Here is a 55,221-nt window from a genome sequence, read left to right as displayed (position 1 = left end):
GGGCAGCGATATTTTGTACGAAGCCCGGTTTTACGCGCCCCTGGTGACGCTTTTCCGGGAGATGCTGGCTCCGGGCGGCCGCATCTGGCTGTCCCAGCCCTGGCGGCAGGTGTCGGAACCGGTGTGGGAGCGGCTTTCCGCCGACGGCTTCACCGTCGTCAAGGCGCACGAGGAATCGGTGTCCTTTTCCACGTACCGCTCCACGGTGAGCCTTTACGAGATTAGTCTGTAAAAGGGGGAGGCACATGGGCCAGACGATCCGCTTCGGCGTGTCGCTTAATTCCGAGCTGCTCGAGAAATTCGACGCGCTTTGCGACGAGAAAAGCTATCAGACCCGTTCCGAAGCCATTCGCGACCTGATCCGGGGCGTTTTGGTCCAGAAGGAATGGGAACAGACCGACAAGGAAGTGGCCGGCGTCCTGACCCTGGTCTACGACCACCATACGTCCGACCTCGCCCAGCGGCTCATCGAGATCCAGCACGAGGACCCCGAAGTGATCCTTTGCACCATGCACGTGCACATCGACCACCACAACTGCCTGGAAGCCCTGGCGCTCAAAGGTCCCGGCGAGGCTGTGCAAAAGCTCTCCCAGCGCCTCATCTCCACCCGGGGCGTCAAATATGGCAAGCTCACCCTGGCCACCACCGGCCAGGAGATCGTTTAGAAGAGGCCAGGAGGGGCGTTTCCCCTCCCGGACTCTCCCTATCGGGGAATAATTCCCCCCGAACCCCCTTTCATAGGGAGATGTTCCTTCCACTTTACAGTGCCGTCGCGGCACAGTATTGACGCTTCCCCGTCCCTTTAATTTTTTCAGGAGGGTCCGGGGGGCCTTCGGCCTCCCGGCGGGGTGCAGGGGCGTTGCCCCTGCCGGAAGGGTCCAGGGGAGGCAGCGCCTTCCCTGAACGCCGGAGGCATGATCCATGCGCGATGTACAGAGCGGACCGCCGGATGTGGCTATTGCCGTGGACCGGGTCGGCATAAAGGATTTCAAGCTGCCCCTGGTGGTGCGCGACCGGGCCAAGGGCCGTCAGCACACCGTGGCCGATGTCGAGCTGTCGGTCGATTTGCCGGCGCGGTTCAAGGGAACGCACATGAGCCGGTTCGTCGAGGCGCTTTCGGGCTTTGCCGGCGAGCTGGACCTTGTGTCCTTCCGCACCCTGCTTACGGACGTGCGCTCGCGGCTGGAGGCGGAAAACGCCCATCTGACCCTGCGCTTCCCGTATTTTCTGGCCAAGGCCTCGCCGGCGTCCGGGGCGATTTCGCTCATGGATTACGCCTGCCAGTTGTCCGGGGAATTCGTGGGCGACAAGTTTCGCCAGACGCTGACCGTGTCCGTGCCGGTGATGACGGTGTGCCCCTGTTCCCTGGCCATCTCCGACCAGGGGGCGCACAGCCAGCGGGCGCTGGTGACGCTGCGCTGCCGGTTTTCCGGGTTCGTGTGGCTGGAAGAGCTGATCGAACTGGCCGAAGCGGCCGGGTCCTCGCCGGTCTACGCGCTTTTAAAGCGCGAGGACGAAAAGCACGTCACCGAGCAGGCCTTCGCCAACCCGACCTTTGTCGAGGACGTGGCTAGGCGGGCTGCCAGCGCCCTGGCCGCGCATCCCAAGGTCACCTGGTACCAGGTGGAAGTGGAGAGCTTCGAATCCATCCACAACCACAGCGCGTTTGCCGGCATCGAGGGCGTGAACGCGCCTGGAAACGGGGCATAAGGCCTCTTTCCCTGGAATAGGTTTCCTTGTAGTGCTCGCGTCCCCGGCTCCCTTGGTCCAAAAGACGGCTCCGGCACCCTGATCCGCCCTGGTTTGGGCTTGGAAAAGTGTGATTTCGGCAGGAATCGTGGCATAAAGCGCTCTTTGTGTCCTGGATGGCCTTGCCGGGCGAGGGGGGCGCGGGTATTGGTAACCGCATGGCGTCCTCCGGTTTGCCCACCACCGAATGCGAGCGGATTTTGCAGTTCGCCCCGGTGTCCATCATGACCGTGGACGCCGCGGGGGGCATCCTCTTCGTCAACGACTGGCATCTGGCCAATTTCGCCATGGGCAAGCGCGGCCGGGAATTCTTTCTCGGCAGGAAGCTGCAGGAGCTGCCCGGCATCGTGTCCGCCGGCATTGTCGAGGACATCAGGGCCGTGTTGGCCGGAAAGCCCATCCATCTGGAAGGCGTCTACACCGACGAGTGCAGCGGCGGCCAGTCGGCCTATCAGAACATCCGGGGCATCCCCATTTTCGACGCCGGCGCGGTGACCGGGGCCATCTTCATCCGCGAGGACGTGACCAAGCTCGTCATGGCCCAGCACCTGCTTACGGAGAACCAGGCCATCTTCAAGGCGCTTTTAAACGCCACCCATGATTCCATCATCCTGTCCGACCTCGACGGCTACATCCTCGTGCTCAACGAGGAGGCGGCCCGACGGCGCGGCCATCCCGCCGACGCCCTGGTCGGCACCAGCTTGTACAAGTTCATGGCCGGCTCCCTGGCCGAGGAGCGCCGCCAGCACCTGAAGGAGGCGGCCGAGAAGGGTACGCTCGTTTCTTACGAAGAGCGCCAGGAAGATCGGTATTACCTGGTGAGCCTGTGCCCCATCGCCGACGACCACGGCCGGGTGATCTTTATGGCCAGCTATTCCCGCGACATCACGACGCTCAAGGAGACCGAGGCGCAGTTGCGCCGGGAACGGGAACTGGCGTTTTCCGCCAGCCAGGCCAAGTCGCAGTTTCTCGGCAACATCACCCACGAGTTGCGCACGCCTTTAAACGGCATCATGGGCGCGACCCAGCTGGCCCAGCAGGGCGGCGGCGAGGAAGAGGAACAGGCCGAGCTGTGGGACATCGTCGCGGATTCCGGCCAACGGCTTCTGGCCATCGTCAACAACGTGCTGGAGCTGGCCGACATCGACGCGGCGGCCATCGAGCCGGTGCTTTCGAGCTGCGACGTGCGGGAACTCATGAAGAACCTGGCCCGGAGCTACTCCGTGCGGGCCAAGGTCAAGGACATCGATTTCGTTGCGCGCATCGATCCCCGTATCCCGCGACGGCTGGTCGGCGACGTGTTCAGGCTGCGCCAGATCCTGTCCAACCTGGCCGACAACGCGCTCAAGTGCACCCAAAAAGGGTGCATCGACATCCGGGCGAAGCTGATCACCACCAGCCGCCTGCCGTTTAGTCCCAACTACCGCAACCTGCTTTTCATGGTCCGCGATACCGGCATCGGCATCGCCAAGAACTTGCAAGACAGGATTTTCGAGGACTTCGAGCTGGCCGAGCACTACCTGACCAAGCGGGTGAGCGGGGCCGGGCTCGGGCTTTCCATCGCGCGTCATCTGGTGGAGATGCTCGGCGGGCGGATCTGGGTCAAAAGCGCGCCCGGCCGGGGCAGTACGTTTTATTTCACCATCCCCTTCGCCCTGCCGGATTACGAGTGCCGGGACGCGTCTGTTGTCTACGCCAGCGAGGACGCGGTGTTCCATCCGGGCGACTACACCGTGCTCCTGGTCGAGGACGAGCGCATCAACCGGCTGACCACCGGCCGCACGCTCACCCGGCTCGGCTACAAGGTGCTGGAGGCGGCCAACGGCCAGGAGGCCCTGGCGACGTTGGCCAGGGACAAGGCCGACATCATTCTCATGGACGTCCAGATGCCGGTCATGGACGGTATCGAATGCGCCCACCACATCCGAAACGGCGAGGTGCCGGGGCTGGTCAAACGCATCCCCATCGTGGCGCTCACCGCCTACGCCAGCGAAAAGGACCGGGAACGGTTCCTGCGCCTGGGCATGAACGACTACCTGGCCAAGCCGCATACCATCGAACAACTCGGCGAAGTGCTGGAAGCCAATTTGAAGCGGGAACCGGAGGGGGAAGGGTAGGGAAGAATGTGCGAGAGGGGAACCCTTTTTGAAAAAAGGGTTCCCCTCTCGCGCTCTCCCCTCCCAAAAACTTTTAACGGTGACAAGCTGTTATCGTTAGAAGTCTTTTGAAAGGGGGGCTGGGGGGGACTTTTCGCCAGAAAAGTTTCCCCCCAGGTGGCTTCTCTCCTCTATTTTGCCCTCGACGGCGGTTGGTGCAGGAAGAAGGTGCCTTCGGAGCGCAGGATGTCGGCGTTGCAGGGCGAGACGGCGGCCTTAAGTTCCGCTTCCGAGTTGCCGAATACATAGTTAGTAAGCGTGTAGAGGAGCCTGCCCCGGGCCAGGAACGTCTGGCGCACGAGCTGGTAGCGCACGGCCCCCGTTTCGTCGGCCACATTGCGCAGGTAGATGGCGTCGTAGGTCCGCCGGCCCTGCAACAGCGACGGCCGGCACATGACGTTGTAGCCTTTGAGCTTGTCCGCGACGTAGGCCTTGACCAGTTCGCAATTGGCGAAGTCCGAGGCGGTGGGCAGAAATTCCTCGGGGCGCTCGCTGACGCACACGTAGAAGCTGCATTCCCCGTTTTCCGCCGTGACCGAGGTCAGGCACGACGGCGTTTGCTCGGCCGTGACTTCCCAGCCCCGGGGCGGCACGAAACTGAAGAGGTACTTCTTGTCGACGTAGCGCTTGAGCTGTTGTTGTTCGTTGCATCCCCAAAGCGGGGCCAGACAGGCGCAAAGCAGGCAGGCGGAAGCGAAAAGGCGCATGCCCCGGGCTGTAGCACGCCCCACCGCGCTCCGGCAACCGGCCGGTCTTGCCAAGGGCCCCGGGCTGCTTTATCGTAGGAACAATCAGGAAACGGTTTTTTCGGAGGCAGGCCATGACAGACGCCATATCCGCCGCCCAATCGGCTCTCGGGGCCATGTCCACGTCCATGGCGGTCACGGCCAACAACGTGGCCAACGTCAATACCGACGGCTACAAGTCCCAGGATGCCCGCTTGTCCACGGGCCCGGACGGCCAGGGAACGCAGGTGTCCTCCATCGTCGAGGATACTTCCGCCGGCGCTCTTCGTGCGGAAACCGTTGCCGCCGAAAACCAGGCCGGCGCGTACGAGCCCCAAATGGACATGGTGGAAATGAGCAACGTCGACCTGGTCCGTCAAAACGTCAACATGATCCAGGATTCGCGCGCCTTCGAGGCCAATGTGGCCGTCATCCGCACCGCCGACGAAATGGCCGGCACGCTCCTCGACCTGCGCGTGTAGGCCGGTTGGCCGCGACGGGCGGCCTTTTGTCCTTTCCCGGCTCCCCGCCGCGTTTTCCCTTTTCGCTTTTCACCTCTTCGTCGCGCCACAGCGCTTGCCGCGTTGCCGTGGCCCGCTCCGATATCGCATTTCTTCGTGATTCCCGTGTTTTTTTGGGTTTCTTTCCCGTCAGGAAATTGACTGTGCCTCCGCGACGCTATAGGAAATGAAATGCCGCCAGGAATGCGGCTTTTTTCCGGAGGCCAGATGGAACTGAACCTTTCCGGCATGGTGGGCCAGAGCCCTTGCCTGGGCGAGGTCATACGCATCCTCGCCAAAGTCGCGCCAACCGACAGCACGGTGCTGGTGACCGGCGAGTCGGGGACGGGCAAGGAACTGCTCGTGCGCGCCCTGCACAACAACAGCGGGCGGGCCGGCAAACCCTTCGTTCCGGTCAACTGCGGGGCCATACCCCGAGAACTTCTCGAATCCGAGCTTTTCGGCCACGAAAAGGGGGCCTTCACTTCGGCCGTGCGCTCCCGGCAGGGGCGCTTCGAACTGGCCGAGGGCGGTACCATTTTTCTCGACGAGATCGGGGAGATGGACCTAAGCCTTCAGGTGAAGATCCTGCGGGCGCTGCAGGAAAAGGAATTCGAGCGCGTGGGCGGCGGCAAGACGCTCAAGGCCGACGTGCGCATCGTGGCCGCCACCAACCGCGACCTGGAAGCCGAGGTCCAGGCCGGCCGGTTTCGCGAGGATCTCTATTACCGCCTGAATGTCATTCCCCTGCACCTGCCGCCCCTTCGCGAGCGGGGGGAGGACATCCTGCTTCTGGCCGATCATTTCCTGCGCCGGTTCTGCCAGCAGAAAAAACGGCCCACCCTGACCTTTTCCGATGAAGCCCGGGGCATGATCCTGGCCTACCCCTGGCCGGGCAATGTCCGGGAGCTGGAAAATTTCATGGAGCGGCTGTCGATTCTGTGCGAGCATGACGAGATCGCCGCTTCCGACCTGCCGCGTAAGATTCTCGACAACGCCGGGGTCGCCCCGCCGGTGGTGCCGGTGGTGACCGTTTCGGCGGGATTCCGCTGGCCGCGGCTGGCCGACATGGTGGAGCAGGGCATGGGGCTCAAGGAGTTTTTCGACGTCATGGAGGAAAAGCTCCTGCTCGAAGCCCTGGAAAAGGCCGGCGGCGTGAAGAACCAGGCGGCGGAGCTGCTTGGCATCAAGCGTACGACGCTGATCGAAAAGCTCAAAAAGCGCAACCTGGCGGGAGAATAGGCGTCGGTGGCGGCACTGGCGCACCGTGTCGCAGCACGTTCCTTGCATGGGGATGCGGCGTGAGCCTTACCCTGCGTGCCGGTTTCCGGCGTCTTTTCCTCGCGGCCCTGCTGGTCGCGCTCTGTGCGGGCACGGCCCGGGCCTTGTCCGTTTCCACCGTCACGCGGCCCGACACCGATTCGCTCATCTTCCAGTTTTCCAGGCCCGGAGCCTATCCGACCATCGCCCGGACCGGCCCGGCCGAGATCACCCTGACCTTTCCGCCCGGCATCCTGGCCAAGGAGGAAAAGCCCGAGGCCGTCGATTTCAAGTCCTCGCGGCTGATCGAAGCCCTGCGCGAAAAGGGCGATACGCTGGTGGTGCGCCTGAAAACCGACGCTTTCGGTTTCGTGGGCTGGCCGCAAGGCGAACAGGAACTCAAGCTGCAGGTCTACCGCGATCCGGCCGGGGCCAACTGGACGGCCTCGCCACGGGCGCAGCAGGGGCCGGATACCATGTCGCCGTCACGGGCCGCGCCCGCGCCGCAGACCTCGTCGGCCCTGAAGCTGCCGGTCACGCCGCCGAGCAACAAGCCCGGGCCGCTGCACCTGCCGCCGCTGCCGGCCACCTTGACCGACAAGAAAGGCCCTGAGCGGGCCCGGCCCGGCGGTCCCCTGCCGCCGCCGGAGCGCGCGGGCAAAGCGCCTGATGCGCCCAAGGAGCCGTTTTACGCCGTGCCGTATTCGCTGCGGGCCACGGTCATGCATGTTTCCGCCGACAAATCCCCGACGCTGCGCCCGACCGGCATGGAAGCCCCGGCCCTGGCCAACGCGCGCACGCCCTCGGCCCTGGCCCCCGCCACCCCGTCCACGACGCCGGGCGGCAGCGGCGCGGGGGAATACCGCGTCAAATTACCGCCGATTCCGCCGGCAGTGGCCGCCGCCGGCGAATCGCGCGGGGCCGTGACCCCGCCCGGGACGCCGCCGCCCGCCCCGAACAAGACCGCCGCCGCGCCGCCGTCCGATGCGGCTCATGGCGCGACGCCCCATGGCGACGTGGCCAAGGCCGAAGCGCCCGCGGGCAAGCCGCACGGGGCCGAAGGCGAAACGCCGCCGCCGGTGGAGGAGGACCACGACGCCAATGTCCTCATCGCCGCCCAGGCCGAAAAATTGGCCGGCAACTACGAAACGGCCAAGAACATGCTGATCAACCTCAAAAACGCTCCCGGCCTCAAGCCCGAGCTGCGCGAGGAAACGCTGCATACCCTGGCCGGCCTCTACATCGACATGTACAAGGACGACCCTGTCGCCCATTACGACGAAATCCAGGGCGCGCTGCTCGAGGCCATGAATGCCAACACCAACTCCTACCGGGTGCCCGAGGCGTTGCTCCAACTCGGCATGCTGAACCTGCGGGCGGGCAACCTGCCCGAGGCCAAGGGCTATTTCAATGTCCTGACCCGCAAGTACCCGACGGACGCCAACGTGCCGCTGATCAACTTCTACTGGGGCGAGTATTACTTCGATCGCGGCGAGTACAAGAAGGCGGCCAAGGAGTACAAGGATCTCATCGAGAAGTTTCCGGAGAGCAAATACGTGCGCGAGGGGGCAATGGGCCTGTCCAAGACGCTCGTTCGGCTCGGGCAGTACAAGGAAGCGTCCCAGATCGCCGACTACATCAACAAGCGCTGGCCCCGGTATTACGTCGAATTTCCGACGATTTTGCGCATCGATGGCGACATCGCCTATAAAAACGGCGATTTCAAGAAGGCGCGCGACGATTACCTGACCTTTTACAACATGACCCCAAAGGCCAAGGACACGGATCTGGTCCTGGCCCGGCTCGGCGATATCTACGCCAAGCTCGGCAAACGGCCGGCGGCGGTGGATTTCTACAACATGGCCGTCAAGGACTACCCCAACCAGGAGGGCGGGCTCATCGCCAAGATGCGCCTGGCCGAGCAGGGGGTGCACGACCAGCCCACCGTCTCCGAGATGTTCTCGCTTTTCGACAAGCCGCAGCAGGAAAGCCCCGAGACCATCTACGAGGGGATCATCCGCGACCATCCCAACAGTCCGCTCGCCCCCCTGGCCCAGATCAAGCTGGCCATGTGGCACCTCTACCGCCAGAACTATCCCGAAAGCCTCAAGGCGGCGGCCCGTTTTCTGGAGCGCTATCCCAAAAACGAACTGGCCCCCAAGGCCGAGGAGGTGGCTGTCACGGCCTTCGAGAAAATGGCCGGCGACCTCATCGACCACAAGGACTATCCCCGGCTGGTCGCGGCCTACAAGGACAACCCGGTGCTTGCCGCCAACAGGGGCCTGCTCTCGGACAAGACCCGGCTCGGGCTGGCGTTGGCCTATCTGCGCACGGGCGACGAACGCTCCGCCCTGGCCGAGGCGCTGCCGTTTATCGGCCCCAGGGAAAACGACAACGGCAATATGGCCTTGGCCCTTACCATGAACGTGTACCGCAAGGAAAAGGCCTGGCGGGACATCGTGGAGCTGGCCAAGAAGGTCAGGAACTGGAAGTTCGGCCCTACCCGGCGGCGGGAGCTCGAATACGACGTGGCCGAGGCACTGGAAAACCTGGGCGATTCCACGCGGGCCCGGGCGCTTTGGCAAAGGCTTGCCGGGGACGAGCTGCTTGAGACGGAAAAGCGCTGCTATGCCATGTACTTCATGGCCAAATCGGCCATGGCCGGCAAGGATCTGGAACGCGCCGAGCTGTACGCCGGGCAGGCCGCCTTCATGTTCAAGGAGACGGGCCAGGACCCGGACAAGCGCAAGGCGTCGCTCAATATCCTGGTCGAGGCGACCCGGGGGCTCGGCCAGTACAACAAGGCGCTCAAGTGGGCCGAGGAATACGCGTCCCTTTGCAAGGAAGGCGACGACGACTGGGCCAGCAACCGGCTGCGCATCGCCGCCATCCAGCGGGCCATGGGCGATGCGGAGGGGTGGCGCAAGACCCTGACCGCCCTGCGCGATGCCGCCCCGAATTCCTTCTATGGCCGCATGGCCGCTTCCGATCTGGCCACGAGCGGGCTGCAGCAAAGCCTCAACGCCCTCACCCAGAAGCCGTAAAGGCGTCGGCTTCGCCGCCCCTTCCCTTGTCAAGGCGGCCCAAAGCAGGCTAGGACATCCATACTGCCCTGTGTCCCGACGTCCTGTCCGCCGCGCGGGGCGAGGAGGGAGCCATGTCCGTCGCGTCGTCCTCTTCCGTTTCGTCCATGATCCGCCAGCCCGTCGTGGCCGGCCGTTTCTATCCCGGCGACCCGGCCGGGCTGCGCCGCGAAGTGGCCGGCTATCTGGCCCAGGCCGCTCCCCGGTCCGAAAAGCCGACCCTTCTGGCCATGGTGCCCCACGCCGGCTACGTCTTCAGCGGTTTGGTGGCCGGGCGCACCCTGGGCGCGGCCAGGCTTGCCGATAGGCTCCTGCTTCTCGGCCCCAACCATACCGGGCAGGGGGCGCGGCTTGCCGTCTGGCCCGAAGGGGCGTGGCTGGTCCCGGGCTGCGAAGTGCCGGTGGACGCCGGGCTCGCCGGCGAACTCATGGCCGCCGCGCCGCGTCTGGCCTCCGATGTCGCGGCGCATATGGGCGAGCATTCCCTGGAGGTCGAACTGCCTTTCCTGTGCGCGGTCAATCCCGGGGCGCGCATCGTGCCGATTTGCGTGGCCGAGCCCGACCCGGGCGTGCTGCGCGAGGTGGCCGGGGCCATCGTGGCGGTCTTGCGCGAGCTTTCGCATCCGGTTTCCATCGTGGTCAGCTCGGACATGAGCCACTACATTTCCCATACCGCCGCCAAGAAGCGCGATTCCATGGCCCTTTCCCGCGTCCTTGCCCTCGATCCCGAAGGCTTGTGCGCTGTGGTGCGCAGTGAAGGCATCACCATGTGCGGCGTGCTGCCCATGGCCCTGGGGCTCTTCGTGGCCATCGGGCTCGGCGCGCGGGATGCGTTGCTTGCCGCCTACGCCACGTCCGGGGAGGTCACGGGCGACATGGAGCAGGTCGTGGGCTATGCCGGAGTACTCGTTTCCTGAAAACCGCCAACCACCCAGTGCAAGGAGATGCCCTATGCGACGTATCCTTTGCGTGCTGTCGTTGACGTGCGCCTTGATGTTTCTCCCCACCCTTGCCGGCGCCCAGTTCGGCCTGCTCAAGCAAGGCATCGATGCCGTGACCGGCGGCAAGACTCCCGCGGGTTCCCAGGCGGGGTCCTCTGCCGCGCCGGCCTCCGGCGGGGCCGGGGTGCTCGCCAGCGACACCACCTACAAGAATCCGGCCCGCAATTTTTCCTTTACCATTCCGGCCGGCTGGAAGCTGGAAAACGGCGATCCGGCCAGCGAATCGGTGCTGTTCATGAAACCCGGCACCACCTGGTCGTTTCAGTTCCACCTCGAGCAGTTGGTGCCGAGCTTTCCGCGCAAGGCCTCGGTCGCCGCCTCGCTCAAGCAGGCCAAGGAGATGGTGCAGATCAAGAAGTATCTGGAGGCCAGGCGGCGCGACGACGGCGACGCCAAGCGCAAATGCGGCGTCATCGGCTGGGAGATCGTGGAAGCGCCCCAGAAAAACGGCTACCAGCGCATCATCTGGCAGGCCTACGACGGGGAGAATTTCTACATGAACTTCATGGCCGCCAGCGAAAACGGCCAGTTCGAGGCGGCCAGGGACACCCTGCGCCGCATCATGGACTCGATCCGGTTCTGCCGGTAGAAGCAACCACCGGCCGGCATTTGCCGGCCCGGAACATCATCAAGAGGACCTATGAAACGCACCACCCTTTCCATGCCGGTCGGCCGGCTGGCGACGGCTTTGGCCCTTTGTTTCCTGCTTGCCTCCTGCGCGGTCTACACGCCGCCGAATCCGCAGATCTCGAGTGTGGTCAACCCGGCCGTCCTGCCCGGCGCGGCGCGCACGGCCGACTGGGATATCGGGGCGGTGCGCTACCAATGGCAGGGCCGGGGGCTCAATTACTATGACGCGGGTCTTTTTCCGGTGCTGCTTTTGGTCAGCAACCATTCCGGCCGCTATCCGGTCATCTACGCCCAGGAATGCCGGGGCATAGGCGTCGGCGGGGCGGAATACGCGCCGTATTCCGTGGACCAGGCGGCCGAACTCGTCTTCGCCTCCACGGCCTACAAGAAAAGCGCCGAGGCGGCGGTCGTCGGGGGGCTGACCGGCGCGGCCGTCGGAGCCGGGCTCGGGGCGCTTATCGGTTCGGGCTTCAACCACGGCTGGGGCGCGGGCCCCGGGGCGCTGATCGGGGCCGGGGCCGGAGCCATCGGCGGCGCGGCGCTGTCCCAGCAGCCGAGCATGGACCAGTACCGGGCCTCGCTCTACCAGGAGATGGGCACCTACGCCTGGCGGCCGTCTCCCGTGCCGCCGGGGGGACTCATGCCCGGCTACCTCTACTTCCCGGTCTCGGCCGGCATCCATTCGCTGCGGGTGATCGTGCACGTGGACAACCAGGTGCAGACGTTCATCATCCCCGTGGACATGCCGGTCTGGTAGAAAGGCCGGCTTCCAAACGATCGCACACCGGCTTCGGGCGTTCGCCCGGGGCCGGTTTTTTCATGGGACGCGGCAACAAAAAAAGAGCCTCCCGCAAGGAAGGCTCCGTCTATCGGTGTAACGCCTGTGACGTGAAGAAGTTTGGGAAGGGGAGAGCGCGAGAGAGGAGAACCCTTTTTCAAAGGGTTTCCCCTCTCGCACGGTCTCGCGCTTTCCTTAAACGCTAGTCGCGGTCGCGAGGGCCGCGATCCCGGCCGCCGCGGTCGCGGTCGAATCCGCCGCGACGGTCGCCGCCGCGCCGGTCACGGTCGCCGCCGGGGCGACGCGGGGCGCCGGTCTTGGCGTAATCGGCCGGATCGTAGGGGATGCCGCGCTCTTCGTTGAGCACGGCCTTGCGCGACAGGCGGATGCGGCCCGAGGGCTCCTCCTCGAGGACCTTGACCTCGATCTCCTGGCCGAGCTTGACCACGTCGGCCGGGCTGGCCACCCGCTCGACGTCGAGCTGGGACACGTGGCACAGGCCTTCGAGGCCGGGCAGGATCTCGATGATCGCGCCGCAGTCGATGACCTTGCGGACGATGCCCTTGTAGTTGGCGCCGACGTCGGCGTGCTGGTCATAAAACAGCACGCGCTCCTTGGCCTTGGCCAGGGAATCGAGGGTGGGGGCGAAGATGGAGATCTTGCCCGAGTCCTCGATGTCGATGGACGCGCCGGTGTCGGCCGTGATGGCCTTGATGTTCTTGCCGCCGGGGCCGATCACTTCGCGGATTTTTTCCGGATTGATGTTGACCACCTCGAGCTGCGGCGCCAGCGGCGAGAGCTCGGCGCGCGGCGCGGCGAGCACCTCGGCCATGCGGCCGAGGATGTGCAGCCGGGCTTCCTTGGCCTGGGACAGCGCCTGGCGCATGACGGCCTGGGGAATGCCGGTGATCTTGATGTCCATCTGGATGCCGGTGACGCCGTTGGCCGTGCCGGCGACCTTGAAGTCCATGTCGCCCATGGCGTCCTCGTCGCCGAGGATGTCGGTCAGGACCAGGAAATCGTCGCCTTCCTTGATCAGTCCCATGGCGATGCCGGCCACGGGTTCCTTGACCGGGACGCCGGCGTCCATGAGCGCCAGCGACGCGCCGCACACCGAAGCCATGGACGAGGAGCCGTTGGACTCCATCACCTGGGAGACCACGCGCATGGTGAAGGGGAACTCGTCGGCGCCGGGCAGCACGGGCAGGATGGAGCGCTCGGCCAGGGCCCCGTGGCCGATTTCACGGCGCGACGGGCCGCGCATGGGCTTGACCTCGCCCACGCAGTAGGGCGGGAAGTTGTAGTGGAGCATGAAACGCTTGTAGGTCTCGCCGTTGAGCGTTTCGATTTTCTGCTCGTCGCCGGTGGAGCCCAACGTGGCCACGCACAGGGATTTGGTCTCGCCCCGGGCGAAGATGGTCGAACCGTGGGTGCGGGGCAAAACCCCCACCTCGATGCCGATGGGGCGCACGGTCTTGGTGTCGCGGCCGTCGAGGCGGATGCCGGTTTCCTTGATCAGCGTCCGCAGCAGCTTCTTCTCCATGTCCGCAAGGATGTCGCCGGCCTTGGCCTTGTAGGTCGGTTCGTCCGGGAAGGCGGCGACCACGGCTTCGACGACGGCCTGCTTGACGGCCTTTCGGGCCTCGCGGCGTGGCATCTTGTCCTTGATGGCGAAGGCTTCCTTGAGCCCGGCCTCTGCCGTCGCATGGACGAGCTTTTCCAGCTCTTCGATGGGGGTCGGCGGGACGAAGGCGATCTTGGGCTTGCCGGCCTTCTCGCGCAGTTCCTCCTGGAGGTCGATCAAGGGCTGCACGCTGTTGTGCCCCCATTCCAGGGCATCGGCCAGCATGTCCTCGGACACGAACTGGCCGCCGCCCTCGACCATGACCACGGCGTCGCGCGAGGCGGCGAACACGAGGTTGAGCGTGCTTTCGCCGTTCATCTGCTGCACGGTGGGGTTGAAGACGAACGCGCCGTCCACGTAGCCCACGCGGCCGCCGGCGATGGGGCCTTCGAAGGGGATCTTGGAGATGTGCAGGGCGGACGAAGCGGCGGTCAGGGCCAGGACGTCGGGCTCGACCACGCCGTCGGCGGAAAGCACGGTGGCGATGATCTGGACCTCGTCACGGAAGCCCTTGGGGAAAAGCGGCCGGCAGGGGCGGTCGATCAGCCGGCAGACTAGCACCTCGCGCTCGGAGGGGCGGCCGATTTCGCGGCGGAAGTACGAGCCCGGAATGCGCCCGGCGGCGTAGGACATTTCCTGGTAGTCGACGGTGAGCGGGAAGAAGCCTTTCTCCTCGGGCAGGACCTGGGTGCAGGCCGTGACCAGGACCACCGTGCCGCCGGACTGGACCCAGACGGCGCCGTCGGCCTGGTTGGCCAGACGACCGGTTTCGAGAATGACGGCATTGCCGCCGATGTTCGCTTGGAGTCGGATGGGATCGAACTGGAGTGTCATGGGCACCTCGCTGAAAAAAGGGAAAGTGGCGTTTGGAACCGACCCTCCCGCCATGCAGCAGGCGCGGCGGCCGCCGGGACCCGCTTGTCGCGTCCCCGATGGAAAGCAGAAGTCTGTTTTCCAGGGCGCGATCCTGGTCCCGAGGGCGGGCGCGCATAATGCATGCGCGGGAAGGCGGGAACCGGCCCGCGAAGGCCGGCTCCCGTCGTGGCGGCGCTACTTGCGCAATCCAAGCTTGGCGATCAAATCGCGGTAGCGCTGGATGTCCTTTTTCTTCAGGTAGTTTAAGAGTTTCCGGCGCTGGCCGACCAGTTTGAGCAGACCCGTCCGGGAATGGTAATCCTTGGGATGGGACTTGAAGTGATCGGTCAGGTAAGTGATGCGCGCCGTCAGCAGGGCGACCTGGACCTCGGGGGACCCGGTGTCGCCGTCGTGCTTCTTGTGTTCCGTGATGACGCTTGCTTTATCTTCGGCGGTCATAACCACAGCGTTATCCTCCATGGTTGGGGGTGGTAGTTCGCTCGGGGACGGTTTGTCCGCCGCGCCGGGCCGGCTGCGGGTCGCCGAAAAGACCGCGCAAAATGGCCCACCTTCTCGTGCCGTTCGTCTCCTCGACCTTGGCCAACGCCAGTGGCTGTCCGGCGTCGTCGGTCAGCAGGGCGCAGCCCCCGGGCGCATACGTCGCGCCGGCCCGCACCCGCACGCCCTGGCGCACCAGGGCGGCCGTATCGGCGGGCAGGGCAACGGTGGCCCAGTGGGGAAGCGCCTGTCCGATGGGAATGACCCGCTCGGGCAGGGTTTCCGGGGCGGCCAGGATGTCGTCCAGGCCATGCGCCTGCGTCAGGTCGAAGGGACGGCTGGCTTCCCGGGTCAGGGCGGTGAGGGCGGCGCCGCAGCCAAGTCGCTTCCCCAGGCTGTGGACCAGGGAGCGTATGTAGACGCCGGCGGAAACCCGAACCCGGAATGTCGCCGACGGCAGGTCGATGGCAACGGCCTGCGCGTCGAAAACGGAAATCTCCTTGCGTTTGACAGGGGCGTCCAGGCCCTTGCGGGCCAGGGCGTAGAGCGGCTTCCCCTGGTGCTTGGCCGCCGAGTAGGGCGGCACCTCCTGGCTTGTCTCAAGCGTCCAGGCGGCGATGGCTTCGGCGAGTTCGGCCGGGGCGATGTGGTCCCAGGCTGCCTCGGCAGTCACCGCGCCCTGGATGTCGTAGGTGTCGGTGGAAAGCCCCAGGCGCAGTTGCCCCAGATAGGTCTTTTCGCCTTCCATGACGTAGGGGGCGAGCTTGGTCGCCTCGCCCAGGAGCACCACCAGCACGCCGGCGGCCAACGGATCGAGGGTCCCGGCATGGCCGATCTTTTTTTGCCCCAGGCGTTTGATCGCCGTCAGGCAGGCGGTGGAGGTCGGCCCCGAAGGCTTGTCGAGCACCAGCACGCCGTGAAGCTGGGGCAGGGCGGTCCTAGGCGTCAAGCTGATGTTCCTTTATCCCAACCTCGGCCACGGCCTTGGCCACGGCCGCGACGAGAAGATTGGCGGATTCGTCCAGGGGATAGTCCAGCCTGCCACCGGCGGCGTTTTTATGCCCGCCGCCGCCGAACGCGGCGGCCACGGCCTGGATGTTGACGGCGCCGACCGAACGCAGGGAAAATTTCACGCCGCCCTCGGGCAGTTCGCGCGCCAGGATCGCGGCGCGCACGCCGCGCACCCGAAGCGCGTTGTTGACCAGCCCCTCGCAATCCTCGGGGCCGGTGCCGGTGCGGCGAAACATTTCTTGCGATATCCTGATAAGCCCCACCTGTCCATGGTCGGCCAGGCACAGTTCGGCAAGCACCTCGGACCACAGCCGCACCCGGTTCATGGTCCACTGGTTTTTTATGCGCGCGCCCACGGTCCCGACGTCGAGGCCGCCCCGGATCATTTCGGCGACGATATCCATGCACACGGCCGAGGTGCCGCTGAAGCTGAAAAAGCCGGTGTCCGTGGCCAGGGCGGTATAGATGGCCTCGGCCAGGGGGCCGGCAAGCGGCACGCCCAGGTCCTTGGCGAGTAGGGCCACCATCTCGCCCGTGGCGCAGTGCCCCGGATCGACCCAGTTGACCACGCCGAAACCGGGGTTGCCCAGGTGATGGTCGATGACGACGGTGCGGGCCGGGTCGAGCGCGGTTTCCAGGCGGCCCAGCCGGGGGCCGTCGCCGCAGTCGAGGACCACGGCCAGATCGTAGTCGTTGTCCGGGGGCACGTCGAGCAGGGGGGCGGGCAGCTCCAGCCAGCCGTACTGGGGCGGCACCGGGGAGTCGTTGACCAGGGCAAACGACTTGCCGAGCGCTTCCAGGATGAAGCCCATGGCGGCGGTGGAGCCCAGGGCGTCGCCGTCCGGAGAGGCATGGGCGGCCACCACGAAGCTGTTGCCCTCGCGGATCCGGCGGGCGATTTCATGCCTCGGGTCGGGCATAGACCATGTCCTCCAGAAAGGTGTCGCGGGCGAACCGCAGCTGGGGCACGGCGCGCAGGCGCAGCCGTTTTCCGAGCAGGGTGCGCAGAAACCCCTTGGCCTGTTCGAGGGCCTCGGCCGCCTCGGCCAGCCGGGCCTCGTCGCCGCTTAAGGTGTAGTAGACCCGGGCGATGGACAGGTCGGCGTTCAAGGCAGCGCCGCTGATGGTGACGAGCTCCAGACGCGGGTCTTGCACGTCCTCGGCCAGGGCGAGGGCCATTTCCCGGGCGATCTGGTCGGCCAGGCGGGAGGAGCGGCGCGAAGGTTTGGCTTTCATGGCGGTTTGTGCCTTACAGGAAAAGAATCTCGATGTCGTCGTCGACGAGTTCGGCTTCGGCCGTGGCCACGACCATGTTGAGGGCTTTCTGGAGCAGGCCCCTGGCATGGGCGGCGTCCGAGGAGACGGTGACCGCGGCCAGGACGAGGGTGTCCCAGGATTCCTGCATGGCCGTTTCTGCGGCGGCCACGTTGAACTTGTTGCGCAGCTTGCGCTTGAGGCTTTGGGCCACGCGCCGCTTGCCCTTGAGCGAATCGTTGCCGTGCAACGTGAACTGGAGGGTCAGCACGCCTACGACCATGGTCATATCGTTGCGGCGCGGGACGCGTGCGACACGTCCCGCGCCGCCATCCGTTACAGAGTGGCCTTTTCCTCCACCGACTCGAAGGCCTCGATCACGTCGCCGACCTTGATGTCGTTGAAGTTTTCCAAACCGACGCCGCATTCGTAGCCCTTGGTGACTTCCTTGACGTCGTCCTTGAAGCGCCGCAGTGACGCGAGCTTGCCGGTGTAGACGACCACGCCGTCGCGCACCAGCCGCACGCCGGCGTTTCGGGTCAGCTTGCCGTCGAGCACGCCGCAGCCGGCCACCGTGCCGACCTTGGGCACGCTGAAGGTGTCGCGCACCTCGGCCTGGCCCAGGTACTGCTCGCGGATGACCGGGGCGAGCATGCCGGACATGGCGTCCTTGATCTCGCCCACGAGCTTGTAGATGATGTCGTAGAAGCGGATGTCGACGCTCTCGCGCTCGGCCATCTCCTTGACCTTGATGGTCGGGCGGACGTTGAAGCCGATGATGATGGCGTCGGAAGCCGAGGCGAGCAGGATATCGGATTCGGTGATCGCGCCCGCGCCGGTGTGGATGATCTCCACCTTGACCTTGTCCGTGGAGAGCTTGTTGAGGGCGTCGGTGATGGCTTCGAGCGAACCCTGGACGTCGGCCTTGAGCACGAGGTTGAGGGTGAGCGCCTCGGCCTCGGGCCTGCTGGCCAGGAAGGTTTCCAGAGTGACCTTGGAGGCCTTGCCGAGCTCGCGCTCGCGCTGCTTGATGGCGCGGTCGTCGGCGATGCGGCGGGCGACCTTGTCGTCCTCGACCCCGACGAACTCGTCGCCGGCCTCGGGTACGCCCTCGAAGCCCTGGACCTCGACCGGAATGGCCGGGCCGGCTTCCTTGATCTTGTGGCCCTGGTCGTCGAACATGGCCCGCACGCGGCCGGAGAACACGCCGCACACGAAGGCGTCGCCCTGGTGCAGGGTGCCTTCCTGGATGAGCACGGAGGCCACCGGGCCGCGGCCCTTGTCCAGGCGCGCCTCGACGATGTGGCCCCGGGCGCGCTTGTCCGGGTTGGCCTTGAGCTGCAGCACCTCGGCCTGGAGCAGGATCATCTCGAGCAGTTCGTCGAGGCCGAGTTTTTGTTTGGCCGAAACGTTGGCGAAGATGGTGTCGCCGCCCCAATCCTCGGGCACGAGCCCCAACTCGCCCAGTTCGCGCTTGACGCGGTCGGGGTTGGCGTCGGGCTTGTCGATCTTGTTGACCGCGACCACGATGGGCACGCCTGCGGCCTTGGAGTGGTTGACCGCCTCGCGGGTCTGATCCATGACGCCGTCGTCGGCGGCCACGACCAGGACCACGATGTCCGTGACCTGGGCGCCGCGGGCGCGCATGGCCGTAAACGCCTCGTGGCCCGGCGTGTCGAGGAAGACGATGTCGCCCCGGCTGGTGCTCACGTGGTAGGCGCCGATATGCTGGGTGATGCCGCCGGCCTCGCCGGAGACCACGTTGGAGGCCCGGATGGCGTCGAGCAGCGACGTCTTGCCGTGGTCGACGTGGCCCATGATGGTGACGACCGGGGGACGGGGCCGCAAGTCCTCGGGCTTGTCCGCCTCGGAGGCGATGAGGTAGTCGTCCTCGGAGAAGCCGAACTTTTCCACCTCGAAGCCGAATTCGGACGCGGCCAGGGTGGCGGTCTCGACGTCCAGGGACTGGTTGATGGTCACCAGCGCCCCGAGGCCGAGCAGGACCTTGATGAGGTCCTGGGCCTTGGCGCCCATCTGCTTGGCCAGGTCGGAGACCCGGATGGTTTCCTCCATGCGGATCTTGCGCTTGGCCGCCTTCATGGGCTGGGCGCCGGCGTCGACCTTGGTCTGGAGGAAATCGTCGCGGTTTTTCTTGCGCTTGAACTTGCCGCCCATACGGCCGCCGGTGCGGTCCTGGACGTCGCCGGCGTTGCGCTTGCCGCCCTTGCCCGCGCCAAGACCGGCCCTGCGGCGCTGGTCCTCGGTTGCCTGGGGGGAGAACTCCACCACCCGGCGATCCTTCTTGCGCTTTTTCGAGGCGTCGTCGCCGGGAGCCGGTGGCATGCCGGGCACCGGACGTCCGGCGGGACGGGGACCCTCACCAAAACGCGGAGCGCCTGGGCCCGGCCGACCGCCGGGACCAGGCCGGCTGCCCGGACGGGGCGCTTCGCCGGCCGGTCGCCGGGGCGCTGGTGGAGGCGTCTTTTTCGGGTCGGGCATGGAAATGATGCGCACTTTGGGCGCGGACGAAGGCTCGGGCCGCCGGGGTTTGCGGCGGTCCTTCTCGCCGGGCTCGGCCGCGGCCTCTTCGGGCGCCTTGGACGCTTCCTGGGCCTCGGCGGGCGTTTCCCCGGCCGTGGCTTCGGGAGCTTCGGGCGTTTCGGCGACCGCTTCCGTCGTCTCGGAGGCGGACGCGGCCTGCCGTTCCTCGACCTCGACCTCGGCCTCGGGCGTCTCGGGAACCTCGGGCTCCTCGGGAGCCGCCGCTTCGACCTCGGGCGCTTCGGGAGCGGGCGCGCCGGCCGGGCGCACGACCCGGGCGGTCTCCATGATAACGGGCTTGCCCGACGCCTCGCGGGGCGCTTCGGCGGCTTCTTCCGGCCTGGCCTCGGGCGTTTCGCCCGCGGCCTGCTCGGCTACGCGCTCCAAGGGTTCCTCGACCTCCGGTCCCGGTGCTGCTGGGGGCGTTGCGGATTCGGGCGCTTTTTCGGTCGCGGGCGGCGCGGGGGGCGGAGTCGGGGCGGCCTTGCGGCGACGGACGATGACGCCTGGCTGCACTTCGGTATCGATGATCTGGGTGCGGGCGGCTTGGCCCTGGCGCACACGGGCGCGCACTTGGCCGGCTTCCTCGTCGGTCAGGGTGCCCATCTGGCTTTTGACCTGGATGCCGAGCTCCCGCAGGATCTGCAGCAGCTCCTTGTTGCCGATGCCCAGCTCTTTGGTAATGTCCTTGAGTCTGATCTTATTCACCATTCCCCCCCCTCCGGCGCCTGGGCCGCCCGGAGTATTTCGAAAATTTCTCGGCGCATTCGGGGTTGGCGCAGAGATAGTGCCCCCGTCCCGGCATGACGGCCCGGGGATCGGGCACCAAGCGGGCGTCGCCGGTCGCGGCCGCGACATGGCGGCGCAATGCGCTTTTGGGAAACCGCCCTCGGCAGATGACGCACATCCGCGTGGGGTCGGCGCGACGACCGGTCGTTTCGTTTCGCATCATCGGGTTGCGTCCGTCTCCGGTTCGTTGTCCGCCGCGCTCGCGGCTTCCGTGTCCGCCTCGGGCTCGGACGCCTCTTCGGACGCCGGAGCCTCGGCCTCGGCGGCCGGCGGCGTCTCGCCCTCGGCGGGAGCTTCCGCGTCCTCGGCCGGGATTTCCGCGACAGCGTCTTCCTCGGCGTCGGCTTCCTCGCTGCGGGCGGCCACCGCGCCCATGAGCTTGAGCGCCGCGCGCAGGTCGTCGCGCTTGGACGGCGTCATGCCGCTGATGGCGTCGATGGCCTCGTCGGGCGCTTCGGCCAGCTGTTCCATGGACTCGAAACCGGCGGCCAGGATGTTGTCCACGGGAATCTCGGCCACGCTCGCCAGCTGCTCCAGGAACTTCTTGGAGGCGTTGACCTCGCGGAAGCGGGACTCGGTGAAGATGTCGATCTTCCAGCCGAGGAGCTTGGCCGCGAGCTTGACGTTCTGGCCTTTGCGGCCGATGGCGAGGTTGAGCTGGTCGTCGGAAACCACGACTTCCAGGGCCTTTTCGTCTTCGTCGACGGAAATTCGGGTCACCCGGGACGGGGACAGGGCGTTGGCGGCGTAGGTGGCGATTTCGGGGTTCCAGACCACGATGTCGATGCGTTCGCCGCGCAGCTCCTGCACGATGTTCTGGATGCGCGAGCCGCGGATGCCGACGCAGGCGCCCACGGGATCGACGTCGCGGTCCTTGGACACCACGGCCACCTTGGCCCGGGAGCCGGGATCGCGGGCCACGCCCACGATCTTGACCGTGCCGTCCGAGACTTCCGGCACCTCGCGGGCGAAAAGGGCCTTCATGTAGTCGGCATGGGTGCGCGACACGATGATCTGGGGGCCGCGCCCGGAGGGCAGGACTTCGATGATGTAGGCCTGGACCCGGTCGCCGCGCTTGTAGCGCTCGCGGGGGATCTGCTCTTCCTTGGGCAAAAGCGCCTCGGTGCGGCCGAGGTTGATGATCCAACCGGTGCGGTCGCGGCGCTGGATGATGCCGGAAATGATCTCGCCCTTTCTGTCCTTGTATTCCTCGTAGATGATTTCCTGCTCGGCGTCGCGCATGCGCTGGATGATCACCTGTTTGGCCGACTGGGCGGCGATGCGGCCGAGGTTTTCCACCGTGAGCTTGAAGCCCATTTCATCGTCGAGGGCCACGTTGGGATCGATGGCCCGTGCGTCGGACAGGCAGATTTCCGCCGCCGGATCGGCCACGTCGTCGTCTTCCACCACGACCTTGAACTGGTACACCTCGATCTCGCCCTGTTCGTCGTTGTAGCTGACCTCGACGTCGAGGTTCTCGCCGTATTTGCGGATGACCGACGAGCGTACGGCCTCCTCCAGGGTGTCGATCAGCAGATCGCGGTCGATGCCCCGATCCTTGCTGATCTGATCGATGGCTTTTTTCAGTTCCGTCATGGGGTTCCCTCCGAGGTCCGGGACTTAAGCGTCGCCGTCCGCGGCCTCTCCTTCGGAAATGGCGTCAAAGGCGTGGATCAGGCGGACCTTGTCCGCCTCGTCGAATTCAAAAGACAGCGAAAACGCCTGCGGCCCGGGATTCACCGTCATGGTGACGCGCGAACCGTCGACCGCCGAGAGCTTTCCCCGGAAACGCTTGCGCCCGTCCCGGGGCGCGGCGAGTTTGGCCTCGATGGCCTCCCCGATATAGGCCGGCAGCTGGTCGGCTGAGAAAAAACGGCGGCCAAAGCCCGGCGAGGACACCTCCAGCACGTAAGGGCCGTGAAAGAGGTCTTCCATCTCGAGCAGCGTGCCCAGATGGCGGCTGACCGTGGCGCATTCGTCAATGGTCACGCCCCGGCGTTCCGGCGTGCGCACGACGTCGTCGGCGAGGTCGAGGTAGAGGCGCACAAGCTGGCGATGGCCGGACGCAGCCAGTTCCACGCCCCAGACGGCAAGGCCCTTGGCGGTGAGGAACGGGGAAATCAGTTCCCGAATTTTTTCCGGCACGATGCTTGTTCGCTGCATGTTGTCCTTTGTCAGCAAAAAAAAAGTGGACCGATCGTCAGGCCCACCTCGTCACGACAACCGTTCGGTTGGGAGACTCAGGTTGGAGCGGGCGACGAGGATCGAACTCGCGACACCAAGCTTGGGAAGCTTGTACTCTACCAGCTGAGCTACGCCCGCTCGAATGGAAGGAAATACCACCTCTCTCGTATTTGTCAAGCAAATGGAGCCGCCCCCGGAAAAAAGTCCCCAACCCTCCGGCCGCGTCCCCAGGGAGCGGCTCCGGGCGTTGGCCCGCATGTTGCAAATCCCTCGGCCGAGGAGGGCCGCACCCCATGGAAATGAGCATGCTGAGCGCCGTATTCGGGGCCTTGTCCACGGAATTGCGACTCAATTTGTCCGCCAATAATTTGGCGAACGTCAACACCACCGGCTACAAGCGCGACCGGGTGTCCTTCGAGGACACCTTCCTGCGCTACGCCCACGACTATCATATGGACCCGCGCGGCAACCTCCGGGAAAAAGAACTGTTGCCCCGGGCGGACCTCGTGGCCACGCCGCGCCTGGCCGAGCAGCAGATCGACTTCAGCCAAGGCGCGCTCCAGCTCACGGGCAATCCGCTGGACGTGGCCATCCAGGGGCAGGGCTTTTTCAAGGTCGCCTCCGGGGGCACCACCTATTACACGCGAAACGGTGCCTTTCACCGCGACGCCCAGGGCATGCTCGTCACCGACCAGAATTATCCCGTCATCGGCAACGGCGGCCCCGTCCAGATTCCCGACGGCCGCGACATCTCCATCGACGGCGCCGGGTCCATCTACGTCGACGGCGCCCAGGTGGGCCAGATCGACGTGGTGCGCGTACAAAATCCCGAGTCCCTGCAGAAATACGGCGCCAACCTCTACATGGCCCAAAGCGGCGCGACCGTCCGGGAAGGCGCGGTGGCGGATGGCGAAACCCGGGTGGCCCAGGGCTACCTGGAAAAGCCCAACGTCCAGGTTGTGGAGGAAATGGTCAACATGATCGAGACGCAGCGGACCTACGAGGCCTACCAGAAGGTCATGACCAACACAAACGATCTCGACACCAAGTCCATCCGCATGGGCACGGAAAAGTCGTAACGCCTGATCAGAGGAGAATAACGCCATGATGCGATCCCTTTGGACCGCCACCACCGGCATGGTGGCCATGCAGATGCAGATAGACACCATGTCCAACAACCTGGCCAACGTGAACACCGTGGGCTTCAAGAAAAGTCGGGCCGAGTTCGAGGACCTCATGTACCAGACGCTCCAGGTGGCCGGCACCGAGACCACCGGCGGCAACCGCATTCCCACCGGGTTGCAGGTGGGCCTCGGCGTCAAGCCGACGACGGTGCACAAGTTCTTCACCCAGGGCGACCTGCAAAACACCGGCAACCAGCTCGACATCGCCATCCAGGGCCAGGGCTTCTTCAAGGTCGACGTCAACGGCCGCGAGCTCTACACCCGGGCCGGCTCGTTCAAGCTCAACCAGGACGGCACCATCGTCAGCTCCGGCGGCTATCCGCTCCAGCCGACCTTTTCCGTGCCCACCGACACCAAGACCATCACCATCACCGAAAACGGCCATCTTTCCTGCCTCGACTTAAACGGCGACACCCTGGCCGAGACCGACATCCCGCTCTACACCTTCATCAACCCCTCAGGGATGACCGCCGAGGGCAGAAACCTCTATTCCACCACCCAGGCCTCGGGCACGGCCAACGAAGTGACGCCCGGCGACCAGAACGCCGGCACCCTGGCCCAGGGCTACCTCGAAATGTCCAACGTGGAGCTCGTCGACGAGATGGTCGGACTGATCGTCGGCCAGCGCGCCTACGAGGCCAACTCCAAGGCCATCACCACCGCCGACGGCATGTTGCAGACCGCCGTCAACGTGAAGCGGTAAACGCCGCCGGCACACTTTTCGGGAGGATGCCATGATACGCCGGATCAAAATCATCGTCGCCGCCGCGGTGGGCGCGGCGCTGCTTTTCGCCGCCGCCTCGGCCGGGGCCGCGCTGTGGCGGCTTTCCGTCAAGGAAGCCGCGACCGCCGCCGGCGAACGGGTGCTTCTCTCCGAGATCGCCGAGCCCCAGGGCAGTTTTCCGCCCGACGCCTGGGCGACGCTCGGGGCCACGCCCCTTTGGTATTCCCCGGAGACGGTGGGCAAGCAGACGATCATTCCGGCGGCCAAGATTCTGGAAGGGCTGCGCTATTACCTGCGCGACGCGCCGGTGGAATACGCCTTGCCCAACCAGCTCGTGCTTTCGCGCGGGGGCAAGGTGCTTTCCCACGAGGAACTGCGGACCATGGCCGTCGAAACATTGACGCCCAAGGTCCAGGCCCTCGGCGGCGAGACCAGGCTCGTGTCGGTTTCCGTGCCCGACCATCTTTTCATCGACGACCGGGCCACCGGCGTCCACGTGGAATGCGGGGAGGCCATCCCCGGAAAGATGCCTTTCCGCTTCGTGGTGGCCGGGGCCGGGGCAAAGATATTGCAACAGATTCCGGCGGAAGCCGTGGTCGAGCAGTTCGCCCGCGTGCCCGTGGCCATCAAACCCGTCCTCCCCAGGGACGGAGCCGCCAGGGAACAGGTCGCCTATGTCTGGGAACGCCGCAACATGGCCCACATCAAGGGCCGGGTGTTCGAGCCCGGGGACGGCCAGTGGCGGGCGCGCCGGGGCGTCGGGACGGGCCAGATCATCATGGCCGACGACATGGAGCCCATGCCGCTTATTTTGCGCGGCGAGCAGGTCCGGGTGGTCTATCAGGGACGCGGCGTGCGGTTGACGCTTCTGGCCGAAGCCATGACCGACGGGGCTCCGGGAGGCAAGATCACCGTAAAAAACCCCAAGGGCAACAAGGAAATCATGGGCGTCGTCCGGGACAGGTCCACGGTCGTGGTCCAGTAGCGGCGGGTATCTTGAAAAGCAACGATTCGAACGCGCGGTCCGCGAGATGCGACGGGAAGCAATTTCGGGAACGCGACACAGGGCTGGCGTGGCACACGGATGTGTTTCTCGCAACGCCGAGGATGAAAAGGACGGAGTCGTCATGATACGCAAGCAATTTCTTCCCCTGCTCCTGATCGCGGGACTTGCCGCCTGCGCGCCGGCCTCCAAGAAGGCCACGCCCATGCCCCAGGTCACGCCGACAGTGGCCAAGGCCCCGCCGCCGGCCCAGAACCCCGGCTCGGTCTTCAGCCAGAACCAGCCCACGTTCCTGTTCGACGACACCCGGGCCCGGCGCATCGGCGACATTTTGACCGTCAACATCGTGGACACGTCCAAGTCCGACCTCAAGGCCGAGACGAAAAACGACAAGACCAGCAGCCAGCAGTTCGGCGTGTCCAACTACTTCGGCAACAAGACCATCACCGGCAACCTGCCCGGCCAGCTCGGCGGGCCGGACTTCGGCATGAAGGGATACACCGGCTCCACCCCGCTGGTGAGCGTGAGCAATGCCGAGAAGTTTCAGAGCAAGGGCGAAACCAAGCGTGAATCCGCCGTCACCGCCTCCATCGGCTGCCGCATCGTCAACATCCTGCCCGGCGGGGTGATGCAGTTGGAAGGGGCGCGGCAGACCCGCGTCAACAACGAAAACCAGATCATCGTGGTCAAGGGGCTGGTACGCCCCATCGACGTCGGCCCGAGCAACACCGTGGCCTCGACCCAGCTGGCCGACTGCCAGATCGAGTACTACGGCGAGGGCGACCTGGCCGACCGCCAGAAGAGCGGCTGGCTGGCCCGGATCCTCGACAACGTCTGGCCGTTTTAAGGCCGTATCGCGGGAGCAAAAGGATATGCACCCCATCATCATGAGCACAAGCCTCGCCATGCGTCCGGTTCGCGCCCTGGCCGTCCTGGCCCTGGCCGCCCTCACCATGCTTGCGGCGCTGCCCCTTACGGCCGGGACGGCCCATGGCGCGCGCATCAAGGACATCGCCAGCGTTTCGGGCATGCGCCGAAACCAGCTCGTGGGCTACGGCCTTGTGGTCGGGCTTTCCGGCACCGGCGACCAGCGCGGCTCGGACTTTACGGTCCAGTCCATCTTCAACATGCTCGATAAGATGGGCGTGCGCGTGGATAAGGCCACGCTGAAGCCCAAGAACGTGGCCGCGGTCATGGTCACGGCCCAGATGCCCGTTTCGGCCCGACCCGGCAGCCGGCTGGACGTGACCGTGTCCTCCATCGGCGACGCCACGAGCCTGCTTGGCGGCGTGCTGCTGGTGACGCCCATGAAGGGCGTCGACGGCAACATCTACGCCATCGCCCAGGGCTCGGTGCTGGTCGGCGGCGTCTCGGCCCAGGGGGCCGGGGCTTCGGTGTCCAAGAACATCACCACGGTGGGCCTGCTTCCGGGCGGCGCCAACGTGGAGCGCGCCGTGGCCTTTTCCTTCAACGACCAGGCCGATCTGACGCTGTCGCTTCGCAACCCCGACTTTTCCACGGCCACCCGCGTGGCCAAGCGCGTCAACGAAACCATGGGCGCGGCCATGGCCACGGCCATCGACGCCGGCACCATCCGCCTGGCCGTGCCGCCGGAAAACCAGGGCAACCTGGCGCCGCTTATGGCCTCCATCGAAAACATCGAGGTCACCCCGGACCACCGGGCCCGGGTGGTGGTGGACGAAAAGACCGGCACCGTGGTCCTCGGGCAGAACGTCCAGATTTCCCCCGTGGCCATCACCCACGGCAACCTGCAGATCCAGGTCCAGGAATCCGCCGACGTGTCCCAGCCGCTGCCGTTCTCGGGCGGCCAGACCGTGGTCACGCCCCAGACCAACATCGGGGTGACCGAGGAGAACCGCAAGCTCAAGATGATCGAAGGCGCCACGCTCCAGGAGCTGGTGGAAGGGCTCAACGCCCTGGGCGCGACGCCGCGCGACCTCATAAGCATCCTGCGCACCCTGGAATCGTCCGGGGCGCTGGCCGCCGACCTGGAGGTCAACTAACGTGAGCCTTCCTTCCGGCATGGGCGATCTGGCCGCGACGGGGTCCTTGCAGGCCGATGTGGCGCAAAAGCTGCGCGTCGACGCCCTGCGGAAAAACCTCATTCCCGGCAAGACCAAGGAGGCCAAGCTGCGCGAGGCCTGCCAGGGATTCGAGTCGGTCTTCATCTCCCAGCTCTTCAAGGAGATGCGCGCCACCGTGCCGAAGGACGGGATGCTCCACGGGCATTACGAGGACCAATATTATTCGATGTTCGACAAGGCCATGTGCGACCAGCTCGCGGCCGACGGCGGCATCGGCCTGGCCGACATGATGTACCGCCAGCTCAAGGGGCAGGTGATGGGCAAGGACGGCAAGGCCGAACCGGGCGACATCCTGCCGGCCAACCGGCCCGTGCCAGCCCACGGATCGTCCTTGTCCGGCGTGCCGCGCATACCGGTTCCGGGCGGCGCCGCCCCGACCGGCAAGCGCGGCATTCCGGCCGAACGTTTTTCGCCGGAGATGGCCGCCGCCATGGCCCGGCCCGGCGTCTCGCCCCTGGCCTCCGCCCATGCGCCGACGACGGGCACGGGCGATATCGCGGCCGCCGCGACCCAGGCCGCGGCGCCCATGGCCGCGCCGGTCAACGGCGAAATCACCTCGGAATACGGTTGGCGCGACGATCCTTTCAAGGGCGACCGGGCCTGGCACGCCGGCATGGACATCGCGGCGCCGGCCGGGTCGGCGGTTTCCTCCTGCTGGGGCGGCACGGTCGTTTTTGCCGGGGCCAAGGGCGGCTACGGCAACGTGGTCGAGGTGGAGCACCCCGGCGGATGGAAGAGTATTTACGGGCACTTGAGCCATTATTCGGTCAAGGCGGGCGACCATGTCGCGGCTGGCGGAAAAATTGCAGAGGTTGGCAGTACCGGGCGTTCCACCGGGCCGCATCTGCACTTCGAACTGCGCCGGGGAGAGGGAACGGTCGATCCGCAGCGGATGCTGGCCGCTTCGGGACTGATTCAGGACGCTTCGTAGAAAAGCTATATTTCAAGGTGGTTAAGGAGGCGCAGCCATGATCGCGAGGATACTGTCCAACCTCGAACGCCAACTCAAGGCCGTTATGCTGCTGGACACGCTGCAACAGGAAGAATTTTCCCACCTTTCCGTCCGCAACCCGGGCGGGGTCGCCTCCGCCGAGTTTTCCATCCAGGAGCTTTTGCGCCAGCTGACCGTGGAGCGCCACAGCCTGCACGCGATTTACGCGGCGCTCGATCCCGGGGCCAAGCGCCTTGACGACGTCATCGGCCGCTTTTCCCCCGAGGAAGTGGAAAAGGCCGGCGGGCTCGTGGCGGCCATCGACGCCGGCCAGCAGCGTTGCGCCAAGCAGGCCAGCCGCAACTACGCCATGGCTCTCGGGCTTTATGACGTGGCCAAGGGCAGCCTCGACACCCTGCGCAAACTGCTCGTGCCCAAAAAGGGCGTCTACGGGGCCACGGGACGTATGGCCACAGGCACGTCCGGACCGGGGATCATCAGCGGGAGACTCTAATGTCGAGCTTAAGCTCCATCCTGTCCATCGGGCGATCGGGCCTGACCGCCTCGCAGGCCGCCCTGCAGGTGACGGGCAACAACATCGCCAACGTCGACACCGAGGGCTACAGCAAGCAGTCCGTGGTGCTGGTCGATGGAAACTACATCACGTCCTCGCCCGGCCAGCTCGGTTCCGGCGTGGTGGCCCAAGAGGTGGTGCGCTCCTACGACGCCCTGACCCAATCCCAATACCTGTCCCAGATTTCCGTGCGCGACCGCTGGAAGGCGCTCTATAACGGCCTGACTTCCATCCAGAGCTATTTCAACGAGTCCAACACGAACGGGGCCAACGCGGCCTTGTCCACGGTCTTCGGGGATTGGGGCGATCTGACCGCCAACACCGCCGATACGGCCACGCGCCAGACCATGCTCGAGGACACGAACACGCTGCTTTCCATCTACCGCTCCATGGCCTCCTCGCTGGAGGACCAGAAGGCGGCCCTCGACACGGCCATCACCGACGACGTCGCCACCCTCAACCAGCTGGCCAAGGACGTGGCCGACATCAACCGGCAGATCAACCAGCACCAGATCGACGGTAAGAGCATTCCCAACGGCCTCTACGACCTGCGCGACTCCAAGGTCGAGAACATCGCCTCCATGGTGGACGTCAATGTCGTGGACAACGGCAAGGGCGACTACACGGTCTACACCAAGTCCGGGCAGACCATCGTGGACGGCACCGAGGCCTACAGCTTCGACTACAAGCAGGGCCAGACGGTCCGCCAGCTCAGCGCCGCTTCGCTCGCCGCGAACTCGGACGCCCAATGTTATTACGAAGGCACGGATTCCCACGAATACACGGTCCGGGTGGTCAATACCGGCGGCGTGGGAACCGGGGCGACGTTCAAGGTCTCGCTCGACGGCGGCCATTCCTGGCTGACCGATGCCAACGGCAACACCGCCATTTACCAGGCCGAAGACACAACGGGCAAAGTCAAGGTCGGTGACCTGGACATCTGGTTCGGCCAGATGAACGATTCGGGCACCGCCCCGACAAGCGACCTCAACGCCGGCGACACCTTCACCCTGGTGCCCAAGAAGGCCCTTTACTGGCACACCACGGCCGGCACCGAGGAAAACGTCACGCCGCAGTTGCATGCCGACGGCACGGACGACGAACGCCGGCTGACCGGCGGGGCGCTGGCCGGGGCGCTTTTGCTGCGCGACGAGAACCTGGCCGGCTATCAGGATTCCCTCGACGCCACGGTCAACAGCATGGTCTGGGAGATCAACCGCATCCATTCCCAGGGCGCGGGGCTCACGAATTTTTCCTCGGTCCAGGGGACCTACGGCGTGGTGGACTCCAACGCCGCTTTGGGCAGCAACCAGGCCGGCCTGACCTACGGCAACCGCCTGGCCTCGGGCGCGGCCATGATCTACGTCTACGACGCCAACGGCAATCTGGCGTCGAGCGACGGCATCTGGATGGACCCGACCGCCACCACGCTCAACGACTTCGTCACGTCGATCAACACCGCCTTCAGCGGTACGCTGAACGCCTCCGTGGTCAACGGCCGGCTCGCCATCAGCGCGGCCAGCGGCTATTCCTTCCAATTCGGCGACGATTCCTCGGGCATTCTGGCCGCCCTTGGCGTCAACACGCTCCTGACCGGCTCCACCGCCTCGGACGTGGCCATAAACAGCGTCGTGACGGGCGATACCAACCGGGTCAACGTGGGCCATGTCGGTACGGACGGTTTGACGGCCTCGGGCGACAACACCACGGCCAAGTCCATGACCGGGCTGGCGGACAAGAAGGTCGACTTCTTCGTGACCGGCAAGGCCACCGCCAACCAGACCATAAGCGGCTATTACGGCGCCATGGTCGGGCAGGTCGGCGCGGACACCGCCAGCGCCAACTACCAGGCCACCTACCAGACGGCCCTGGCCTCCCAGATCAAGGACCAGAAGCTTTCGATTTCCGGCGTCAGCCTCGACGAGGAGCTGACCAACCTCATCAAGTTCCAGCACGCCTACCAGGCGGCGGCCAAGCTCATCAGCACGGCCGATTCCTTGTTCCAGACGGTTCTGGGGCTTAAAAACTAGCTCCAGGAGGTTGCATCATGGCTCTGCGCGTCACCCAGCAAATGCTCTATGGCACCGTCATCAACCAGAACAACGCCTCGCTCGCCAGGTTGATGGCGACCAACGAACAGGCCTCCACCCAAAAGCGCATCAACGCGCCGTCCGACGATCCCAACGGCGCGGTGCAGGTGCTCGGCACCAGAACCGACCTGAGCCAGCTGGGCCAGTACCAGAGCAACATCACCTCGGCCAAGGGCTGGCTCAACCAGGCCGACAGCACGCTGAGCTCCACCAGCACGCTCATCACCACCATCAAGAGCTACGCCGAGCAGGCGGCCACGGGCACGGTCACCCAGGAAAACCGCAACGAGATCGCCACCCAGATCCGGCAGTATTTCGGGCAGCTCATTTCCCTGGCCAACACCACCTACAACGGCGATTCGATTTTTGCCGGCCAGAAGACCAATACAGCGGCCTATACGCAAGGCCTGTGGATGAACAGCAACGACGCCACCTTCGATGCGGCCGTCAGCGCAAGCGGCGGGTTCGCCATTTCGGGAGGCTCGGACGAGACGGTGCTGGTGCAGTTTATGGGCACGGACCCCACGAATTACCAGCCCGCTTTCCAATATTCCAGCGACGGCGGCACGACCTGGAACAACGGAACGTACGCCACGGCCCCAGGCGCATCGAGCCAGACCCTGAACCTCGGTTCGGGCCTGACCATGGACCTCGACGCCAATGCGCTGACCAACGTGACCGCCTGCGCCGACCACAACGACAGCGACGGCACCTGGATGTGGATTCGACCGACCGCCGTCTACCAGGGCAACACCAACCAGGACGTCACGGTTTTTAGCGTGGACACGGGCGGCGGCACGGCCACGGCCTCTGCCTCGGGCACGTTTAGCGGCAACGTCATGGTGCGCATGGACGACACGTCCGGCCCGCAATACCAGTATTCCTACAGTACCGACGGCGGGACGTCCTGGGTGACGGGCAACACGTCGAGCAACATCGGGCCGCCGACGACCCTGGCCGTGCCCGGCGGACTTTTGACGATCACGGCCGGCGCGCCCGCCGATGGCGACCAGTTTTTCATCCAGCCGAGCACGGCCGACATTCCCATCGGCATTTCCCCCACCGATTCGGTGGTGGTCAACGGCGTCGGCACGGAGATCTTCGGCGGCATCGACAACAACCGGGCCGTGACGTTTAGCGGTTCCAACGCCGGCAACCTCTTCGAGACGGTGGGCAAGCTCGTCGGCTACCTGGAGACGAACAACCAGCACGGCATCCAGAACTGCCTGGACGACCTGACCGCCTCGCAAAACCAGGTGCTGGTGGCGGCTTCGTCGGTGGGCGCCCGGGAGAACCGGGTGACCTCGGCCGGGACCATGGTCACGACATTGCAGGAGAACGCCACATCGACGCTCAGCAATGTCGAGGACGCGGACCTGACGGCGCTGATCACGACGCTGTCGGAACAGGAACTGGCCTACCAGGCGGTGCTCAAGTCCTCCAGCATGGTCATGGACATGTCCCTGGTCAAGTACATTTAGCCCCGGGCGCCGGCCAGCCGTTGACAAACGCTGGCAACGACGCGTAAGGGGTATCGTAACAGGGCGCGAAGATGGACTTTTTCACGCCCGAAACATCATTGGGGGCGCGGGCGTTCATGCTCATTTTGACCCGAAGGCCGGGCGAGAGCCTGCACCTCGGCGACAACATCAAGATCACGGTGCTGGGCGTCCAGGGCAAGCAGATCAAGATCGGGCTGGAAGTGCCCGACGATATGCAGGTGTATCGCGAAGAAGTGTATCTGCGGGTGCTGGAGCAGAATCGGCAGGCGCTTTGCGCCATGGATTCCGATGTCCTTGCGGCGGCGAAGTTATGGCCAAAAAAGACGAACGAGTAGTGGAAACGCGGCTCGGGAGCATAACGCTGCCCGAAGACCGCGTGATCAACTTTCCCCGGGGGCTCATCGGCTTCATGGGGCATCGCGAGTTCACCCTGATCCGGCTGCGCGAGGAGTCGCCGTTCATGGTGTTGCAAAGCCTGAGCGACCCCAAGCTCGGATTGCTCGTGACCGATCCCTACAGCTTCATGACCGAGTACGAGGTGGTCATCAGCGAACCGGATCGCCGGATGCTCGGCATCGAAAGCCGGGAGCAGGCCATCGTCCTCGTCACCGTGACCATCCCCCAGGGCATGCCCGAACGCACCACGCTCAATTTGAGCGGCCCCATCGTCATCAACAACGACGCCCGCGTCGGCCTGCAGATTCCGCAAACCGACTCCCGCTATCCGACCCACTATACGCCGGGCATGGTCCCGGTGGAAAAGTAGCCCGGCTGCCCCGCGACGGCCGGCGGACCGTCGGCAAGGTCTCCGCTCCATCCAAAAATAAACGCCTTCCCGACGCGACGACATCGGGAAGGCGTTTTGTTTACTCTGACGGACCGGCCGTTATCCGAACAGGTCGGACTCCATGGTCAGCATTTTTTCAGCGATCTTTTTGGAGTCCGGCTGGTATGTGCCGGCCTGTACCTGGGCCTTGAGCGTGGCCACCCGGTCGGAGCGGACCTCCGGGGCTTCCTTGGCCTGGTTGGCGGCCAGGGAAACCAGCCGGGCGTCGCCGGAAAGGGTCACCCGGTCGGTGGCCGCGCCGGCTTCGGTTTGGGAAGCGCCGCCGCGCGTCACGCCCGAGGTTTCGCCCGAGCCGCTGCGGCCGATCCGGCCCTGGCCGTACGCCTGATTGATTCCGAGTATGTTCTTGATGTCCATGGCAACCCCCCTCCCGCAGTATCCCTCACAGTGCGTATCGGCAGCGGGGGGACCGAAATTTAGAGCATTGTCGCGTCCACTTTCTCCAGGGCCAATTCCCACAATCGCTGGAACACGGCGGTCTTGAGCTCGCCTGTCAGCTCTTGGTGCCCGTGTTCCGGGTCCGCCCGGAAGATCTGCATCTCCTGTTCTTCGGGCGGATAGGCGAACACCAGGGGGAACCCGAGCTCTTCTTCCAGCTCCGCCTTGATGTCCTCGACCACCGGCGTATCCGAGCCCGTCACGATGCAATTCTCGACGATCTCGGCCGCCACCCGGCCCACCAGCTCCCGCCGCTTGGCCTCACGAGAGATGCTGATCTCGTCTTCGGCGCCGGCGGCCATCAGCGACCGGCGGTAGCGGGCCAGGCGCCTGGCCGTGGTCACCTGCCGTCCGTAGGTGCGCAGCATGGCGCGGACCTGGTAGGGGAGCGCGGTCAAGGCGTATAACTCCTTCTCACGGAACTTATCGGACGCTTACCCCATACCTTTAGTGGCAACCGAGAAAAAAATCCATCGCCTGTCACCAAATCCTCTCGGCCGCGTCTTTCTTGTGTCATGCCCGCCTTTGCCTTATAAGTGGCTTCCTCCCCGGACCGCAAGGGGATATAACCCGAAACGGAGACGGGGCATGGGCCGCGACATCAAAACCATTCTCATTATTTACAAAGCCGATCACACACTGGCCAGGGAGACGGCCTGGACCGTGGCCGACTGGCTGGCCACCCACGGCGTGACCGTGCTGATCAGGGAAAACCTTCCCGAAGCCAGGAGCGCCGTGGTGCCGCCCGGGGCGGTGCTGGCCGCAAGGCCGCAACTGGCGCTGATCCTCGGCGGCGACGGCACCATGCTTTCGGCCGCCCGGCAGACCGTGGCCGACGGCGTGCCCTTTTTCGGCATCAATCTCGGCCGGGTGGGGTTCATGACCTCGGCCGGGCTCGATGACTGGCGGGAGGTCCTGGCCGACATTCTCGAAAACGGCTTCACCCCGGCCCGGCGCATCATGATCGACGTGTCCGTGATCCGCGGCGGGGAGCGCGTGTACGAAACCACGTCGCTCAACGACGCGGTGGTCAGCCGCGGGGCCATGGCCAGGCTCGCCGCCTTCAACGTGAGCCTCGACGACGTGGACATCTGCACGCTTCGGGCCGACGGCGTGGTCATCTCGACCCCCACCGGCTCCACGGCCTACTGCGTTTCGGCCGGCGGGCCGCTCATCTATCCCGGTCTCGACGTGTTGTGCGTGGTGCCCATCTGTCCGTTTTTAAGCGACTTCAAGCCGGTGATCGTGCCGGCCGAGTCCCCGGTGCGCCTGGCCCTGTCCGCGCCGGAAACCAACATGTACCTGACCTGCGACGGCCAGGAGCTTTTCCCCCTCGACGACAACGATGTGGTGGAAGTGCGCAAGTCCTCCCGGTTCCTGATTCTGGCCAAGCGAAAGGACGACAGTTATTTCGCCAGGTTGCGGCTCAAAGGATTCATCAGCTGCCCATGACGGAACATCCCTCCGAACCGGCCCTTCCGGTCGCGTCCCTGGAACCGGGGCAGGCCCCGCGTTACGGCCTCGATCCCGTTCTCGACGCCTGGCTCTTGCACTTCATGACCGAAAACAATCTGGAGCATTCCATCACTCCGGAAAAGAACGCCTCGCCCGAGCAACTGCGCTTCATGGTGGCGCTTTCCCCCGAGGAGATCTACGTGCCGTGCTCGGACGCCATGTTCGCCCATCTTTTCAGCGCCCGGGCCGACCCCATGGTCGTGGCCGAATACGACGGCCGGCTGGCCCGCATCGACGGGCTTATCGACGACTACGTGCCCGACGCCTACACCCGGACCAAGATCCGCACCTTGTGCCGGCTCAAGTACCGGCAGGCCCTGGTCAAGCCGACCATGATCCCCTCGCGCCTGGCCAAGCGGCTGTGCACCATCCTTTTGACCCAGTCCGGGCTCGACGACCCGCACCGGGAGCGCAAGCGGGCCTTCAACCGCCGGGCCTTTTCCTTCATCCAGAGCGAGGCGTTTTCGGCCATGCTCTACGCCTGCCCGGACGAGCTGCCCGGCTGCCGGGCGCTGCCCGACCTGCGTTTCGCCCTGGACATGCTGGAGCTGCGGCGGCTTTTGGCCCTGGGCGCCATGCCCGCCATCTGGACGGGCGAGGGCGCGTTTCCCGGCCGGGGCGAACTGGACGCCGCCCTGGCCCGCTTCCCGGCCGATTTCGCCAAGCTCGAGGCTCTGCTCGATCCCCGGCGCGGCGGGCTCAAGATTCTTTTTTTGGCGGACAGCGCCGGCGGGGTGCTTTTCGACCTGCTGGCCGTGCGCACGCTCCTGCGCCTGGGCCACCGGGTCATCGTGGCCGTCAAGGACGGATTCTACTACGACGCGCCCACGTTCTGGGACCCCGAGGGCGATCCTATCCTGGACGCGGCCCTGTCCGGGGCCCGTTTCGTCAGCGATCCGCGCCTGGGCAAGAACGCGCTGCTCCAAATCATGCGCGAAAACCCGCTTACGGTCATTTCCGACGGCACTCGCGAACGGCTCAACCTCTACCGCGTCTCGGTCACCTTCGCCCGGGCCTGGAAGGAGGCGGACCTGGTCCTGGCCAAGGGGTCGCTCAGCCACAAGCGGCTCATCGAGACGAGCCACCTTTTCACCCGCGACGTGGTGTCCTTTTACGGCGACGGGGAATGCGGCCTGCGCCTGGATTTCAAGCCCCGCGCTCCCGGGGCCCGCTCCCTGACCGAAGCCGAGATCACGGCCAAGGCCGAGGAAATCATCACGGCCATGCGCGCGGCCAAGGCGGCCGGCAGAACCGTCATGTTCTACAGCGCCGTCATCGGCTCCATCCCGGGGCAGACAAAGACGGCCATCGAGCTTGTGACCGCCTTTGTGGCCCATCTGCGGGGAAAGCTCGCCGACACCTATATCATCAATCCGGCCGAACACTTTGAAGAGGGCATGGACGCCGACGACCTGATGTTCATGTGGGAAAAGGTGCAACGCAGCGGCCTGATCGACGTGTGGCGCTTCCAGACCCACTTCGATATCGAAAAGAGCTTCGAGCTTCTCGGGCGCAAGGTGCCCCCGGCCTGGGCCGGCAAGGACGCCACCTTCTCTACGGGCTGCACCAAGGAGATGCGCATTGCGCTGTCCATGCAGGCCCGCCAGCCCGAGATGCAGATCATCGGCCCGGACCCGGAAAAATTCCTGCGACGCCGCGAATACGGCGTGGGCAAGTTCTGCGACGCCGGCATCGATTGCCGCTAAGGCGCTATTGCCCTGTGCGGGCCAGCGGGGCGGCGCTTGCCGGCGGTTTCGCGCAGGCTGTCACTTTTTGAATCTGAGCGGTGATGCGCCGTATTTCCGTCGAAAAGCCGCTATGAAGGCGCTTGGATAGGCGTATCCCAGCTGGTCCGCTATTTCCGCGACGCTTCTTCCTTCGGCCAACAGGCCCAAGGCCTTGCCGAGCACGACATCCCTCTTCCACTCGCCGAATGAGCGGCCGGTTTCCGCAAGAAAGTGTCGTGTAAAGCTGCGTCTCGACATCCCGGCAATTTTTGCCCACGCATCAATTGTTCTTGTATCTTCAGGTTGTTTCAACAAAATGTCGGTGACCCTCCGCAACTGATCCGATTTTGGAAAAGTCACGCCGAACCCTTCGTTCTCCGCATCCATAAGTTCTTGTTTGATGATCTCGATGAGCGGCTCGAGCCTGGCCGGGGGAAGTGTTTTGCCGTTTACCGGCAGGGCTTCAAGAGCCGCATGCAAGAGCGGACTTGTACGCAGGACCGAGATCTCCTTCGGAAGAAATTGCGCATAATATCTTGGGATCATGGCTTTCCAGCTTCCTGAAAGCATCTCGCATGCTACGGAGTGGGGCTGGTCGGGCGGAATCCAGACGATTCTTTGCCAAGGGACCACCCAGTGCGCCTCGGGAGAGACGAGGTGCATCGTTCCTTTGTCGATATAGTTTAACTGACCGTTTGTGTGGCTGTGCAGCGGCACTTCGACACGCTTGTGCGCGTCATGAAGATACTTGGTGAACGGTTGGTCTCTGTCCATTGTGGCCCATTGGCGACATAATTTGGCGTGATGTCGATACCGTGCCTCTACGTTCTTTGTTTATGCGTGGCAACAAAGGAGGAGGCGAAAAATGGATACGGAAACCACGCGGATTTTCGAGGAGTTATGCTTCGCGACCCGGATATTGGCCGGCGAAGGCATCCTGGACGGCTTCGGGCATGTCTCGGCGCGACATCCGCGACATGGGGATCGTTACTATCTGGTCCGTGACAATGCAGCGGAGCCGGGAGATGCGGGCAATTTTATGGAGCTCGATCTGGAAAGCAATCCGATAGCGAAGGATTGCGCCAATCCATCGATCGAACGATTCCTCCATGGCGAAATTTACAAAGCCCGGAGCGATGTCAACGCAATCGTGCATACGCACGCTCCCGCGCTGATACCTTTTGGTGTTTCAAAAACGCAACTCCAGCCTCTTTATCATATGTGCGGCTTCTTGGCGTACGGGGTGCCTGTGTTTGATATCCGACAGGATAATGGAATGACAGACATGTTGATAACAAGCCAGGAGCTTGGATTCTCCCTGGCCCGCTGTCTGGACAAAAGCGCCTTGGTACTCATGCGTGGGCATGGGGCCACAGTTGTTGGCGCTTCGGTCAAGGAGGCTGTTTTCCGGGCAATCTATGCGACCCTCAATGCACAAGCGCAGCCTGTGGCCATGCAGCTGGGAAATCCAACGTACCTCTGCGCGCAAGAAGCCTTCCTGGCGGACGATCTTCATCGGTCTGTCATGCACCGTCCCTGGAAGTTTCTGGTGCGCAAGTGGTGTGACAATGAATAATCGGGAGGCTGCTACGATGGGAATAAACCGCGCGGCCTTGATTGTCGGCGCTTCACGCGGGCTTGGGTTGGCCTTGGCGCAGGAATTTTTACAACGTGGCTGGAATGTCGTTGGAACGGTTCGCCAGGGAAAACCCGGAAAGTTGCACGACCTGGCCAAGAGCTGTCCCGGGCGGCTCGAGATCGAATATCTCGATATCACGAGCCCGGAGCAAATCGAAGATTGCAAGGAACGCCTGCGGGGAAGGACTTTTGATCTTCTCTTCGTGAACGCGGGTGTCACGAATCCCCGTTATGAAACCATTGGAGAAGTTTCCACGGATGCATTTGTGCGTGTGATGGTGACAAACGCGCTTTCCACGATGCGGGTGGTCGAACAACTTGCAGACAATGTCCGTCCCAAAGGAACCATAGGCGTGATGTCTTCGGGACAGGGGAGCGTCGCGAATAACGAGACGGGAGAATTCGAAGTATACCGGGCCAGCAAGGCGGCGCTCAATATGTTGATGCGCAGCTTCGCGGCGCGTCGCGCCAACGACCGGACCCTGCTTCTCATCGCCCCGGGCTGGGTGCAAACGGATATGGGCGGCCCTGAGGCAAAATTCACTATTGAGGAGGTTGTGCCGCGGATCGTCGACACCATTATTGCCCAGGAAGGGAAAAAAGGACTTCACTACCTCGATCGCTTTGGCAAGCCGATACGATGGTAGCGCAAGGGGCCTCTTGGTTCTCGGCGCCGTCGCGAATACGGCGTGGGCAAGTTCTGCGACGCCGGCATCGAGTGCCGATGACAGGCGAAATGCGAACCGGGGGGAAACCTTTCTTGCAGAAAGGTTCTCCCCCCGGACCCCCCTTCCAAAGACTCTTCAAAGGGTAGGCGGTTACCGCCTGTAACTATTGAAAGTTTTTGGGAGGGGAGAGCGCGAGAGGGGGACCCTTTTTTCAAAAAGGGTCCCCCTCTCGCACGTTTTTTCCCGCCCCTATCCTACTCTTTCGGCTTGTGGCTGGCGCGGCAGACGACCTTGACCGGGGCCATGCTGATGCCGAAGAGCTTGCGCAGGCCGTTTTCCAGGTATCGCATGTAGGAGTCGCGCACCCGTTCGGTGTCGCTGACGAAAAAGACGAAGGTCGGTGGTGGATCGGAAGCCTGGGTCAGATAGTAGAACTTGGCCCGGCGTCCGTTGACCAGCGGTGGCTGGTGCTTGTCCAGCACCTCGCGCATGGCCCTGTTGAGCGCGCCGGTGCCGACCCGGATCTGGCATTCCTTCCAGATTTCCTCGGCCATCGGCAGGACCTTGCCGATCCCCTTCCGTTGGGCGGCCGAGATGTAGAGCACCGGCACGTGGCCGCACATGCGCAGCTCGTCCTGGATGTCCTTGCGCAGCGCGATCATGTCCTTCTGGGGGACGAGGTCGATCTTGTTGACCGCGATGAGAAACGGCGTGCGTTCCTTGTCGAGATAGGAAATGAGCCGCTTGTCCTGCACGCCCACGCCGCCCGTGGCGTCGATGACCACCACGGCCACGTTGGCCCGCTTGGCGCTGCCGAGGGCCTTGCCCACGCTGTAGCGCTCCAGCCCGTCGGTGATGCGGGTGCGTTTGCGCACCCCGGCCGTGTCCACGAACACGTAACGCCGGCCGTTTTTCACCAGCGCCACGTCCACGGCGTCACGGGTGGTGCCGGCCACGTCGCTGACGATGAGGCGTTCCTGGCCGAGCAGCTCGTTGACCAGCGAGGACTTGCCGGCGTTGGGCCGTCCGAGCACGGCCAGACGGATGCCGGCTTCGGGGGCCGGCAGGGCTTCTTCCCCGGGTGTTTCTTTCTCGGGCAGGGCCTTGGCCAGGGTCTCGGCCAGATCCTGCAGGCCATGGCCGTGGGCGGCGGAGAGCGGCAGTATCGGAAAGCCCCAGGCGTGGAAATCGCCGGTCAGGGCCGGGATGCGTTCGCTTCCGTCAACTTTGTTGACGGCGACGATGACGGGCTTGCCCGCCCGGCGCAGCCGCTCGGCCATCTCGTCATCCATCGCCGTGCGTCCGGCCTTGCCGTCGACGAGAAAAAGCACCACGTCGGCCATGGTCAGGGCGATTTCCGCCTGAACGACGATTTGCCGTTCAAGGCCTTCCGGGGCGTCGAAATCCATGCCGCCGGTGTCGATCAGGGTCACGATCCGGTCGCCCAGTTCGACGGTCGCCTCCAGGCGGTCGCGGGTGACGCCGGGGCGGTCGTGGGTGATGGCCTTCGGGCGTTTGGCCAGGCGGTTGAAAAGGGTGGACTTGCCTACGTTGGGGCGTCCGACGATGGCCACGATAGGGGGCATGGGGTATCGGGTCTCCTTGGGGACGGAAAGCGGGTCGGCTGGCGGGGAGCCGGGGTGAGGGTACTTGCCAACAAGAAATAACTAGAAAAGCACGCCACGGGCAGATGTGTCAAGGGAAAACGTGCGAATACTGCCCTGGACCGGCCCGCCGCCGCTCAGGGTTTTCGCGCCGTGATCAGGGCGTAGTACCCGTAGGCCGGGGACACGCCCACGTCCGTGAATCCAGCCTCCGTCAGCATGGCGGCGAGCTCCCTGGCCGAATACTGCCGTCCGCCCGTGGCCAAAAGCAGCATGACCGAAAAGGCGGCCGCGGCCAGGGGGCCGGCGCCGTCGTCGTCGAGCAGCATCTCGTGCACGAACAGGCGGCCTCCCGCCGGCAGGGCACGCAGCGCCTCGATCAGGAGTTGGGCATTGGTCGCCGGGTCCCAGTCGTGGAGGATGTTGGAGAGCAGGATGGCGTCATGGCCGCGCGGCCAGGCTTCCGCGAACATGTCCACGGCCTGGCTGGCGACCTGCCGGCCGAAGCCGGCCTCGTTCACGTATCCGGCAACCACCTCGCACATGCCAGGCAGTTCCATCACGGTGCATCGCATCGTGGGATGGCGTTTGGCCAGAGCCAGGGAAAAACATCCCGAGCCGCCGCCGACATCCAGCAACCGGGTCACCCCGGCAAAGGCCCCGGTGGCGGCCAGTCCCAGGGCCGCCGGCCGCGACTGGGCGTGCATGAGCCGGGCCACGGCGGTCGCGGCGTCCTTGTCGATGCGGCCTTCGGTCCAGTCCTGGGCCATTTGGTAATGCCGGCGTTCGGTCGGGTCGCGCAGGGCGTCGCACAGGAGCGCGACCACCGGGGTGCGCATGACCCCAAGGGCTTCTCCCCAGTAGAATGGGCCGTCATGGCGCAGATAGAGCCGACCCGCCTCGGTGAGACCGAAGCGGCCCAGATGGTGCGTCAGCAGGCCCAGGCCGACCAGCAGCGGCAGGACGCCGACCAGGGCCTGGGCGTTGAGGCCCAGTTCCCGGGCCAGTGCATCCGCCGTGGCCGGTTGCCGGCCCAGCAGGTCGAAGATGCCCAGTTCGTCCGCTGCCAGCACGGTGGGAAGCTGGACGCTCGACAGCCAGATGTCCCAGATAAAACGGTCGTCCATGGTCGGAAAATCCGTGTTCGAGGCATGCATGGGAAGCCCTCCTGGAGATGCGCGATCGTTTTGGTCCGGCGCGAGGCGCGGACCGGATCGGCCCAGTATGCCCCACCGATCCGGTCCGCGCACCTGTCGGAACCGCCAGGGGTCAGTCCAGCCCGATCAGGCCGCGCCGCAGGGCCAGAGCCACGGTTTGCGCCCGGTTGACCGCCCCGAGCTTGCGCATGAGGTTGGCGACGTGGAAACGGACCGTTCGCTCCCGTATGCCGAGCACCATGGCGATGTCCCAGGAGCTTTTGCCTTCCTTGAGCCAGTCGAGCACTTCCCGTTCCCGGCGGGAAAGGGCGATCGGTTCCCTGTCCGGCACGGAGGCGCGGAGGGTTTGGCTAAGCGCCAGGTGGAGGTGGGGCAGGAGATGCCCCAGGATGGCCGCGCTTCGCCGGTCGTGCCGGCCCACCTCCCCGGCGAAGCAGAAAAGGGCGCGCTCTCGCGCGGCAAAAAGCGGCGCCGACGCGGCGACCCAGCCCTGGCGCATGCGAAAATCGCGGCACAGCGACAAGGCGTTGGGCCGGGGCAGGCGCGGCGTGGTTTCGGCCCAGTGCAAGGGGGCAGGTCCGGACAGGGCTTGGCGCACGATGGCGTCGCCGGCGAAGGCGTCCGCGGCCGTGTAGGCCCGCAGCCACTGTTCGGGAAAACTGATGTTGCAGCAGTCGATGGCCAGGGCCGTCTGGTCTTCCAGACGGGCGATCACGGCCAGGGCGTGGTCGAAGGGCAACAGGGAGCGGAGCTTGGGGAAAAGATGGGCAAAGGCTTGGCGCGACCGGCAGTCCAGGCAGTTTTGAATGCGTTCGAGAAGGAGGAGGGCATCCGCTCCGCTTAACGGGTTTTCATGCGGCAACGCCGTTGGGGGATTGGCGTGGGACATGACGACGCCTCGCGATGCCGGCCTAGCCGGCGTTTCCCCGAATCACAACGATCCGAATAAGGAAAATTTTGCACGGCAAGGGGCGATCGAGGCCTTATGCCGGCTGGGGGCGGAGCGACCGCACGCGGCGCATAGTTGAAGAATACGTTTTTTCCCTTGGAAAAGTTTTTGAGGGGAGGCCAGGGGGGAACTTTTTCCAAAAAGTTCCCCCTGGGCCCCCGGAGGCGTCCCTCCGGCCCTGCCTATCCCCGCAGCTTGGCGGCGATGTCCGCCGCGACTTTTTCGCCGGAGAGCAACATGCCGCCGAAGATCGGCCCCATGCGGTAGGAGCCGAAGCTGGCATTGGCGGCCATGCCGGCAACGTACAGGCCTGGGAAGATCTCCCGGGTGTTTTTCACGGTGTTGGTCTCGGCCACGTCGGCCCACATGGACTGCTCGCCCTCGATGCCGCCGGAAGGGGTGTTGAGCTTCACGTCGTTTTTGCGCACCAGGGTGTGCAGCACTTCCGTGGCATGCCCCGTGGCCTCGATGAGGAACTTGCTGCCGAGCACCACCGGGTCCACGTGCAGCCCGGCCATTTCCACCGGCGAGGAGTTGATGACGATGCCGGTAACGCGCTTGATGCCGTTCACCTCGCGCAGCACCACGTCCTCGACGCTCATGCAGTTGAACACCTTGACCCCGGCCAGACAGGCGGCCGAAGCCAGCGTGGTGGTGGCGGCCACGGCGTCGGCGGTGAAGTAGTTGTCCTTGTAGCGGGCAACCGGGATGCCGACGTCGGTGAGCAGATGGGCGCTTTCCTCCTGCACCACGATGACGTTGTAGGTCATGCCGCCGCCCCACATGCCGCCGCCGAGCGACAGCTTGCGTTCGAACAGGGCGACGTTGAAGCCTTCCGTGGCCAGGAGCCGGGCGGCGGTAAGGCCCGAGGGGCCGCCGCCGACGATGGCGACATCGAGTTCGAGGCTGGATTTGAACTTGGCGAAATACCCGTCGACAATGGCTTCCGTGATGATGCGTTCGTCAAGAGGCATGAAGACTTCCTTCAGCAGGCGGTTTCGGTTGCGGTTGGGTTATTTCCCGCCGATGGCGGCACGGATGGCGTCGGTGTAGGGCGCGGTGAGCACGCCCTTTTCGGTGATGATGCCGGCGATGAGTTCGGCCGGGGTGACGTCGAAGGCGAAATTGTAGACCGGGACGCCCTCCGGGGTGATGCGGTGCTCGCCCACGTGGGTGACCTCGCGGGGGGTGCGGTTCTCGATGGGGATCAGTTCGCCCGAGGCGAGCGTCAGGTCGAAGGTCGAGGCCGGGGCGGCGACGTAGAAGGGCACGCCGTGGGCCTTGGCGGCCAGGGCCACGGTGTAGGTGCCAATCTTGTTGGCCGCGTCGCCGTTGGCGGCGATGCGGTCCGCGCCGACCACCACCTTCTGGACCATGCCCTTTTTCATGAGATGGCCCACGGCGTTGTCGCAGGCGACGGTGACCGGGATGCCTTCCTTGGCCAGCTCGTAGGCGGTCAGGCGCGCGCCCTGGAGAAAGGGCCGCGTCTCGTTGGCGATGACCTTGATGCGCTTGCCCTGCTCGAAGGCGGCCCGGATGACGCCGAGGGCGGTGCCGTAGCCGGCCGTGGCCAGGGCCCCGGCGTTGCAGTGGGTCATGACGGTGTCGCCGTCGTCGATCAAGGCCGCGCCGTTTTTGCCCATGGCCTTGTTGATCTCGATGTCCTCGGCCTGCATGGTCTCGGCCAGGCCCAGCCATTCCGACAGGAGCGCCTCGAGGGAAATATCGCCGAGTTCCCGCCACTTTTGCCGCATGCGTTCGACGCCCCAGCGCAGGTTGACGGCCGTGGGCCGGGCGCTTTCCAGCTCGGTAAGCAGCCCCTCCAGCTTTTCCTTCCAGCCCCCGCCGGCCTCGCACGCTTCACGGGCGGCCAGGTAGCAGCCGTAGGCGGCCGTGACGCCGATGGCCGGCGCGCCGCGCACCACCATGGTCTGCAAGGCGTAGATGGTGTCGGCGGTGTTGCGGCACACGAAGGATTCCTCGCGGTCGGGCAGGAAACGCTGGTCGAGCAGGAGCAGGGCGTGCCTGTCCGGGGAAAAGGCGATGTGGTCGGTCATTGGCTACCATCCGTCTGCATGATGCGACAAAAGGGGTTAATGCCTCTCGCGAGGAGATGTGGGGGACGATCCCCCGGGGGCGGCGGAAGCTACCCCAGCTTTTTGCGTAAAAGCTCGTTGACCAGTCCGGGGTTGGCCTGCCCTTTGGTGGCCTTCATGACCTGGCCGACGAAAAATCCCATGAGCTTGGTCTTGCCGCCGCGGTAGGCATCCACCTCGGCCGGGTTGGCGGCGAGGACCGTGTCCACGGCCGTCTCCAGGGCGGAGGTGTCGGAGATCTGGACGAGGCCCTTGTCGCGCACGTAGTCGGCCGGGTCGTCGCCGCTGGCGAAAAGCTCGGGGAAAATCTGCTTGGCGATCTTGCCGGAAATGACGCCCTCGTCGATAAGCCGCAACAGCCCGGCCAGGCGTTCGGGAGAGAGCTTGCACGTCCCGGGAGTGGCGCCGGACTGGTGGCATTCGCGCAAAAGCTCCGTCTGCACCCAGTTGGCGGCCTTTTTGGGGTCGGCTCCGGCCATGACGGCGGCCTCGAAGTAGTCGGCCATATCGCGCTCGGCCGTAAGCACGTCGGCGTCGTAGTCGGACAGCCCGAAAGCCGTGGCGAAGCGTTCCCGGCGCGCGGCCGGCAGTTCCGGCAGTTCCGTGCCCCAACGGGCGATGGTGTCCCTGTCGAGATGCAGGGGAACGAGGTCCGGGTCCGGGAAGTAGCGGTAGTCGTTGGCCTCTTCCTTGCCGCGCATGGAGGCGGTGCTGTTTTTCGCGGCGTCGTAGAGCCTTGTTTCCTGCACCACCACGCCGCCGTCGTCGAGGATGTCGCCCTGGCGTTCCACCTCGTATTCGATGGCCTTTTGCACGTGGCGGAAGCTGTTTAAGTTCTTCAGCTCCGCGCGGGTGCCGAAGGCCTCCTGGCCAACCGGGCGCAGGCTCACGTTGGCGTCGCAGCGAAACGAGCCTTCCTCCATGTTGCCGTCGCAGATGTCGAGGTAGACCAGGATGGCGCGCAGCGCCTTGAGGTAGGCCACGACCTCCTCGGGGCTGCGCATGTCGGGCTCGGAGACGATCTCGAGCAGCGGCACACAGGAGCGGTTCAGGTCCACATAGCTCAGGTTGTCGGCCGCGGAGTGGATGTTCTTGCCGGCGTCCTCTTCCATATGGATGCGGGTGATGCCGATGCGGCGGGTCTTGCCGTCGACGACCACGTCGATGTGGCCGTGTTCGCAGATGGGCTGCTCGAACTGGGAGATCTGGTAGCCCTTTGGCAGGTCGGGATAGAAGTAGTTCTTGCGGGCGAAGACCGAGACGGGATTGACCGTGCAGTCCGTGGCCAGGCCCATCTTGGCGGCGAATTCCACGACCTTGGCGTTGAGCACCGGCAACACGCCCGGCATGCCGGAGCATACGGGGCAGACGTTTTCGTTGGGGTCGTCGCCGAAGCGGGTCGAGCAACCGCAAAAAATCTTGCTCTCTGTTTTCAGCTGAGCGTGCACCTCGACGCCGATGACCGTCTCGTACCTGGCCATGAAACGCTCCTTGACACGGCGCGGTCCCGCCGGATCGCGCCACGAAATTTCGGTCGGGGGTGTACCCCGCTTCCGGCAGGCGGGTCAATGCCGCGCGGGGTGCGGGAAACGGAACGCAAGCGGTTGTTTTTTTGGATAGGGACGCCTACAACAAGAACGTTCCGGGCGGCCCGCGTTCGTTGGGTCCGGGACCATATTATCATCCGTGAGGCATGCCATGGCCAGTCACCTTTCCTCGGCGGGACGGTTCCTTCGCGTTGCCGTCCTTTGTTGCACGATGCTGTTCTCCGCTGTCCTGCCCGGCGTGTTGCGTCCGGCGGTCTGCGTGGCCCAGGATTACGAGGCCATGATGCCCGAGACGTTGCACCGGGAGCTGCGCAAGGCCGAGCACGCCTATCGCGACGCCATCGACAAGGTCAATGCCGCCGAAACCGAGCGTATGGCCCGCAAGGCGGCTGGCGCGACCACGGACGAGTTGCGCGCCCTTGACGAGAAGGTGGGCGATCTCGTCAACAAGGCCGAGGACCTCAAAATCCAGGCCGACTACATCGAGGAACTCTACCAGTCCAAGAGCAAGGAATACAAGAACAAGTAGATTGTTCGGGCCGGTCGCGACAGTGCGGCCGGCCCTTTTTCACGTTCCTTGCGACCCGGTTCCCGCCGGCTTCCCGTTTCGGGAGGCGGCAAAATCCAGATAGCCCCAAACCTGGTTGCGGCGGTCGTAACAGTGCGACTCCTCGGGCCGGGGGGCGATATCCCATATCCAGGCCCGATCCGGCACGGGCGGCTGCGCGCCTTCCAGGGCGTCCCGGCTTTCGACCACCGCCCCGTCGCCATCCACCCGCTCCCACAGCCGGTCGCACACCAATCCGACCCGTCCCGGCAGCCGCTCCAGCCAGGCGAAGTGGGCCTCGATCAGTTCGCGGCCGAACCGCTTGAGGACATCGGCGTCCACCCGGCCGTCCAATACCTTATAAAAGGGGATGGGGAGCTGGGATGCGAGGTTGAGGGATATCGTGAAGTCCGGTCGCAGTCCGGGAGGCAGGGGATCGGGCGGAAAGACCGGGTCGGGCAGGGGGCGTCCGGATGCGGCCGCGCGGGCGACAGGCTCGCCCATACCCGTGACGTCGGCCGTGACCAGCCGGAGATTGCGGTGTCGCCGGGCGAGCTTCCTGACCGGCCGGGGATGGTGGGCGTCGACGAGGAACACCCGGCCGAAGCGTGCGCAAAGTTCCTCCACGGGCACGTCCAGGCACAGGCCCGAACCCAAAATGACGGCCGTATCCCGGCCGGGAGCCGTGTCGGCGGTCGTAAGCACGAGCGCCTTGGCCGCCTCCAGATGGGGCTTCCAGGCGGCGTGGCAGCGACGATGCCGGGCGGCGATGGCCACGGCCTCGCGGTCATGGCCGAAGCGCCGCGCCTGGCGCGTGCCCCGGTCGCACAGCAGCGTGATCCATTCCCGCAACATGACGCCTCCGCCTTCTGCGTAAAACAGGCGGGCCGCGCAGGCAATGCCCGACCCCCCGCAACGGCGCTGTTTCCAGGCCGCGCGCGCTGTAGCGGCCGGGGCGGCGCATTGTGCAGCGATGTTTTTTGCCTGGCGTTGACAACACATGGGCCATCCTCTACCAAAATGGCATAATCAAACGGTCCGTGCGGCGTGTTCCCCGACGGGCCGGCAAGGAGGTTTCCATGCGTCATCTGTATTGGATCCTCGGCCTGCTCGTCGCGCTGGCCGTTGCGCCGGCGGCCAATGCCGCCGCATCCGGGGATTCGGGAGCAAAGCCGGCCCAGCCCGCGACGGCGGACATCACCCCGGCGGCATCCGGGCCGATTACGGCCATGTGCGACTTCTTGAAGGCCCAGAAGAAATTCTCCTTTACCGCCGACATCCTCAGCGAACTGGTGTATCCCAACGGCCAGACCATTCAGATTTCCCGAAGGGCCACAGTGGCCATCGTGCGCCCCAACAAGGCCTATTCCCATGTCGTCGGCGACGACTGCGACCGGGAGTACATCTATGACGGCAAGACCGTGACCCTGGTCGACCGCGACCGGGGGGTCTATGCCGTGACCGAGGCTCCGGCGACCATCGACGCCACGACCGACATGCTGGCCGAAAAATACGGCCTTTCGGCGCCGCTGAGCGATTTCGTCGATGCCGCGCCTTGCGTCGCGCTTTTGCACAACGTGCGCACCGGCGATTTCGTGGGCAATCACATGGCCGCCGGCAAGGTCTGCGACCATCTGGCCTTCAGCCAGAAAAGCGCCGATTGGCAGGTGTGGATCGAAAAGGGCAAGATGCCGCTGCCGCGCAAATTCGTCCTCAACGACAAGGACGTCCCGGGCTGGCCCCAGTACGCGGTGACGTTCACGGACTGGAACCTGAGTCCGCGCCTGCCGTCCAGCCTTTTCACCTTCACCCCGGTCAAGGATATGCGCCGGATCGACTTCCTGCCCCTGGCAACCAAGGGCCAGGAAAAACCCGAGTAAGGAGGCGGTCGTGAGACGCTTACGCCTTTATCGAGGAATTTCGTCCGTTCTGGTGCTGGCCGCGGCCCTGAGTCTGGTGTTCGATGCTTCCAGGCTGCTGACGCTTACCGGCCTTTTCACCGGCAACGCCGAGGCTCGCCTGGGCGGCGGGGGAGCGCCCCGTATGGGCGGCGGTGCGCCGCGTATGGGAGGGGCTCCTGGCGGCCTGCGTTTCGGCGGCGGCGCGCCGATGGCGCCGCGCACGAGCGTGCGACCGCCCATGGGGCGCCCGGGCGGTCCGGGATTCGCGCCCATACCCGGGCCGGTTCCTGTCGCGCCCGGCTTCGGCCCCGGGCCTCGTGGCCCGATGGCGGGGCCTGTTCCCGGTCCGCGCCCGGTGCCCGGTCCGCGCCCGGTGCCCGGTCCCGGCTGGGGGCCGCGCCCCGTCGGTCCCGTTCCGGTTCCGGTGCCCGGTCCCGGTTGGGGACCTCGTCCCCCCATGGGACCCGGACCCTGGCTGTGGACGCTGCCCGCAGCGGCCGTGGCGCTCACCGTGGCCGGCATGACCTACTACAACTATAACAACACCTGCTACGTCGAGCAGTTCAACGGCGACCGGGTGGTCTACGTGCCGGTCAAGGGGCCCTGCCCGCCGCCTGGGAATTGATATCTCTCCTGCCAACCGGGGGAGGCGACGCCTCCCCCGGCCCTCCCGTCGGAAGAACAATGGTGTGGTTGGCCGGCCGGGGGCAGGGCGGCCGCGCGCGGCGCATATTTGAAGAATACGCCTTCGCGTCCGACCTCCCCCCGGCCGGCCCAGGTCATACGGCCCATGTTCGGGAACGATAAGCATCACCGGCCAGAGGGAACCACCGATAAATAGTCTGGTCTTGCGGACTTGTGGGATGCCTCTGGCCGCGCGAAAGCTTTCACCCCAACCCGGCTTCTTTCTTGTCGCTATTGTTCATGAAAAAAGAGAGCGGTCGGCGTTTCCAAAGAAACGCCGACCGCTCTCTCGCATCGGGGGGCACCCCGATATCCCTGGATATCCCTTGTGAAAGTTTTTGAAGGGGGTCCAGGGGGAAACTTTTTTCAAAAAGTTTCCCCCTGGCCGCCGGAGGCATTCTCTTACTTCGCCTTGCCCTGGGCGGCGACGGCGGCCATGCTTTTGGCGATGGCGTCGGGGTCGCCGAGGTAGTGGTGGCGCGTGGGTTTGAGGCTGTCGTCGAGTTCGTAGACGAGCGGCACGCCGGTCGGGATATTGAGCTGGCTGATGTCCGCGTCGCTGACGTTGTCCAGGTATTTGACCAGGGCGCGAAGCGAGTTGCCGTGGGCGGCCACGAGCAGGCGTTTGCCCGCCTGGATGGCCGGGGCTATGACGTCGTGCCAGTAGGGCAGGACGCGGGCCACGGTGTCCTTGAGGCATTCGGTGCGCGGCAGTTCGGCGTCGGTCAGGCCGGCGTAGCGTCGGTCGTGGCCGGGGAAGCGCGGGTCGTCGGGGGTCAGTTCCGGCGGGCGCGTGTCGAAGCTCCTGCGCCAGACGAAGACCTGTTCCTCGCCGTATTTGGCCGCCATCTCGGACTTGTTGAGCCCTTGCAGCGCCCCGTAGTGCCGTTCGTTTAAGCGCCAGGATTTTTCCACCGGGAGCCACAGCCGGTCCATGTCCTCGAGCACGATGTCGAGGGTCATGATGGCCCGGGAGAGCACCGAGGTCAGGCAGAGGTCGAAGTCGTAGCCGCCGTCCATAAGGAGCGCGGCGGCGCTTTTCGCCTCGGCCCGTCCCTGGTCGGTGAGCCCCACGTCGGTCCAGCCGGTGAAGCGGTTCTCCAGGTTCCAGGCGCTTTGTCCGTGCCGCAGCAATATGAGGGTGTACATGGCTCCTCCGCGTGGCGTTCGGCTTGGGTTATTCGGACGTATCCTTTTGGTCCGCGTCGCAGGCGAAGCTGTCGCCGGTCATCATGCGCATGGCGCAAAGCGCGCCGCACATGGCGCATTCCTTTTCCTTGCTGTGCATGGCCCGGCGCTTGCGCAGAAGGTCCGGGTCCAGGGCGAAGCCGGCCATGGCTTCCCAGTCGAGGTCTGCCCGGGCCTTGGACATGCCGAGGTCGCGGGCCACGGCGGCGGGGCGGCCGAGGGCCGTTTCCGCGCTTTGGGCGGCGACCAGGCTGGCCTTGATCCCGGCCCAGACGTCTTCCGGTCCGGGCAGGGTGAGGTGCTCGGCCGGGGTCAGATAGCACAGGAAATCCGCGCCGAAATAGGCGGCCATGGCCCCGCCGATGGCCCCGGCGATATGGTCGTAGCCCGGGGCGCAGTCCGTGGTCAGGGGCCCGAGCACGTACAGCGGCGCGCCGTCGGTCAGGCGCTTGATGCCCTGGACCTGGCTCTGGACCAGATGGAGCGGCACATGGCCGGGGCCTTCGATCATGACCTGGACGCCGCGTTCCTTGGCCCGCCGGGCCAGCCGGCCGAGGTTTATCACCTCTTCCCACTGGGCGGCGTCGCCGGCGTCGGCCCCGCAGCCGGGACGCAGGCCGTCGCCGAGGCTGATGGTGACGTTATGGGCCAGGCAGATGTCGAGGATGTCGTCGTAGTGCGTCAAAAAGGGGTTCTCCGCCTCGTGGCGGCGCATCCAGCGGCCGAGTATCGAGCCGCCGCGCGACACGATGCCGGTGATGCGCCCGGATTCGGCGGCAAGTTCGGCCCCGAGGCGCGTCACGCCGCAGTGCAGCGTCATGAAATCCACGCCGGCCGCGGCCTGTTCGGCGATCTCGGCGATGATCTCGGCCTCGGTGAAATCGCTCGGGTCCTTGCCCTTGGCCAGATGATGCTGGGCCACGGCATAAAGCGGCACCGTGCCGAGCGGCAAATCCACGGCGTCGAGGATCTGGCGGCGGATGGCGGTCAGGTCGCCGGCCGTGGACAGGTCCATCAGGGCGTGGGCCCCGGCTTTCTTGGCCATATTCGCCTTTTGCAGTTCCATGGCCACGTCGGTCACCAGCATGGAGGTGCCGATGTTGGCGTTGACCTTGACCTTGGCCGGCTGGCCGATGAGCGTGGGGATGACGCCCTTGTGGGCGGGGTTGGCCAGGACGACCATGGTGCCGGCGTCCACGGCGGCGAAGATGTCCTGCGGGGCGAGTCCTTCGGCGTCGGCCAGCTCGGCCGCGTGGGCGCGCAGGATGTCGGAGCAGATGGTGTTTTTCATGCGTATGGACATGCTTGATCCTTGGGGTGGAATAAGGTCGCGTCTGGGTATCATGAAGGGAGGCAAAGCTCAAAGGTGATCCATGAAACGGTTCGTGCCCCGATGTGGGAAATCCGCTCCGGGACGCTTGCCAACCCCGGAAAAAGGCGTTAGTTGAATTCGCTTTCCCGAAAGGGTCACTCTCAAGGAGTCGGAAGATGAAAAAAGATATCCACCCGAAAGTCTACAACGCCACCATCCGCTGCAACTGCGGTTACGAAGAAAAAGCCCTGTCCACCAAGGGCGAGCTTTTGCTCGTGGAAGTCTGCTCCAATTGCCATCCGTTTTACACCGGCAAGCAGCGCTTCCTCGACACCGCCGGCCGTATCGACCGTTTCCGCAAAAAGTACGCCAAGTTCGAGAAGAAGGCCTAATCCACTGGAACGTCCTCTTGCAGCCGCCGGGCGGTCAGCGCCCGGCGCGAGGTCCGGGAAATCCCCCATGAAACGCGCGCGTCTCCTTCTTTTGCCCCTGCTCGCGGCCGCTCCGACGGTCGGCGGCCAGGCCGTGATGGAGGGGGTCATGATGCGCGACCGGGAGCGCTTGGCCATCGCCGTGCGCAAACCCGGCGGCGACATCCTGCTCGACGTGCGCCCGTGGTTTTCCCTGACCGCCGCCAAGTGGCTCAAAAAGCCCTTCGTGCGCGGCTTCCCCATCCTGCTCGAGACGCTGGTCAACGGCATCAAGGCCCTCAATTACTCGGCCCAGGTGGCCGTGGAAGACGACGAGGAAGAGCTTTCCCCCATGGCCATGGGGCTCACCCTGGCCGCGTCCATCGGGTTCGCGCTGCTGCTTTTCGTCGTCACGCCGCATCTGTTTTCGCTGGGCATGAAGGCGGCCGGATTTTCCGGCGGCGTGGAGGCCCTGAGTTTTCACGTCTGGGACGGCTTCTTCAAGATGCTCCTTTTCGTGGGCTACATCGCGGCCATCTCCTACCTGCCGGACGTGCGCCGGGTGTTCCAGTACCATGGGGCCGAGCACAAGGTCATCTGGGCCTACGAACAGGGCGCGGACCTGACCCCCGCCGGAGCCCGCGGCTTTTCGCGGCTCCATCCCCGCTGCGGCACGGCCTTTCTGCTCTTCGTCCTGGCCATCTCCATCGTGCTGTACGCCTTTCTGGTGCCCTGGCTGCTGACCTTTTACGCCCCGGCCACGACCTGGATCAAACAGGCCTACATCGTGGCCATGAAGCTCGTGCTCATGGTTCCCGTCAGCGCCGTGGCCTACGAAGTCATCAAGATCGCCGGCAAGTTCAACACCAATATTCTCTGCCGCCTGATCTCGGCCCCCGGGCTCTTCATGCAGCTGCTCACCACCAAGGAGCCGGACGACCGGCAGCTCGAGGTGGCCCTGGCCGCGCTTCGCGGCGCGGTGGAGCGCCAGCCCGCTTCCTGACCCCGCGCCCCAACGGGCCGGTCCATTCGCCAACCCCAGCCGGGGGCGCCTTTTTGATAAAGGCGTCCCGTTTCTTCGCTTCGGAGATGCCGCATGTTCGCCAAACTGGAAAGCCTTGAGCGCAAATACGTCGATCTGGAAACGCAGCTGTCCGACCCGGCCGTCGTGGGCGACCAGGAGCGCTACCGCAAGCTGGCCAAGGCCCATGCCGACCTGGCCGAGGTGGTGGAGGCCTTCCGGGAGCACAAGCGCCTCTCCCGGGACCTCGAGGAAAATACCGAGCTGGCCCAGGACCCGGATCCGGAAATGCGGGAGCTGGCCCTGGCCGAGGTCAGGACCATCAGGGAAGCTCTGCCGGAACTGGAAGCGCGCCTCAAACTGCTGCTTTTGCCCAAGGACCCCATGGATGAGAAAAACATCCTGCTGGAAATCCGGGCCGGCACCGGCGGCGAGGAAGCGGCGCTTTTCGCCGGGGACCTCTTCCGCATGTACAGCCGCTACGCCGAAACGAAGCGTTGGAAGGTCGAGATCATGAGTTCCTCCGAAACCGGCTCCGGCGGGTTCAAGGAAGTCATCGCCAACATCTCCGGGGACAAGGTCTACAGCCGGCTCAAATACGAGTCCGGGGCGCATCGCGTGCAGCGTGTGCCGGCCACCGAGTCCCAGGGCCGCATCCACACCTCGGCCGTGACCGTGGCCATCATGCCCGAAGCCGAGGAAGTCGACGTGGCCATCGACCCCAACGACCTGCGCATCGACGTCTACCGCTCGAGCGGCCCCGGCGGCCAGAGCGTCAACACCACCGACTCGGCCGTGCGCGTCACCCATATCCCCACAGGCCTCGTCGTCATCTGCCAGGACGAGAAGTCGCAGCACAAAAACAAGGCCAAGGCCCTCAAGGTGCTGCGCTCCCGGCTGCTCCAGGCCGAACAGGAAAAGCAGCGCCTGGAACAGGAAGCCAGCCGTCGCTCCCAGGTCGGCTCCGGCGACCGCTCCGAACGCATCCGCACCTACAATTTTCCCCAGAGCCGCGTCACCGACCACCGCATCAACCTGACGCTCTACAAGCTCGAAGCCGTGCTCGAAGGCGACCTCGACGAGCTTTTCGACGGCCTCATCGCCCACTACCAGTCCGAAGCCCTCAAAGCCCAGGCCGACGCCGCCTAGTTGATGCGGGGAGGAGAGGGTGATGCCTCCGGCGGCCAGGGGGAAACTTTTTGAAAAAAGTTTCCCCCTGGA

54 protein-coding genes and 1 tRNA gene (1 of these 55 only partly in view) are annotated in these 55,221 nt (G+C 65.1%); 31 read left to right on the top strand and 24 right to left on the bottom strand.

What is annotated here, in order from left to right; genetic code table 11:
• The 4 genes from DESFRDRAFT_RS14770 to DESFRDRAFT_RS14755 all read left to right on the top strand — a co-directional run.
• A protein-coding gene (locus DESFRDRAFT_RS14770) for a class I SAM-dependent methyltransferase (RefSeq protein ID WP_005995207.1) crosses the window boundary here: on the top strand, positions 1-232 show its end. The gene continues 464 nt to the left of window position 1, outside the view; only the last 232 of its 696 coding nucleotides appear in the window; the start codon falls outside the window, past its left edge; its stop codon occupies positions 230-232.
• Positions 233-245: 13 nt separating this feature from the next.
• A complete protein-coding gene (gene nikR, locus DESFRDRAFT_RS14765; RefSeq protein ID WP_005995206.1) occupies positions 246-665 on the top strand; it encodes a nickel-responsive transcriptional regulator NikR in 420 nt (139 codons plus the stop codon).
• A 256-nt stretch (positions 666-921) separates the two neighbouring features.
• Positions 922-1,710, top strand: a complete 789-nt coding sequence (gene folE2 / locus DESFRDRAFT_RS14760; protein WP_005995205.1) for a GTP cyclohydrolase FolE2 — start codon at positions 922-924, stop codon at positions 1,708-1,710.
• A 212-nt stretch (positions 1,711-1,922) separates the two neighbouring features.
• A complete protein-coding gene (locus tag DESFRDRAFT_RS14755; protein WP_233489621.1) occupies positions 1,923-3,866 on the top strand; it encodes a PAS domain-containing sensor histidine kinase in 1,944 nt (647 codons plus the stop codon).
• 170 nt (positions 3,867-4,036) lie between these two features.
• On the opposite strand, the gene DESFRDRAFT_RS14750 is transcribed toward DESFRDRAFT_RS14755, so the two are convergent.
• Complete coding sequence (locus tag DESFRDRAFT_RS14750) at positions 4,037-4,636, bottom strand: hypothetical protein (RefSeq protein WP_233489620.1); 600 nt, start codon at positions 4,634-4,636, stop codon at positions 4,037-4,039.
• A gap of 89 nt (positions 4,637-4,725) precedes the next feature.
• Between DESFRDRAFT_RS14750 and DESFRDRAFT_RS14745 the strand changes: the two genes are divergently transcribed.
• The 6 genes from DESFRDRAFT_RS14745 (at position 4,726) to DESFRDRAFT_RS14720 (ending at position 11,861) form a co-directional block, all read left to right on the top strand.
• Entirely contained in the window at positions 4,726-5,112 is a 387-nt protein-coding gene (locus tag DESFRDRAFT_RS14745; RefSeq protein ID WP_005995201.1) for a flagellar basal body rod protein FlgC, read from the top strand.
• Positions 5,113-5,358: 246 nt separating this feature from the next.
• Complete coding sequence (locus tag DESFRDRAFT_RS14740; protein ID WP_005995200.1) at positions 5,359-6,372, top strand: sigma-54 interaction domain-containing protein; 1,014 nt, start codon at positions 5,359-5,361, stop codon at positions 6,370-6,372.
• A gap of 59 nt (positions 6,373-6,431) precedes the next feature.
• Positions 6,432-9,434 (top strand): tetratricopeptide repeat protein, encoded by a 3,003-nt coding sequence (locus DESFRDRAFT_RS14735; protein ID WP_005995199.1) that lies wholly within the window; start codon positions 6,432-6,434, stop codon positions 9,432-9,434.
• A gap of 113 nt (positions 9,435-9,547) precedes the next feature.
• Positions 9,548-10,390, top strand: coding sequence for an AmmeMemoRadiSam system protein B (gene amrB / locus DESFRDRAFT_RS14730; protein WP_005995198.1), 843 nt, complete (start codon positions 9,548-9,550; stop codon positions 10,388-10,390).
• 34 nt (positions 10,391-10,424) lie between these two features.
• Positions 10,425-11,063: a hypothetical protein gene (locus tag DESFRDRAFT_RS14725; RefSeq protein ID WP_005995197.1), complete on the top strand. Its 639-nt coding sequence runs from the start codon at positions 10,425-10,427 to the stop codon at positions 11,061-11,063.
• Between the two features lie 51 nt (positions 11,064-11,114).
• Positions 11,115-11,861, top strand: coding sequence for a hypothetical protein (locus DESFRDRAFT_RS14720; RefSeq protein ID WP_005995196.1), 747 nt, complete (start codon positions 11,115-11,117; stop codon positions 11,859-11,861).
• A 223-nt stretch (positions 11,862-12,084) separates the two neighbouring features.
• On the opposite strand, the gene pnp is transcribed toward DESFRDRAFT_RS14720, so the two are convergent.
• From pnp to DESFRDRAFT_RS14670, 11 genes are all read right to left on the bottom strand, one after another.
• Positions 12,085-14,340 carry a polyribonucleotide nucleotidyltransferase gene (pnp, locus tag DESFRDRAFT_RS14715; protein ID WP_005995195.1) on the bottom strand — a complete coding sequence of 752 codons (2,256 nt, stop codon included), beginning with the start codon at positions 14,338-14,340 and terminating at the stop codon, positions 12,085-12,087.
• A gap of 216 nt (positions 14,341-14,556) precedes the next feature.
• Positions 14,557-14,826 carry a 30S ribosomal protein S15 gene (rpsO, locus tag DESFRDRAFT_RS14710; RefSeq protein ID WP_005995194.1) on the bottom strand — a complete coding sequence of 90 codons (270 nt, stop codon included), beginning with the start codon at positions 14,824-14,826 and terminating at the stop codon, positions 14,557-14,559.
• Positions 14,827-14,830: 4 nt separating this feature from the next.
• Entirely contained in the window at positions 14,831-15,808 is a 978-nt protein-coding gene (truB, locus tag DESFRDRAFT_RS14705; protein ID WP_005995193.1) for a tRNA pseudouridine(55) synthase TruB, read from the bottom strand.
• Positions 15,798-16,790, bottom strand: coding sequence for a DHH family phosphoesterase (locus DESFRDRAFT_RS14700; RefSeq protein ID WP_005995192.1), 993 nt, complete (start codon positions 16,788-16,790; stop codon positions 15,798-15,800). The genes truB and DESFRDRAFT_RS14700 overlap by 11 nt, the downstream gene beginning before the upstream one ends.
• Positions 16,771-17,106, bottom strand: a complete 336-nt coding sequence (gene rbfA / locus DESFRDRAFT_RS14695; protein WP_005995191.1) for a 30S ribosome-binding factor RbfA — start codon at positions 17,104-17,106, stop codon at positions 16,771-16,773. Before rbfA ends, DESFRDRAFT_RS14700 begins: the two co-directional genes overlap by 20 nt.
• 13 nt (positions 17,107-17,119) lie before the next feature.
• A complete protein-coding gene (locus DESFRDRAFT_RS14690; protein ID WP_043794973.1) occupies positions 17,120-17,407 on the bottom strand; it encodes a DUF503 domain-containing protein in 288 nt (95 codons plus the stop codon).
• Between the two features lie 53 nt (positions 17,408-17,460).
• Positions 17,461-20,376, bottom strand: coding sequence for a translation initiation factor IF-2 (gene infB, locus DESFRDRAFT_RS14685; RefSeq protein ID WP_005995183.1), 2,916 nt, complete (start codon positions 20,374-20,376; stop codon positions 17,461-17,463).
• Positions 20,366-20,572 (bottom strand): YlxR family protein, encoded by a 207-nt coding sequence (locus tag DESFRDRAFT_RS21490; RefSeq protein WP_336884670.1) that lies wholly within the window; start codon positions 20,570-20,572, stop codon positions 20,366-20,368. The genes infB and DESFRDRAFT_RS21490 overlap by 11 nt, the downstream gene beginning before the upstream one ends.
• Before the next feature lie 41 nt (positions 20,573-20,613).
• Positions 20,614-22,050 (bottom strand): transcription termination factor NusA, encoded by a 1,437-nt coding sequence (gene nusA, locus DESFRDRAFT_RS14680; protein ID WP_005995181.1) that lies wholly within the window; start codon positions 22,048-22,050, stop codon positions 20,614-20,616.
• Positions 22,051-22,074: 24 nt separating this feature from the next.
• Positions 22,075-22,617, bottom strand: a complete 543-nt coding sequence (locus DESFRDRAFT_RS14675; RefSeq protein ID WP_005995180.1) for a ribosome maturation factor RimP — start codon at positions 22,615-22,617, stop codon at positions 22,075-22,077.
• An 83-nt stretch (positions 22,618-22,700) separates the two neighbouring features.
• Positions 22,701-22,776: transfer RNA gene (locus DESFRDRAFT_RS14670), tRNA-Gly, on the bottom strand.
• Positions 22,777-22,931: 155 nt separating this feature from the next.
• On the opposite strand from DESFRDRAFT_RS14670, the gene flgF reads away from it, so the two are divergent.
• The 11 genes from flgF (at position 22,932) to fliW (ending at position 33,517) form a co-directional block, all read left to right on the top strand.
• Positions 22,932-23,717, top strand: a complete 786-nt coding sequence (gene flgF, locus DESFRDRAFT_RS14665; RefSeq protein ID WP_005995179.1) for a flagellar basal-body rod protein FlgF — start codon at positions 22,932-22,934, stop codon at positions 23,715-23,717.
• Positions 23,718-23,742: 25 nt separating this feature from the next.
• Positions 23,743-24,525, top strand: a complete 783-nt coding sequence (flgG, locus tag DESFRDRAFT_RS14660) for a flagellar basal-body rod protein FlgG (protein ID WP_005995177.1) — start codon at positions 23,743-23,745, stop codon at positions 24,523-24,525.
• 31 nt (positions 24,526-24,556) lie between these two features.
• The gene (gene flgA, locus DESFRDRAFT_RS14655; protein ID WP_005995175.1) at positions 24,557-25,531 is read left to right on the top strand and encodes a flagellar basal body P-ring formation chaperone FlgA; all 975 of its coding nucleotides are present in this window, start codon (positions 24,557-24,559) and stop codon (positions 25,529-25,531) included.
• A gap of 142 nt (positions 25,532-25,673) precedes the next feature.
• The gene (locus DESFRDRAFT_RS14650; protein ID WP_005995173.1) at positions 25,674-26,396 is read left to right on the top strand and encodes a flagellar basal body L-ring protein FlgH; all 723 of its coding nucleotides are present in this window, start codon (positions 25,674-25,676) and stop codon (positions 26,394-26,396) included.
• A 40-nt stretch (positions 26,397-26,436) separates the two neighbouring features.
• Positions 26,437-27,573: a flagellar basal body P-ring protein FlgI gene (locus tag DESFRDRAFT_RS14645; protein WP_199533127.1), complete on the top strand. Its 1,137-nt coding sequence runs from the start codon at positions 26,437-26,439 to the stop codon at positions 27,571-27,573.
• Between the two features lies 1 nt (position 27,574).
• On the top strand, positions 27,575-28,585 hold the full coding sequence (locus DESFRDRAFT_RS14640) for a peptidoglycan DD-metalloendopeptidase family protein (RefSeq protein WP_005995170.1): 1,011 nt from the start codon (positions 27,575-27,577) through the stop codon (positions 28,583-28,585).
• Positions 28,586-28,622: 37 nt separating this feature from the next.
• Entirely contained in the window at positions 28,623-29,099 is a 477-nt protein-coding gene (gene flgN / locus DESFRDRAFT_RS14635; protein WP_005995168.1) for a flagellar export chaperone FlgN, read from the top strand.
• On the top strand, positions 29,099-31,189 hold the full coding sequence (gene flgK, locus DESFRDRAFT_RS14630) for a flagellar hook-associated protein FlgK (protein ID WP_005995166.1): 2,091 nt from the start codon (positions 29,099-29,101) through the stop codon (positions 31,187-31,189). Before flgN ends, flgK begins: the two co-directional genes overlap by 1 nt.
• 17 nt (positions 31,190-31,206) lie before the next feature.
• A complete protein-coding gene (gene flgL, locus DESFRDRAFT_RS14625; RefSeq protein ID WP_005995163.1) occupies positions 31,207-32,730 on the top strand; it encodes a flagellar hook-associated protein FlgL in 1,524 nt (507 codons plus the stop codon).
• A gap of 116 nt (positions 32,731-32,846) precedes the next feature.
• Positions 32,847-33,086 carry a carbon storage regulator CsrA gene (gene csrA, locus DESFRDRAFT_RS14620; RefSeq protein WP_043794972.1) on the top strand — a complete coding sequence of 80 codons (240 nt, stop codon included), beginning with the start codon at positions 32,847-32,849 and terminating at the stop codon, positions 33,084-33,086.
• Positions 33,062-33,517: a flagellar assembly protein FliW gene (gene fliW / locus DESFRDRAFT_RS14615; RefSeq protein ID WP_005995159.1), complete on the top strand. Its 456-nt coding sequence runs from the start codon at positions 33,062-33,064 to the stop codon at positions 33,515-33,517. The genes csrA and fliW overlap by 25 nt, the downstream gene beginning before the upstream one ends.
• A gap of 120 nt (positions 33,518-33,637) precedes the next feature.
• Here fliW and flgM read toward each other — a convergent pair whose 3' ends face one another.
• Positions 33,638-33,955 carry a flagellar biosynthesis anti-sigma factor FlgM gene (gene flgM / locus DESFRDRAFT_RS14610; protein WP_005995157.1) on the bottom strand — a complete coding sequence of 106 codons (318 nt, stop codon included), beginning with the start codon at positions 33,953-33,955 and terminating at the stop codon, positions 33,638-33,640.
• Positions 33,956-34,014: 59 nt separating this feature from the next.
• On the bottom strand, positions 34,015-34,434 hold the full coding sequence (locus DESFRDRAFT_RS14605; RefSeq protein ID WP_005995155.1) for a DVU0524 family FlgM-associated protein: 420 nt from the start codon (positions 34,432-34,434) through the stop codon (positions 34,015-34,017).
• A gap of 190 nt (positions 34,435-34,624) precedes the next feature.
• Here DESFRDRAFT_RS14605 and DESFRDRAFT_RS14600 point away from each other — a divergent pair, with 190 nt between their 5' ends.
• Together DESFRDRAFT_RS14600 and DESFRDRAFT_RS14595 are read left to right on the top strand one after the other, a co-directional pair.
• On the top strand, positions 34,625-35,488 hold the full coding sequence (locus DESFRDRAFT_RS14600) for an NAD(+)/NADH kinase (RefSeq protein ID WP_005995153.1): 864 nt from the start codon (positions 34,625-34,627) through the stop codon (positions 35,486-35,488).
• Positions 35,485-37,257 (top strand): ARMT1-like domain-containing protein, encoded by a 1,773-nt coding sequence (locus DESFRDRAFT_RS14595; protein ID WP_005995151.1) that lies wholly within the window; start codon positions 35,485-35,487, stop codon positions 37,255-37,257. The genes DESFRDRAFT_RS14600 and DESFRDRAFT_RS14595 overlap by 4 nt, the downstream gene beginning before the upstream one ends.
• 60 nt (positions 37,258-37,317) lie before the next feature.
• On the opposite strand, the gene DESFRDRAFT_RS14590 is transcribed toward DESFRDRAFT_RS14595, so the two are convergent.
• Positions 37,318-38,052, bottom strand: a complete 735-nt coding sequence (locus DESFRDRAFT_RS14590) for a helix-turn-helix domain-containing protein (RefSeq protein ID WP_005995150.1) — start codon at positions 38,050-38,052, stop codon at positions 37,318-37,320.
• Between the two features lie 91 nt (positions 38,053-38,143).
• On the opposite strand from DESFRDRAFT_RS14590, the gene DESFRDRAFT_RS14585 reads away from it, so the two are divergent.
• Together DESFRDRAFT_RS14585 and DESFRDRAFT_RS14580 are read left to right on the top strand one after the other, a co-directional pair.
• Positions 38,144-38,854, top strand: a complete 711-nt coding sequence (locus DESFRDRAFT_RS14585) for a class II aldolase/adducin family protein (protein ID WP_005995148.1) — start codon at positions 38,144-38,146, stop codon at positions 38,852-38,854.
• A gap of 16 nt (positions 38,855-38,870) precedes the next feature.
• Positions 38,871-39,563 (top strand): SDR family NAD(P)-dependent oxidoreductase, encoded by a 693-nt coding sequence (locus DESFRDRAFT_RS14580; protein ID WP_005995145.1) that lies wholly within the window; start codon positions 38,871-38,873, stop codon positions 39,561-39,563.
• Between the two features lie 275 nt (positions 39,564-39,838).
• Here DESFRDRAFT_RS14580 and der read toward each other — a convergent pair whose 3' ends face one another.
• From der to gatB, 6 genes are all read right to left on the bottom strand, one after another.
• Complete coding sequence (gene der / locus DESFRDRAFT_RS14575) at positions 39,839-41,170, bottom strand: ribosome biogenesis GTPase Der (protein WP_005995143.1); 1,332 nt, start codon at positions 41,168-41,170, stop codon at positions 39,839-39,841.
• 155 nt (positions 41,171-41,325) lie between these two features.
• The gene (locus DESFRDRAFT_RS14570; RefSeq protein ID WP_005995141.1) at positions 41,326-42,345 is read right to left on the bottom strand and encodes a methyltransferase; all 1,020 of its coding nucleotides are present in this window, start codon (positions 42,343-42,345) and stop codon (positions 41,326-41,328) included.
• Positions 42,346-42,457: 112 nt separating this feature from the next.
• On the bottom strand, positions 42,458-43,234 hold the full coding sequence (locus DESFRDRAFT_RS14565; RefSeq protein ID WP_005995140.1) for a helix-turn-helix transcriptional regulator: 777 nt from the start codon (positions 43,232-43,234) through the stop codon (positions 42,458-42,460).
• A gap of 242 nt (positions 43,235-43,476) precedes the next feature.
• Positions 43,477-44,268: a sulfide-dependent adenosine diphosphate thiazole synthase gene (locus DESFRDRAFT_RS14560; protein ID WP_005995138.1), complete on the bottom strand. Its 792-nt coding sequence runs from the start codon at positions 44,266-44,268 to the stop codon at positions 43,477-43,479.
• Between the two features lie 39 nt (positions 44,269-44,307).
• Positions 44,308-45,351, bottom strand: a complete 1,044-nt coding sequence (gene mtnA / locus DESFRDRAFT_RS14555; RefSeq protein WP_005995136.1) for an S-methyl-5-thioribose-1-phosphate isomerase — start codon at positions 45,349-45,351, stop codon at positions 44,308-44,310.
• 89 nt (positions 45,352-45,440) lie between these two features.
• Complete coding sequence (gene gatB, locus DESFRDRAFT_RS14550; RefSeq protein WP_005995134.1) at positions 45,441-46,871, bottom strand: Asp-tRNA(Asn)/Glu-tRNA(Gln) amidotransferase subunit GatB; 1,431 nt, start codon at positions 46,869-46,871, stop codon at positions 45,441-45,443.
• A 217-nt stretch (positions 46,872-47,088) separates the two neighbouring features.
• Here gatB and DESFRDRAFT_RS14545 point away from each other — a divergent pair, with 217 nt between their 5' ends.
• On the top strand, positions 47,089-47,466 hold the full coding sequence (locus DESFRDRAFT_RS14545; RefSeq protein WP_005995132.1) for a hypothetical protein: 378 nt from the start codon (positions 47,089-47,091) through the stop codon (positions 47,464-47,466).
• A 39-nt stretch (positions 47,467-47,505) separates the two neighbouring features.
• Here the strand turns inward: DESFRDRAFT_RS14545 and DESFRDRAFT_RS14540 are convergent, their stop codons facing one another.
• The gene (locus DESFRDRAFT_RS14540) at positions 47,506-48,339 is read right to left on the bottom strand and encodes a hypothetical protein (protein ID WP_005995130.1); all 834 of its coding nucleotides are present in this window, start codon (positions 48,337-48,339) and stop codon (positions 47,506-47,508) included.
• Positions 48,340-48,563: 224 nt separating this feature from the next.
• Between DESFRDRAFT_RS14540 and DESFRDRAFT_RS14535 the strand changes: the two genes are divergently transcribed.
• Both DESFRDRAFT_RS14535 and DESFRDRAFT_RS21650 read left to right on the top strand, forming a co-directional pair.
• Positions 48,564-49,364 carry a DUF2092 domain-containing protein gene (locus DESFRDRAFT_RS14535; RefSeq protein ID WP_005995127.1) on the top strand — a complete coding sequence of 267 codons (801 nt, stop codon included), beginning with the start codon at positions 48,564-48,566 and terminating at the stop codon, positions 49,362-49,364.
• A gap of 10 nt (positions 49,365-49,374) precedes the next feature.
• Entirely contained in the window at positions 49,375-50,010 is a 636-nt protein-coding gene (locus tag DESFRDRAFT_RS21650) for a hypothetical protein (RefSeq protein WP_005995125.1), read from the top strand.
• A gap of 461 nt (positions 50,011-50,471) precedes the next feature.
• Here the strand turns inward: DESFRDRAFT_RS21650 and gpmA are convergent, their stop codons facing one another.
• Together gpmA and thiC are read right to left on the bottom strand one after the other, a co-directional pair.
• A complete protein-coding gene (gene gpmA, locus DESFRDRAFT_RS14525; RefSeq protein ID WP_005995123.1) occupies positions 50,472-51,218 on the bottom strand; it encodes a 2,3-diphosphoglycerate-dependent phosphoglycerate mutase in 747 nt (248 codons plus the stop codon).
• Positions 51,219-51,246: 28 nt separating this feature from the next.
• The gene (gene thiC, locus DESFRDRAFT_RS14520; protein ID WP_005995120.1) at positions 51,247-52,560 is read right to left on the bottom strand and encodes a phosphomethylpyrimidine synthase ThiC; all 1,314 of its coding nucleotides are present in this window, start codon (positions 52,558-52,560) and stop codon (positions 51,247-51,249) included.
• Between the two features lie 185 nt (positions 52,561-52,745).
• Here thiC and rpmE point away from each other — a divergent pair, with 185 nt between their 5' ends.
• The 3 genes from rpmE to prfA all read left to right on the top strand — a co-directional run bounded on the left by rpmE (position 52,746) and on the right by prfA (position 55,149).
• The gene (gene rpmE / locus DESFRDRAFT_RS14515; RefSeq protein ID WP_005995118.1) at positions 52,746-52,961 is read left to right on the top strand and encodes a 50S ribosomal protein L31; all 216 of its coding nucleotides are present in this window, start codon (positions 52,746-52,748) and stop codon (positions 52,959-52,961) included.
• 67 nt (positions 52,962-53,028) lie between these two features.
• Complete coding sequence (locus tag DESFRDRAFT_RS14510; protein ID WP_005995116.1) at positions 53,029-53,982, top strand: DUF1385 domain-containing protein; 954 nt, start codon at positions 53,029-53,031, stop codon at positions 53,980-53,982.
• Positions 53,983-54,075: 93 nt separating this feature from the next.
• The gene (gene prfA / locus DESFRDRAFT_RS14505; protein WP_005995114.1) at positions 54,076-55,149 is read left to right on the top strand and encodes a peptide chain release factor 1; all 1,074 of its coding nucleotides are present in this window, start codon (positions 54,076-54,078) and stop codon (positions 55,147-55,149) included.
• Positions 55,150-55,221: the final 72 nt, after the last annotated feature.

It is taken from the genome of Solidesulfovibrio fructosivorans JJ] (genome assembly GCF_000179555.1).
In the GTDB taxonomy this organism is placed as follows: domain Bacteria; phylum Desulfobacterota; class Desulfovibrionia; order Desulfovibrionales; family Desulfovibrionaceae; genus Solidesulfovibrio; species Solidesulfovibrio fructosivorans.
The sequence above is the reverse complement of the archived record's forward strand: the minus strand, read 5'-3'. Positions and strand labels throughout refer to the sequence as shown.

Coding starts and splice junctions, on each gene's coding strand:
- flgN (WP_005995168.1), top strand. CDS start 28,623: ATGATCGCGAGGATACTGTCCAACCTCGAACGCCAACTCAAGGCCGTT.
- DESFRDRAFT_RS14650 (WP_005995173.1), top strand. CDS start 25,674: ATGATACGCAAGCAATTTCTTCCCCTGCTCCTGATCGCGGGACTTGCC.
- DESFRDRAFT_RS14720 (WP_005995196.1), top strand. CDS start 11,115: ATGAAACGCACCACCCTTTCCATGCCGGTCGGCCGGCTGGCGACGGCT.
- DESFRDRAFT_RS21490 (WP_336884670.1), bottom strand. CDS start 20,572: ATGTGCGTCATCTGCCGAGGGCGGTTTCCCAAAAGCGCATTGCGCCGC.
- DESFRDRAFT_RS14580 (WP_005995145.1), top strand. CDS start 38,871: ATGGGAATAAACCGCGCGGCCTTGATTGTCGGCGCTTCACGCGGGCTT.
- mtnA (WP_005995136.1), bottom strand. CDS start 45,351: ATGACCGACCACATCGCCTTTTCCCCGGACAGGCACGCCCTGCTCCTG.
- flgF (WP_005995179.1), top strand. CDS start 22,932: ATGGAAATGAGCATGCTGAGCGCCGTATTCGGGGCCTTGTCCACGGAA.
- thiC (WP_005995120.1), bottom strand. CDS start 52,560: ATGTCCATACGCATGAAAAACACCATCTGCTCCGACATCCTGCGCGCC.
- DESFRDRAFT_RS14510 (WP_005995116.1), top strand. CDS start 53,029: ATGAAACGCGCGCGTCTCCTTCTTTTGCCCCTGCTCGCGGCCGCTCCG.
- infB (WP_005995183.1), bottom strand. CDS start 20,376: ATGGTGAATAAGATCAGACTCAAGGACATTACCAAAGAGCTGGGCATC.
- nikR (WP_005995206.1), top strand. CDS start 246: ATGGGCCAGACGATCCGCTTCGGCGTGTCGCTTAATTCCGAGCTGCTC.
- DESFRDRAFT_RS14585 (WP_005995148.1), top strand. CDS start 38,144: ATGGATACGGAAACCACGCGGATTTTCGAGGAGTTATGCTTCGCGACC.
- DESFRDRAFT_RS14600 (WP_005995153.1), top strand. CDS start 34,625: ATGGGCCGCGACATCAAAACCATTCTCATTATTTACAAAGCCGATCAC.
- der (WP_005995143.1), bottom strand. CDS start 41,170: ATGCCCCCTATCGTGGCCATCGTCGGACGCCCCAACGTAGGCAAGTCC.
- DESFRDRAFT_RS14595 (WP_005995151.1), top strand. CDS start 35,485: ATGACGGAACATCCCTCCGAACCGGCCCTTCCGGTCGCGTCCCTGGAA.
- DESFRDRAFT_RS14545 (WP_005995132.1), top strand. CDS start 47,089: ATGGCCAGTCACCTTTCCTCGGCGGGACGGTTCCTTCGCGTTGCCGTC.
- prfA (WP_005995114.1), top strand. CDS start 54,076: ATGTTCGCCAAACTGGAAAGCCTTGAGCGCAAATACGTCGATCTGGAA.
- flgL (WP_005995163.1), top strand. CDS start 31,207: ATGGCTCTGCGCGTCACCCAGCAAATGCTCTATGGCACCGTCATCAAC.
- fliW (WP_005995159.1), top strand. CDS start 33,062: ATGGCCAAAAAAGACGAACGAGTAGTGGAAACGCGGCTCGGGAGCATA.
- flgK (WP_005995166.1), top strand. CDS start 29,099: ATGTCGAGCTTAAGCTCCATCCTGTCCATCGGGCGATCGGGCCTGACC.
- folE2 (WP_005995205.1), top strand. CDS start 922: ATGCGCGATGTACAGAGCGGACCGCCGGATGTGGCTATTGCCGTGGAC.
- DESFRDRAFT_RS14690 (WP_043794973.1), bottom strand. CDS start 17,407: ATGGTCGTAGGCGTGCTGACCCTCCAGTTCACGTTGCACGGCAACGAT.
- flgM (WP_005995157.1), bottom strand. CDS start 33,955: ATGGACATCAAGAACATACTCGGAATCAATCAGGCGTACGGCCAGGGC.
- DESFRDRAFT_RS14590 (WP_005995150.1), bottom strand. CDS start 38,052: ATGGACAGAGACCAACCGTTCACCAAGTATCTTCATGACGCGCACAAG.
- flgG (WP_005995177.1), top strand. CDS start 23,743: ATGATGCGATCCCTTTGGACCGCCACCACCGGCATGGTGGCCATGCAG.
- DESFRDRAFT_RS14645 (WP_199533127.1), top strand. CDS start 26,437: ATGAGCACAAGCCTCGCCATGCGTCCGGTTCGCGCCCTGGCCGTCCTG.
- pnp (WP_005995195.1), bottom strand. CDS start 14,340: ATGACACTCCAGTTCGATCCCATCCGACTCCAAGCGAACATCGGCGGC.
- DESFRDRAFT_RS14725 (WP_005995197.1), top strand. CDS start 10,425: ATGCGACGTATCCTTTGCGTGCTGTCGTTGACGTGCGCCTTGATGTTT.
- DESFRDRAFT_RS14565 (WP_005995140.1), bottom strand. CDS start 43,234: ATGTCCCACGCCAATCCCCCAACGGCGTTGCCGCATGAAAACCCGTTA.
- gpmA (WP_005995123.1), bottom strand. CDS start 51,218: ATGTACACCCTCATATTGCTGCGGCACGGACAAAGCGCCTGGAACCTG.
- DESFRDRAFT_RS14570 (WP_005995141.1), bottom strand. CDS start 42,345: ATGCATGCCTCGAACACGGATTTTCCGACCATGGACGACCGTTTTATC.
- DESFRDRAFT_RS14560 (WP_005995138.1), bottom strand. CDS start 44,268: ATGCCTCTTGACGAACGCATCATCACGGAAGCCATTGTCGACGGGTAT.
- rbfA (WP_005995191.1), bottom strand. CDS start 17,106: ATGAAAGCCAAACCTTCGCGCCGCTCCTCCCGCCTGGCCGACCAGATC.
- csrA (WP_043794972.1), top strand. CDS start 32,847: ATGCTCATTTTGACCCGAAGGCCGGGCGAGAGCCTGCACCTCGGCGAC.
- gatB (WP_005995134.1), bottom strand. CDS start 46,871: ATGGCCAGGTACGAGACGGTCATCGGCGTCGAGGTGCACGCTCAGCTG.
- DESFRDRAFT_RS14535 (WP_005995127.1), top strand. CDS start 48,564: ATGCGTCATCTGTATTGGATCCTCGGCCTGCTCGTCGCGCTGGCCGTT.
- rpmE (WP_005995118.1), top strand. CDS start 52,746: ATGAAAAAAGATATCCACCCGAAAGTCTACAACGCCACCATCCGCTGC.
- flgA (WP_005995175.1), top strand. CDS start 24,557: ATGATACGCCGGATCAAAATCATCGTCGCCGCCGCGGTGGGCGCGGCG.
- DESFRDRAFT_RS14540 (WP_005995130.1), bottom strand. CDS start 48,339: ATGTTGCGGGAATGGATCACGCTGCTGTGCGACCGGGGCACGCGCCAG.
- DESFRDRAFT_RS14740 (WP_005995200.1), top strand. CDS start 5,359: ATGGAACTGAACCTTTCCGGCATGGTGGGCCAGAGCCCTTGCCTGGGC.
- nusA (WP_005995181.1), bottom strand. CDS start 22,050: ATGACGGAACTGAAAAAAGCCATCGATCAGATCAGCAAGGATCGGGGC.
- DESFRDRAFT_RS14745 (WP_005995201.1), top strand. CDS start 4,726: ATGACAGACGCCATATCCGCCGCCCAATCGGCTCTCGGGGCCATGTCC.
- DESFRDRAFT_RS14700 (WP_005995192.1), bottom strand. CDS start 16,790: ATGCCCGACCCGAGGCATGAAATCGCCCGCCGGATCCGCGAGGGCAAC.
- DESFRDRAFT_RS14675 (WP_005995180.1), bottom strand. CDS start 22,617: ATGCAGCGAACAAGCATCGTGCCGGAAAAAATTCGGGAACTGATTTCC.
- amrB (WP_005995198.1), top strand. CDS start 9,548: ATGTCCGTCGCGTCGTCCTCTTCCGTTTCGTCCATGATCCGCCAGCCC.